Source organism: Kineococcus sp. G2 (assembly GCF_037154035.1).
Taxonomy (GTDB): Bacteria; Actinomycetota; Actinomycetes; order Actinomycetales; family Kineococcaceae; genus Kineococcus.
Genome location: NZ_JBBBEM010000008.1, coordinates 1 through 57,671, shown reverse-complemented (window position 1 = coordinate 57,671; position 57,671 = coordinate 1). Strand labels below are relative to the sequence as shown.

51 protein-coding genes, 1 pseudogene and 1 riboswitch (1 of these 53 running past the window's edge) are annotated in these 57,671 nt (G+C 75.9%); of the genes and pseudogenes, 16 read left to right on the top strand and 36 right to left on the bottom strand.

The annotated features are described in order from the left end of the window. Positions 1-501: the start of a DNA primase gene (gene dnaG / locus V9U69_RS01515; protein WP_337059518.1), read on the bottom strand. It extends 1,410 nt beyond the left edge of the window; 501 of the gene's 1,911 nt are visible here — the first part of the coding sequence; its start codon is at positions 499-501; its stop codon lies off the left edge, out of view. 167 nt (positions 502-668) lie between these two features. On the opposite strand from dnaG, the gene V9U69_RS01510 reads away from it, so the two are divergent. The 3 genes from V9U69_RS01510 (at position 669) to V9U69_RS01500 (ending at position 3,262) form a co-directional block, all read left to right on the top strand. Then, entirely contained in the window at positions 669-1,928 is a 1,260-nt protein-coding gene (locus V9U69_RS01510; protein ID WP_442907538.1) for an O-acetylhomoserine aminocarboxypropyltransferase/cysteine synthase family protein, read from the top strand. After that, positions 1,925-2,524, top strand: coding sequence for a CoA-binding protein (locus V9U69_RS01505; protein ID WP_337059516.1), 600 nt, complete (start codon positions 1,925-1,927; stop codon positions 2,522-2,524). The genes V9U69_RS01510 and V9U69_RS01505 overlap by 4 nt, the downstream gene beginning before the upstream one ends. A 204-nt stretch (positions 2,525-2,728) precedes the next feature. After that, a complete protein-coding gene (locus V9U69_RS01500) occupies positions 2,729-3,262 on the top strand; it encodes a septum formation family protein (RefSeq protein ID WP_337059515.1) in 534 nt (177 codons plus the stop codon). A gap of 67 nt (positions 3,263-3,329) precedes the next feature. Here the strand turns inward: V9U69_RS01500 and V9U69_RS01495 are convergent, their stop codons facing one another. The 5 genes from V9U69_RS01495 to V9U69_RS01475 all read right to left on the bottom strand — a co-directional run bounded on the left by V9U69_RS01495 (position 3,330) and on the right by V9U69_RS01475 (position 9,499). Then, positions 3,330-4,595, bottom strand: coding sequence for a deoxyguanosinetriphosphate triphosphohydrolase (locus V9U69_RS01495; RefSeq protein ID WP_442907537.1), 1,266 nt, complete (start codon positions 4,593-4,595; stop codon positions 3,330-3,332). After that, entirely contained in the window at positions 4,592-5,791 is a 1,200-nt protein-coding gene (dusB, locus tag V9U69_RS01490; RefSeq protein ID WP_337059513.1) for a tRNA dihydrouridine synthase DusB, read from the bottom strand. Before dusB ends, V9U69_RS01495 begins: the two co-directional genes overlap by 4 nt. A gap of 88 nt (positions 5,792-5,879) precedes the next feature. Beyond that, the gene (locus V9U69_RS01485) at positions 5,880-7,202 is read right to left on the bottom strand and encodes an SGNH/GDSL hydrolase family protein (protein WP_337059512.1); all 1,323 of its coding nucleotides are present in this window, start codon (positions 7,200-7,202) and stop codon (positions 5,880-5,882) included. Further along, positions 7,199-7,963, bottom strand: a complete 765-nt coding sequence (locus V9U69_RS01480) for a polysaccharide deacetylase family protein (RefSeq protein ID WP_337059511.1) — start codon at positions 7,961-7,963, stop codon at positions 7,199-7,201. The genes V9U69_RS01485 and V9U69_RS01480 overlap by 4 nt, the downstream gene beginning before the upstream one ends. Positions 7,964-8,104: 141 nt before the next feature. Next, positions 8,105-9,499: a glycine--tRNA ligase gene (locus tag V9U69_RS01475; RefSeq protein ID WP_337059510.1), complete on the bottom strand. Its 1,395-nt coding sequence runs from the start codon at positions 9,497-9,499 to the stop codon at positions 8,105-8,107. Between the two features lie 239 nt (positions 9,500-9,738). On the opposite strand from V9U69_RS01475, the gene V9U69_RS01470 reads away from it, so the two are divergent. The 3 genes from V9U69_RS01470 to ppc all read left to right on the top strand — a co-directional run bounded on the left by V9U69_RS01470 (position 9,739) and on the right by ppc (position 13,583). Then, complete coding sequence (locus V9U69_RS01470; RefSeq protein WP_337059509.1) at positions 9,739-10,149, top strand: Fur family transcriptional regulator; 411 nt, start codon at positions 9,739-9,741, stop codon at positions 10,147-10,149. Positions 10,150-10,287: 138 nt separating this feature from the next. Continuing rightward, positions 10,288-10,566 (top strand): HU family DNA-binding protein, encoded by a 279-nt coding sequence (locus V9U69_RS01465; RefSeq protein ID WP_242129366.1) that lies wholly within the window; start codon positions 10,288-10,290, stop codon positions 10,564-10,566. 194 nt (positions 10,567-10,760) lie between these two features. Next, positions 10,761-13,583 carry a phosphoenolpyruvate carboxylase gene (gene ppc / locus V9U69_RS01460; protein WP_337059508.1) on the top strand — a complete coding sequence of 941 codons (2,823 nt, stop codon included), beginning with the start codon at positions 10,761-10,763 and terminating at the stop codon, positions 13,581-13,583. Positions 13,584-13,684: 101 nt separating this feature from the next. Here ppc and V9U69_RS01455 read toward each other — a convergent pair. The 6 genes and pseudogenes from V9U69_RS01455 to V9U69_RS01430 form a co-directional block, all read right to left on the bottom strand. Beyond that, a pseudogene (locus V9U69_RS01455) lies at positions 13,685-14,077 on the bottom strand (cytochrome P450); the annotation flags it as partial. A gap of 893 nt (positions 14,078-14,970) precedes the next feature. Next, complete coding sequence (locus tag V9U69_RS01450; RefSeq protein WP_337059507.1) at positions 14,971-15,831, bottom strand: isoprenyl transferase; 861 nt, start codon at positions 15,829-15,831, stop codon at positions 14,971-14,973. Positions 15,832-15,869: 38 nt separating this feature from the next. Next, entirely contained in the window at positions 15,870-16,619 is a 750-nt protein-coding gene (recO, locus tag V9U69_RS01445) for a DNA repair protein RecO (protein WP_242129358.1), read from the bottom strand. 62 nt (positions 16,620-16,681) lie between these two features. Further along, positions 16,682-18,289, bottom strand: coding sequence for a GGDEF domain-containing protein (locus tag V9U69_RS01440; RefSeq protein ID WP_337059506.1), 1,608 nt, complete (start codon positions 18,287-18,289; stop codon positions 16,682-16,684). Between the two features lie 156 nt (positions 18,290-18,445). Next, on the bottom strand, positions 18,446-20,182 hold the full coding sequence (gene leuA, locus V9U69_RS01435) for a 2-isopropylmalate synthase (protein WP_337059505.1): 1,737 nt from the start codon (positions 20,180-20,182) through the stop codon (positions 18,446-18,448). Positions 20,183-20,375: 193 nt separating this feature from the next. Next, the gene (locus V9U69_RS01430; RefSeq protein WP_337059504.1) at positions 20,376-20,543 is read right to left on the bottom strand and encodes a hypothetical protein; all 168 of its coding nucleotides are present in this window, start codon (positions 20,541-20,543) and stop codon (positions 20,376-20,378) included. 92 nt (positions 20,544-20,635) lie between these two features. Here V9U69_RS01430 and V9U69_RS01425 point away from each other — a divergent pair, with 92 nt between their 5' ends. Further along, a complete protein-coding gene (locus tag V9U69_RS01425) occupies positions 20,636-21,403 on the top strand; it encodes a trans-aconitate 2-methyltransferase (RefSeq protein ID WP_337059503.1) in 768 nt (255 codons plus the stop codon). 12 nt (positions 21,404-21,415) lie between these two features. On the opposite strand, the gene V9U69_RS01420 is transcribed toward V9U69_RS01425, so the two are convergent. The 10 genes from V9U69_RS01420 to V9U69_RS01375 form a co-directional block, all read right to left on the bottom strand. Then, a complete protein-coding gene (locus tag V9U69_RS01420) occupies positions 21,416-21,970 on the bottom strand; it encodes a GNAT family N-acetyltransferase (protein ID WP_337059502.1) in 555 nt (184 codons plus the stop codon). 80 nt (positions 21,971-22,050) lie between these two features. Beyond that, positions 22,051-22,857 carry an ABC transporter permease gene (locus V9U69_RS01415; protein ID WP_337059501.1) on the bottom strand — a complete coding sequence of 269 codons (807 nt, stop codon included), beginning with the start codon at positions 22,855-22,857 and terminating at the stop codon, positions 22,051-22,053. Next, a complete protein-coding gene (locus tag V9U69_RS01410) occupies positions 22,854-23,879 on the bottom strand; it encodes an aliphatic sulfonate ABC transporter substrate-binding protein (protein WP_337059500.1) in 1,026 nt (341 codons plus the stop codon). The genes V9U69_RS01415 and V9U69_RS01410 overlap by 4 nt, the downstream gene beginning before the upstream one ends. 128 nt (positions 23,880-24,007) lie before the next feature. After that, positions 24,008-24,811, bottom strand: a complete 804-nt coding sequence (locus V9U69_RS01405; RefSeq protein ID WP_442907536.1) for an ABC transporter ATP-binding protein — start codon at positions 24,809-24,811, stop codon at positions 24,008-24,010. A 58-nt stretch (positions 24,812-24,869) separates the two neighbouring features. Beyond that, a riboswitch (SAM riboswitch) is annotated at positions 24,870-24,977 on the bottom strand. Positions 24,978-25,036: 59 nt separating this feature from the next. Continuing rightward, on the bottom strand, positions 25,037-25,918 hold the full coding sequence (locus V9U69_RS01400; RefSeq protein WP_337059498.1) for an MBL fold metallo-hydrolase: 882 nt from the start codon (positions 25,916-25,918) through the stop codon (positions 25,037-25,039). Further along, positions 25,915-28,077, bottom strand: a complete 2,163-nt coding sequence (locus tag V9U69_RS01395) for an alkaline phosphatase family protein (RefSeq protein WP_337059497.1) — start codon at positions 28,075-28,077, stop codon at positions 25,915-25,917. Before V9U69_RS01395 ends, V9U69_RS01400 begins: the two co-directional genes overlap by 4 nt. 3 nt (positions 28,078-28,080) lie before the next feature. Then, the gene (era, locus tag V9U69_RS01390; protein WP_337059496.1) at positions 28,081-29,031 is read right to left on the bottom strand and encodes a GTPase Era; all 951 of its coding nucleotides are present in this window, start codon (positions 29,029-29,031) and stop codon (positions 28,081-28,083) included. Next, positions 29,024-30,370 carry a hemolysin family protein gene (locus V9U69_RS01385; protein ID WP_337059495.1) on the bottom strand — a complete coding sequence of 449 codons (1,347 nt, stop codon included), beginning with the start codon at positions 30,368-30,370 and terminating at the stop codon, positions 29,024-29,026. Before V9U69_RS01385 ends, era begins: the two co-directional genes overlap by 8 nt. 7 nt (positions 30,371-30,377) lie before the next feature. Continuing rightward, the gene (ybeY, locus tag V9U69_RS01380; protein ID WP_337059494.1) at positions 30,378-30,908 is read right to left on the bottom strand and encodes an rRNA maturation RNase YbeY; all 531 of its coding nucleotides are present in this window, start codon (positions 30,906-30,908) and stop codon (positions 30,378-30,380) included. 7 nt (positions 30,909-30,915) lie between these two features. Continuing rightward, entirely contained in the window at positions 30,916-31,977 is a 1,062-nt protein-coding gene (locus tag V9U69_RS01375) for a PhoH family protein (protein WP_337059493.1), read from the bottom strand. 104 nt (positions 31,978-32,081) lie between these two features. On the opposite strand from V9U69_RS01375, the gene V9U69_RS01370 reads away from it, so the two are divergent. Continuing rightward, a complete protein-coding gene (locus tag V9U69_RS01370; protein WP_337059492.1) occupies positions 32,082-32,957 on the top strand; it encodes an aminotransferase class IV in 876 nt (291 codons plus the stop codon). On the opposite strand, the gene pabB is transcribed toward V9U69_RS01370, so the two are convergent. Together pabB and V9U69_RS01360 are read right to left on the bottom strand one after the other, a co-directional pair. Then, positions 32,881-35,124, bottom strand: coding sequence for an aminodeoxychorismate synthase component I (gene pabB, locus V9U69_RS01365; RefSeq protein ID WP_337059491.1), 2,244 nt, complete (start codon positions 35,122-35,124; stop codon positions 32,881-32,883). The two genes, V9U69_RS01370 and pabB, sit on opposite strands and share 77 nt — an antisense overlap. Before the next feature lie 23 nt (positions 35,125-35,147). Then, positions 35,148-36,320: an osmoprotectant NAGGN system M42 family peptidase gene (locus tag V9U69_RS01360; RefSeq protein WP_442907535.1), complete on the bottom strand. Its 1,173-nt coding sequence runs from the start codon at positions 36,318-36,320 to the stop codon at positions 35,148-35,150. A gap of 196 nt (positions 36,321-36,516) precedes the next feature. Here V9U69_RS01360 and V9U69_RS01355 point away from each other — a divergent pair, with 196 nt between their 5' ends. Continuing rightward, positions 36,517-37,776, top strand: a complete 1,260-nt coding sequence (locus tag V9U69_RS01355) for a saccharopine dehydrogenase family protein (protein WP_337059489.1) — start codon at positions 36,517-36,519, stop codon at positions 37,774-37,776. 163 nt (positions 37,777-37,939) lie between these two features. Here the strand turns inward: V9U69_RS01355 and ngg are convergent, their stop codons facing one another. The 3 genes from ngg to V9U69_RS01340 form a co-directional block, all read right to left on the bottom strand. Further along, on the bottom strand, positions 37,940-39,736 hold the full coding sequence (gene ngg / locus V9U69_RS01350; protein WP_337059488.1) for an N-acetylglutaminylglutamine synthetase: 1,797 nt from the start codon (positions 39,734-39,736) through the stop codon (positions 37,940-37,942). A gap of 17 nt (positions 39,737-39,753) precedes the next feature. Beyond that, positions 39,754-41,538, bottom strand: a complete 1,785-nt coding sequence (locus V9U69_RS01345; protein ID WP_337059487.1) for an N-acetylglutaminylglutamine amidotransferase — start codon at positions 41,536-41,538, stop codon at positions 39,754-39,756. Positions 41,539-41,613: 75 nt separating this feature from the next. Then, complete coding sequence (locus tag V9U69_RS01340) at positions 41,614-41,976, bottom strand: HIT domain-containing protein (protein WP_337059486.1); 363 nt, start codon at positions 41,974-41,976, stop codon at positions 41,614-41,616. Positions 41,977-42,088: 112 nt separating this feature from the next. On the opposite strand from V9U69_RS01340, the gene V9U69_RS01335 reads away from it, so the two are divergent. Together V9U69_RS01335 and V9U69_RS01330 are read left to right on the top strand one after the other, a co-directional pair. Further along, complete coding sequence (locus V9U69_RS01335; RefSeq protein WP_337059485.1) at positions 42,089-42,706, top strand: RNA polymerase sigma factor; 618 nt, start codon at positions 42,089-42,091, stop codon at positions 42,704-42,706. Further along, entirely contained in the window at positions 42,703-43,854 is a 1,152-nt protein-coding gene (locus V9U69_RS01330; protein ID WP_337059484.1) for a Gmad2 immunoglobulin-like domain-containing protein, read from the top strand. Before V9U69_RS01335 ends, V9U69_RS01330 begins: the two co-directional genes overlap by 4 nt. 72 nt (positions 43,855-43,926) lie before the next feature. On the opposite strand, the gene V9U69_RS01325 is transcribed toward V9U69_RS01330, so the two are convergent. The 3 genes from V9U69_RS01325 to hrcA are packed head-to-tail and all read right to left on the bottom strand — an operon-like array spanning position 43,927 to position 46,689. Continuing rightward, positions 43,927-44,442, bottom strand: a complete 516-nt coding sequence (locus V9U69_RS01325; protein WP_337059483.1) for a DUF1648 domain-containing protein — start codon at positions 44,440-44,442, stop codon at positions 43,927-43,929. A gap of 44 nt (positions 44,443-44,486) precedes the next feature. Then, positions 44,487-45,608 (bottom strand): molecular chaperone DnaJ, encoded by a 1,122-nt coding sequence (gene dnaJ / locus V9U69_RS01320; RefSeq protein WP_337059482.1) that lies wholly within the window; start codon positions 45,606-45,608, stop codon positions 44,487-44,489. Positions 45,609-45,648: 40 nt separating this feature from the next. Continuing rightward, positions 45,649-46,689, bottom strand: a complete 1,041-nt coding sequence (hrcA, locus tag V9U69_RS01315) for a heat-inducible transcriptional repressor HrcA (protein WP_337059481.1) — start codon at positions 46,687-46,689, stop codon at positions 45,649-45,651. A gap of 119 nt (positions 46,690-46,808) precedes the next feature. Between hrcA and V9U69_RS01310 the strand changes: the two genes are divergently transcribed. Beyond that, positions 46,809-47,678 (top strand): DUF3097 domain-containing protein, encoded by an 870-nt coding sequence (locus V9U69_RS01310; RefSeq protein ID WP_337059480.1) that lies wholly within the window; start codon positions 46,809-46,811, stop codon positions 47,676-47,678. Positions 47,679-47,797: 119 nt separating this feature from the next. After that, positions 47,798-48,358, top strand: coding sequence for a DUF4870 domain-containing protein (locus tag V9U69_RS01305; protein ID WP_337059479.1), 561 nt, complete (start codon positions 47,798-47,800; stop codon positions 48,356-48,358). Between the two features lie 4 nt (positions 48,359-48,362). Here the strand turns inward: V9U69_RS01305 and V9U69_RS01300 are convergent, their stop codons facing one another. Further along, positions 48,363-49,412 carry an LLM class F420-dependent oxidoreductase gene (locus tag V9U69_RS01300; RefSeq protein WP_337059478.1) on the bottom strand — a complete coding sequence of 350 codons (1,050 nt, stop codon included), beginning with the start codon at positions 49,410-49,412 and terminating at the stop codon, positions 48,363-48,365. 28 nt (positions 49,413-49,440) lie between these two features. Then, a complete protein-coding gene (hemW, locus tag V9U69_RS01295) occupies positions 49,441-50,652 on the bottom strand; it encodes a radical SAM family heme chaperone HemW (RefSeq protein ID WP_337059477.1) in 1,212 nt (403 codons plus the stop codon). Positions 50,653-50,731: 79 nt separating this feature from the next. On the opposite strand from hemW, the gene V9U69_RS01290 reads away from it, so the two are divergent. From V9U69_RS01290 to V9U69_RS01280, 3 genes are all read left to right on the top strand, one after another. Further along, positions 50,732-51,529, top strand: a complete 798-nt coding sequence (locus V9U69_RS01290) for a DUF1206 domain-containing protein (protein WP_337059476.1) — start codon at positions 50,732-50,734, stop codon at positions 51,527-51,529. Positions 51,530-51,559: 30 nt separating this feature from the next. Then, positions 51,560-52,243 carry a hypothetical protein gene (locus tag V9U69_RS01285; RefSeq protein ID WP_337059475.1) on the top strand — a complete coding sequence of 228 codons (684 nt, stop codon included), beginning with the start codon at positions 51,560-51,562 and terminating at the stop codon, positions 52,241-52,243. Positions 52,244-52,323: 80 nt separating this feature from the next. Further along, a complete protein-coding gene (locus V9U69_RS01280) occupies positions 52,324-53,178 on the top strand; it encodes an alpha/beta fold hydrolase (RefSeq protein ID WP_337059474.1) in 855 nt (284 codons plus the stop codon). 60 nt (positions 53,179-53,238) lie between these two features. On the opposite strand, the gene lepA is transcribed toward V9U69_RS01280, so the two are convergent. The 4 genes from lepA to V9U69_RS01260 form a co-directional block, all read right to left on the bottom strand. Beyond that, on the bottom strand, positions 53,239-55,095 hold the full coding sequence (gene lepA, locus V9U69_RS01275) for a translation elongation factor 4 (RefSeq protein WP_337059645.1): 1,857 nt from the start codon (positions 55,093-55,095) through the stop codon (positions 53,239-53,241). A gap of 73 nt (positions 55,096-55,168) precedes the next feature. Further along, entirely contained in the window at positions 55,169-56,371 is a 1,203-nt protein-coding gene (locus V9U69_RS01270) for a cation:proton antiporter domain-containing protein (protein ID WP_337059473.1), read from the bottom strand. 109 nt (positions 56,372-56,480) lie between these two features. Further along, a complete protein-coding gene (locus tag V9U69_RS01265) occupies positions 56,481-57,098 on the bottom strand; it encodes a Clp protease N-terminal domain-containing protein (protein ID WP_337059472.1) in 618 nt (205 codons plus the stop codon). Positions 57,099-57,103: 5 nt separating this feature from the next. After that, positions 57,104-57,376, bottom strand: a complete 273-nt coding sequence (locus V9U69_RS01260; RefSeq protein ID WP_337059471.1) for a helix-turn-helix domain-containing protein — start codon at positions 57,374-57,376, stop codon at positions 57,104-57,106. Between the last annotated feature and the right edge of the window lie 295 nt (positions 57,377-57,671).

Below are 57,671 nucleotides of genomic sequence, written 5' to 3'. Positions count from 1 at the left end.
GCCCACCCCGAAGCGGGCGGCGGCCTCGCGGGTGAAGCCGCGCTCGGCGAGGAAGCGGCGGGCGGTCTCGGCGGGGCCGGGCTGCTCCAGCTGCCCGGCGTAGAAGGCCTCGGCCACCCGGTGCGCCTCCAGCAGCCGCTGGCGCTGCCCGGCCTGCTGCGCCCCGGCCGGGCGCCTGCCGGGGCGGCCGCCGTCGTCGACGTAGCGCAGCTGCACGCCGGCGCGCTCGGCGAGGCGCTCCACGGCCTCGGTGAAGGTCGTGCCGTCGATGCGGCGGACGAACTCGATGGCGTCGCCGCCCTCGCCGCAGCCGAAGCAGTGCCAGCGCCCCACGGCGGGGCGCACCGTGAAGCTGGGGGTGCGCTCGTCGTGGAACGGGCACAGGCCCTTGAAGGAGCCCACGCCGCCGGGGCGCAGCGTCACCTGCTCGGCGACCACCTCGTCGATGCGGACGCGCTCCTTGACCGCGCGCAGGTCGTCGGAGTGGATGAGCCCTGCCACGCGCCGGAGTCTAGGCGTGCCCGCCGACGCGACCGGCCCGCGGGCGCGGGTGGCAGGATCGCCCCGTGAGCGAGAAGCAGCAGCGGGACCGGCCCGCGGGCGCGGAACGGGACGGGCGCAGCCCCGGCGACGGCAGCGACCGCGCCTGGGGCTTCCGCACCCGCGCCGTGCACGCGGGTGCGGTGCCGGAGCCGACGACGGGTGCGCGGGCCGTGCCGATCTACCAGACCACGAGCTTCGTGTTCGAGGACGCCGCCGACGCGGCGAACCTCTTCGCGCTGCAGAAGTACGGCAACATCTACAGCCGCATCTCCAACCCCACCGTGGCGGCGCTGGAGGAGCGGATGGCGTCCCTGGAAGGCGGCCTGGGCGCGCTGGCGTGCAGCTCCGGGCAGTCCGCGGAGTTCCTGACCTTCGCGGCGCTGGCGGGTGCGGGTGACCACGTCGTCGCCTCGAACAACCTCTACGGCGGCACCGTCACCCAGCTGGACGTGACGCTGCGCCGCTTCGGCGTGGACACCGTGTTCGTGGAGCCGGAGGCCGCCGCGGTGCGGGCGGCGATCACCGAGAGGACGCGGTTCGTGTTCACCGAGCTGGTCGCGAACCCCTCCACGGTGGTCGCGGACATCGAGGCGCTGGCCGACGTGGCGCACGGGGCGGGGATCCCGCTGGTCGTCGACGCCACCACCGCCACCCCGTACCTGTGCCGGCCGATCGAGCACGGCGCGGACATCGTCATCCACTCCGCCACCAAGTTCCTCGGCGGGCACGGCACCACCCTCGGCGGTGTCGTCGTGGACGCCGGCACCTTCCCCTGGGACAACGGGAAGTTCCCCGCCATGACCGAGCCGGTCGCCAGCTACGGCGGCCTGAGCTGGTGGGGCAACTTCGCCGAGTACGGGTTCCTCACCAAGCTGCGCAGCGAGCAGCTGCGCGACATCGGCGCCACCCTGGCCCCGCACTCGGCGTTCCTGCTGCTGATGGGCGTGGAGACGCTGCCGCAGCGCATGCGCGAGCACGTCGCCAACGCGCGCCGGGTGGCGCAGTGGCTGGAGGCGGACGAGCGCGTCGGCTGGGTGCGCTACTCCGGCCTGCCCTCGCACCCGCACTTCGAGCGGGCCCAGCGCTACCTGCCCGAGGGGCCCGGCGCGGTGTTCTCCTTCGGCGTCGCCGGCGGTCGCGCGGCCGGGGAGCGGTTCATCGAGAACCTGCAGCTGTGCTCGCACCTGGCGAACATCGGCGACGCGCGCACCCTCGTGCTGCACCCGGCCTCCACGACCCACCAGCAGCTGTCGGCGGAGCAGCTCGAGGCGGCCGGTGTCCCGGAGGACCTCATCCGCATCAGCGTCGGCCTGGAGGACGTGGAGGACGTGCTGTGGGACCTGGACCAGGCGCTGACCGCGGCGACGGCGGAGGTGGCCCGGTGAGCGGGCACGAGAGCGCTCCCACCGGCGCGATCGGCGACACCGGCAGCGCGGCCGCCGGCCCGCTGGCACCGGCGGAACCGGCCACCGGCGCGAAGGACGCGGCCCCCGTGCGCGCCGCCGGCGGCTGGACGCCCCCCACACCCGGGCAGCGGCTGTCGATCCTGCGCCGCACCCGGACCGTCGCGGTCCTCGGCGCCTCGAACAAGCCCTCGCGCGCCTCGTACTTCGTCGGCACCTACCTGCTGGCCGACTCCGGCTACGAGGTGTGGTTCGTCAACCCGAACGAGCGCGAGGTGCTGGGCCGGCCCGCGTACCCGTCCCTGGCGGAGCTGCCCGGCGTGCCCGACGTCGTCGACGTGTTCCGCCGGCCCGCCGAACTGGGTGCCGTCCTGGACGAGACCCTCGCGGTGGGCGCACCGGTGCTGTGGTTGCAGCTGGGCCTGTCGGACGACGAGGTCGCCCGCCGCGGGCACGAGGCGGGGATCACGGTCGTCATGAACCGGTGCCTGAAGATCGAGCACGCCCGCTTCCACGGCGGGCTGCACCTGGCGGGTTTCGACACCGGGGTGATCTCCGCGCGCCGCCACGCGCGCTGAGGGATCCCCAGGTGCCGGTGCGGCGGCGGTGTCCACAGCGCACCGCCGCACCGGGCGGTGCAGGCGCCGCGCGCGCCTACGGTCGCGGGCGTGCCGATCCCCGCTCCCCCACCGCCTCCGCTCACGCCCGATCCGTTCCGGGCCCGCCCGCCGTCCGGGCCGTTCCCGTCGGGGCCGTTCCCGCCCGGTGGCGGGCGCGACGCGGTGCCCGCGCGGCGGTGGCGCCGGGACGTGCTGCTGCTGCTGGCCGGCGCGCTCGGCACCGGGGCCGTCCTGCTGCTGGGCGGCACCGCTGCCCTGGTGTGGGCGCTGGTGCGCGGCGGTGAGGGCCTCGCGCAGCCGCTGCGCTCCTCCGACTCCGTGGAGCTGACCCGGGCCGGCCAGTGGCCGGTCGGCACCTGCCTGCGCAGCGGGCCGGCCCTGTACGAGGAGACCGGCTGCGACGCCGCCCACGACGCCGAGGTGGTGCTCAGCAGCCCCGTCGTCGCCGGGCACCGCCGCACCGCGAGGCAGGAGGGGGCCAACGCGTTCTGCGCGACGGCCGTGGCGACGCTCGCCGAGCGCCGCGGCCTGCCCCCGGGTTCGGTGACGCACGCCTCGGCGTGGCCGGGGGACGACGCCCACGACGCCGGTGACCACGAGGTGCGCTGCCTGCTGGTGGGCGTGGGGCAACCGCTGGTGGGCTCCCTCACGGCGGGGGACCTGCGCGACCCGGTGGAGCCGGTGCCGCTGGAGTGAGAACCGCCGAGGCGAGCGTCACCGCGACGCCCCGGCCCCGCCCGGCTGACCGGTCGGGTCAGGTGGGTCAGGTCAGCCGGGCGTGCCAGGCCAGCGCGGAGACGTCGGTGAGCGAGGCCACCTGGTCGACGACCACGCGCAGCCGCGCCGCGTCGTCGCCCGCGGCGTCGTGGTCCTGCCGGAAGGGTGGTTCCAGGACCTCCGCGCCCCGCTCGACCAGGGCGGTCAGCAGCTCCAGCAGCAGCTCGCGCTGACGGGCGTAGAACGGCTGGCGCTCCTGCGCGCTCATGACGAACGTGGCGGCCACGCCCTTGAGAACGGCCACCTCCAGCGCCGTCCCCGCCGGCACCTCCACGTCGGCGGCGTAGCGGGTCAGCGGCCCGTCGCCGTGGCGGGCGCGGGTGGCGTCCTGAGCGGCGTTGGCGAAGCGGCCGATGAGCTGGCTGGTCATGTCCTTCAGCGCCGCCAGGTGGCGGCGGCCCCCGAAGAGCTCGCCGGGCTGCTCCTCGGCCCAGAACGGCAACCCGGACAACCGGTCCAGGGCCTCGTCCACCGCCTCGTCGCTCGCGTCGGGGACGTACCAGTCGCGCACCTGCGCGGCGACGCGCGCGCGGGTCTCAGCGGAGCGCAGCCAGTCCAGGCGCACGTGCCCGGCGACGACGGCGTCCTCGACGTCGTGGACGCTGTAGGCGACGTCGTCGGCGAAGTCCATGACCTGCGCCTCCACGCAGGGCCGGTTCTCCGGCGCGCCGTCGCGCAGCCACGCGAACACCTCGGCGTCGTCGGCGTAGGCGCCGAACTTCGAGGTGGCGCGCGGCGCCTTCCCGTGCAGCCACGGGTACTTCGTGGCGGCGTCCAGGCTGGCACGGGTGAGGTTCAGCCCGGCGGGCGAGCCGTCGGGGGCGCTGGTCTTCGGTTCCAGGCGCGTCAGCAGCCGCAGCGTCTGCGCGTTGCCCTCGAACCCGCCGATCCCGGCGGCGGCCTCCGCCAGGGCCCGCTCGCCGTTGTGCCCGAACGGCGGGTGGCCGAGGTCGTGCGCCAGGCAGGCGGTGTCGACCACGTCCGGGTCGCAGCCCAGCGCGGCGCCCAGCTCGCGTCCGACCTGGGCGACCTCCAGGGAGTGCGTCAGGCGGTTGCGCACGAAGTCGTCGGTGCCGGGCCCGACGACCTGCGTCTTGGCGGCCAGGCGGCGCAGCGCCGAGGAGTGCAGCAGCCGGGCGCGGTCGCGGGCGAACGCGCTGCGGCGGTGCGTCTTGGGCGGTTCGGGCACCCAGCGCACCAGGTCGGCGGCCGCGTAACCGGGGTGGGTGCCGTCGCGCTCGCTCACGCTCAGCCCCCGGAGACGGACAGCTCGGCCTGGCGCACGACCTCGGCGGCCGCCCCGGACAGGACGCGGTCGTCCAGCCAGCCCTCCGGCAGCGCCACCCGCTGCGGGGAACCGGCCCGCCCGCGCGCGCCCTCCGCGGGCGCTCCCGGGTAGGGCTGGTCGAGGTCGAGGGAGGCCAGCAGCTCGTCGAGGGCGGCCAGGGAGTCCACCAGCCCCAGCTTCGCGCGCAGGTCGCCGCCGACGACGTAGCCCTTGAAGTACCAGGCGACGTGCTTGCGCACGTCGCGGCAGGCGCGCAGCTCGTCGCCGTAGTGCTCCACGAGCAGCTCGGCGTGCCGGCGAAGCGTGGCCGCCACGGTGCGCAGGCCCGGGCGCACCCGGTCGGGGCGGCCGGCGAAACCTGCTTCCAGGTCGGCGAACAGCCACGGCCGGCCCAGGCAGCCGCGGCCGACGACGACGCCGTCGCAGCCGGTGCGGCGCACCATCTCCAGGGCGTCCTCGGCGCTCCACACGTCGCCGTTGCCGAGGACGGGGATCGTGGTGACGGCCTCCTTCAGGCGCGCGATCGCGTCCCAGTCGGCCTGGCCGGAGTAGTGCTGCGAGGCGGTGCGCCCGTGCAGGGCGACGGCGGCGGCGCCCTCGCGCTCGGCGGTGCGCCCGGCGTCCAGGTAGGTGAGGTGGTCGTCGTCGACGCCCTTGCGCATCTTCACCGTCAGGGGGATCCCGCCCTTCGACGCCTCGCGCACGGCGCCGGCGACGATGTCGCGGAACAGGTCCGCCTTCCAGGGCAGCGCCGCTCCCCCGCCCTTGCGGGTGACCTTGGGCACGGGGCAGCCGAAGTTGAGGTCGACGTGGTCGGCGAGGTCCTCCTGAACGACCATGCGCACGGCGGCGGCGACGGTGGCGGGGTCCACGCCGTACAGCTGCAGGCTGCGGGGGCGCTCGGCCGCGGTGAACGTCACCAGGCGCATCGACTCCGGGGTGCGCTCGACGAGGGCGCGGGAGGTGACCATCTCGGAGACGTAGAAGCCCTCGCCGTGCTCGCGGCACAGCTGCCGGTAGGCGGAGTTGGTGATGCCGGCCATGGGGGCGAGCACCACGGGCGTGGCGGACACGTGCGGGCCGATGCGCAGGGGCGCGACGACCGGGCCGGTCGCAGCGGTGCCCGTCGGGGTCTCGATCGGGGCGTCCAGGAGGCTCACCCCCCCATGATGACCGTTGCCCGGGGGTCCCCGCGCCGGGTGCGGCGCGCGGACCCCCGGGCACGGGGCCGGCGGGGTCGGCGGGGAGTCAGCGGAAGACGTGCAGCGGCACCGCCTCGGCCATGGCCCGCATCCCGGCGTCGTTGGGGTGCAGGCCGTCGCCGGAGTCGTAGCGCGGGTTCAGCCGCCGGTGGTCGCGCGGGTCGCGCAGGGCCGCGTCGAAGTCGACGACGGCGTCGTACTCGCCGCTGGTGCGGATCCAGTGGTTGACCTGCTGGCGAGCCGCCTCGTTCTCCTCGCTGAAGAAGCCGAGGGTGTCGCCCTCGAACGGCAGGATCGTGCCGCCGATCGCCTTGATGCCGAGCTGGTGGGCGCGGGCGATGAGCTGGCGGTGCGCGTCGACGATCTGCTGCGCGGTGACGGTCTCGGACTCCGGCGCCGAGGTGCCCGGGTGGCCGAGGTCGTTGACGCCCAGCAGGACCACCAGGTACTCCGCGCCCGGCTGGGCGGCCACGTCGCGGTCGAAGCGGCGCAGCGCGCTCTCGCCGAAGAAGGCCGCGTAGCCCTCGGCGGGCGAGCCGGCCGGCGGGTTGGGGTCGTGCAGCAGGCGGTTGCCGCTGATGCCCTCGTTGAGCACGCCGCGCTCGGGCAGGCCCCGCGCGTGGCGCAGCCGTTCGGCCAGCAGGTCCGGCCAGCGCCGGTTGGCGCTGCGGGTGGTCTCGGCGCCGTCGGTGATGGAGTCGCCGAGGGCGACGATCGCGGCCGCGCGGTCGCGCTCGGGCGCCAGCACGCTGACCCCGGAGAGGAACACCCACTGCCCCACCGTGGCGGTCGGGGTGACGCTGCGGGCGCCGGTGACGTCGCCGGCGGCCACGACGTTGTCCTGGTAGGGGAAGGCGTGCACGGTGGTGACCGGGGTGGCCTCGGGCAGGTGGATGCTGACGACGAGGTCGCCGCCGTCGGGCAGGTCCAGCTGCACGGGGTCGCTGAGCAGCGGCGCGCCGGCGGGGACGGTCGTGGACGTGCTGCCGCCGAAGGTGAGCGTGCGGTCGGTGCCGGGCAGCACGTCGGTGCCGGTGGAGCCGTCGCGCAGCCCGACGTGCGCCTCGCCGACGACGAGCGGGCTGTCGCCGAACTCGTTGGTGAAGCGCACCTGCAGGCTGCCGCCGCCGATGCTGGCGTGCACGACCTGCCGGACGGTCTGGTCCTGCAGGACGGTGACGCCGGAGGCGGGCACGGCGGTGGGCGCGGTCGCCCAGGTGCCGATCCACTCCCCGCCGGTCCCGCGGCCGTGCGCGGAGCGCGCGTCGACCGCGCCGGGAGCGGCGGAGGTGGCGGTGCCGGCGCCGAGCACGAGGGCGCCGGTGAGCAGGGCGACGGCGCGCAGGCGCCGGGTGCGCCGGGCGCTCACCGGTGCGCTCCGCGCGTCGCGTGCTTCGCGGGCAGGGTGAAGCGCCAGCCGGCGGCCTTCAGTTCGGGGATCAGCGCTTCGACGGCGTCGACGGTGCCGGTGCGGTCGCCGCCGCCGTCGTGCATGAGGATCACCGAGCGCGGCACGAGGCGCTCGCGCACGCGCTGGACGATGAGCTCCTCGCCGGGCTCCTCCCAGTCGGCGACGTCGAAGGTCCAGCCCAGCGGGGCCATGCCGAGGCGCTCGGCCACCTGGGCGCTGACGCCCCAGGAGCCGTAGGGGGCGCGGAAGTAGGGGATCTCCGCTCCCGGCACGGCCCAGCGGATGAGGGCGTTGGTGGCCTCGATGTCGGCGCGCACCTGGGCGCGGGTGAAGTCGCCCATGTCGTCGTGCTGGACCGAGTGGTTGCACAGGGTGTGCCCCTCGGCGGCGATGCGGCGCACGAGGTCGGGGTAGCGCACGACCTGGTCGGCCTGCAGGCAGAAGACGGCCTCGACCCGGTTCGCCGCGAGCACGTCGAGCAGGCGGGCCGTCTCGTCCGCGTCGGTCTGGTCGTACGGGTCGTCACCGTTGGGGCCGTCGTCGAAGGTCAGGGCGACGGACTGCCCGCCGGCGCGCGCGGTGGTGATCGGCTCGGGCGCCTTCCTGCCCGCCTGCGCGGGTGCGGCGACCACCGTGGTGATCGCGGCGCAGGCGAGCGCTCCCGCGGCGATGCGGCGGGCGGCGCTCGAACGGGTGAGCCGGAGAACGGAGAGCTCCACTGAGCTACCTCCTCGTAGCTGGGATGAGGCTGTGAAGGTAGAGCCCACCACCCGGCTACCGCAAGGTTTCCGGAAGGGTCGGGGACGAGGACGGCGCCGCCCCGCCACTGCGGGACGGCGCCGTCGGCACCGCGCGGCTGGTCAGGCCCCCAGCAGCCTGCTGCCCAGCCAGCCGGCGACCTGGTCCAGCGCCACCCGCTCCTGCGCCATGGTGTCGCGCTCGCGGATGGTCACCGCCTGGTCCTCCAGGGTGTCGAAGTCGACGGTGATGCAGTACGGCGTGCCGACCTCGTCGTGGCGGCGGTACCGGCGGCCGATGGCGCCGGCGTCGTCGAACTCGATGTTCCAGTGCTTGCGCAGCTCCGCGGCCAGGTCGCGCGCCTTGGGCGAGAGCTGCTCGTTGCGCGAGAGCGGGAACACCGCTGCCTTCACCGGCGCCAGGCGGTGGTCCAGGCGCAGCACCGTGCGCTTGTCCACCCCGCCCTTGGTGTTCGGCGCCTCGTCCTCGCTGTACGCGTCGACGAGGAACGCCATGAGGGAACGGGTCAGGCCCGCCGCCGGCTCGATGACGTACGGCGTCCAGCGCTCGCCCTTGGCCTGGTCGAAGTAGGACAGGTCCACGCCCGACTCGCGCGAGTGCGTCGACAGGTCGTAGTCGGTGCGGTTGGCGATGCCCTCCAGCTCACCCCACTCCGAGCCGGTGAAGCCGAAGCGGTACTCGATGTCCACGGTGCGCTTGGAGTAGTGCGACAGCTTCTCCGCCGGGTGCTCGAAGAAGCGCAGGTTGGCCGGGTCGACGCCCAGGCCCACGTACCAGGACATGCGCTCGTCGAGCCAGTACTGGTGCCACTGCTCGTCCGTGCCGGGCTCGACGAAGAACTCCATCTCCATCTGCTCGAACTCGCGGGTCCGGAAGATGAAGTTGCCCGGCGTGATCTCGTTGCGGAAGCTCTTGCCGATCTGGCCGATGCCGAACGGCGGCTTCTTGCGCGCCGAGCCCATGACGTTGGCGAAGTTCACGAAGATGCCCTGCGCGGTCTCGGGCCGCAGGTAGTGCAGGCCCTCCTCGTCGTCCACGGCACCGAGGTAGGTCTTCATCAGGCCGGAGAAGTTGCGCGGCTCGGTCCACTGCCCGCGCACGCCGGTGTCGGGGTCCACCACGTCCGCCAGGCCGTTGGCCGGCGGGTGGCCGTGCTTGGCCTCGTACGCCTCCAGCAGGTGGTCGGCGCGGTAGCGCTTGTGGGTGACGAGCGACTCCACCAGCGGGTCGGTGAACACCTCGACGTGGCCGGAGGCCTCCCACACCTTGCGCGGCAGGATGACCGAGGAGTCCAGGCCGACGACGTCCTCGCGGGAGGAGACGACCGCGCGCCACCACTGGCGCTTGATGTTCTCCTTCAGCTCCACGCCCAGGGGGCCGTAGTCCCAGGCCGAGCGCGTGCCGCCGTAGATCTCACCCGCGGGGAAGACGAACCCGCGGCGCTTGGCGAGGTTGACGACGGCGTCGAGGCGGGAGGCGGAGCTGGACTGTGCCACGCGGGATCTCCATCCGGCTGGGTGTCGGCGGACCTGACCGCGCCGGTGGGGCGCGGCACCCCGCCACGGTGGCGGGGCGGTAGCGAGGCTACGCGCTGGGCGGGCGCGACCTCCCTCCGGGCGGGTGGTCCGGGCCGGTGGTCCGGGCGGGTGGTCCGGGTGCGTGGTGACGTAGAGTCCTCGGGTCGCAGTCCCACCCGGTCGCAGGTCGCGCCCGGCGCGCGGCGAGAGGAGCAGCCGTGGCCACGCCGGCCCGCCGGTCCACCCGGCAGCGTTCCGCCGTCTCCGCCCTCCTCGACGAGGCCGACGCCTTCCTGTCCGCCCAGGAGCTGCACGCCCGCCTGCGCGAGCGCGGCGAGAGCGTCGGCCTGGCCACCGTCTACCGGGCCCTGCAGGCCCTGGCGGAGGACGGCGACGTGGACGTGCTGCGCACCGACGACGGCGGCGAGGCCGTCTACCGCCGCTGCAGCACCGGCCACCACCACCACCTGGTGTGCCGCTCGTGCGGGCGCACCGTCGAGGTGGAGGGCCCCACGGTCGAGTCGTGGGCGCGGCGCGTGGGCGCAGCGCACGGCTTCACGCAGGTCGAGCACGTCGTGGAGGTGTTCGGCGTGTGCGCGGAGTGCGGCGTGCGCGCCGACCGCGGCTGAGGGGCACCCGCACCGCCGCGTCCACAGCTCCCCCCCGGCGCTCCGGCGCGCGCCACGCCCCGGGGCCTGAGCGCCGAGCGCGGTGACGGCAGGTAACGTCGCCTGCCGACCCTGACCCCCCACACCCGGGAGAACCACGTGAACCGCGCAGAACTGATCACCGCCGTCGCCGAGCGCAGCGGCGTCTCGCAGAGCGACGCCGACGCGGTGCTCGGCGCCTTCGGGGACGTGCTGCTGGAGGCCGTCGCCAAGGGCGACGCGGTCAAGCTGCCCGGCCTGATGACGGTCGAGCGCGTCGAGCGCGCCGCGCGCACGGGCCGCAACCCGCGCACCGGCGAGACCCTCGAGATCGCCGCCTCCTTCGGCGCCAAGCTGACCGCCGGCTCCAAGCTCAAGGCCGCCGCCGCCGGCTCCTGACACCCCCGCCGGGGCGGGGCCCGGCACCGTCGCGGCCCGTCCCGGCGAGGCCCCGGGTTCCCGCCGGCGGCGCGGACGCGCAAGACTGCCCGCGCCGCGCCCGTCCGGGCCGGTGCACGAGTCCGGCAGTGAAGGCACCACGTGACGGGGTCAGCGTCGACACCGCACCACCAGGGAGGCGAAGGCCAGCAGTCATGAGCACGCGCACCGACACCCCCACCCCCGCCCACGGCCCGCTGGCCGTCGACGGCGTCTCCTCCGACGAGGGTCACGCGGCCCTGCGCGCCTCCGTGCGCCGGCTCGGGGAGCTGCTCGGCGAGTCCCTGACCCGCCACGAGGGCGCCGACCTCCTCGAGCTCGTCGAGCAGGTGCGCGCCCTGGCCCGCGAGCCCGACGACGGCGCGAAGCTGGCGCAGCTGCTGTCCGGCGTGGACGACCGCACCGCGATCGTGCTGGCGCGGGCGTTCACCGCCTACTTCCAGCTCGCCAACGCCTCCGAGCAGCTGCACCGCGGCCTGGAGCTGTCCCGCCAGCCCACCGGTGGGCTGGAGACGGCGCTGGAGCGCCTGCGCGAGGCGATCGCCTCCGGCGAGGCGGACCCGGAGGCCGTGCGCGAGGTGCTCGGCCGCCTGCAGCTGCGCCCGGTCTTCACCGCCCACCCCACCGAGTCCAGCCGCCGCTCGGTGCTGGACCTGCTGCTGCGCATCACCGCCAACGTGGAGGCCTCGGAGGACCCGCAGCAGCGGCCCACCGACGCCGAGCGCGGCCGGCGCCGCCTGGCGGAGCTGGTGGACCTGCTGTGGCAGACCGACGAGCTGCGGGTGGAGCGCCCCCGCCCGGCCGACGAGGCCCGCTCGGCGCTGCACTACCTGCGCACGCTGTCCGCGGACGTGCTGCCGGACCTCCTGGAGGACCTCGAGGTCGGCCTGGCGGGCGCCGGCGCGGCCCTGCCGGCCGGTGCGCGCCCGCTGCGCTTCGGCAGCTGGGTCGGCGGCGACCGCGACGGCAACCCCAACGTCACCCCCGAGGTGACGCTGGAGGTGCTGGGCCTGATGCACGAGGCGGCCCTGGACGTGCTGTCCGCGGCCGTGCGCGACCTGCGCACCGAACTGGCCGCCTCCACGCAGATCGTCGGGGCCTCCCCGGAGCTGACGGCGAAGCTGGAGCGCGACGGGCGCCTGCTGCCGGAGGTGCGCGCGGACCGCGAGCGCCTCAACGGCGAGGAGCCGTACCGCTTCGAGCTGTCGTACGTGCTGGCCCGCCTGGAGGGCACCCGCGCCCGCCTGCGCAGCGGCGCGGAGCACGTGGACGGCCTGGACTACGCCGGGCCGGAGGAGTTCGTCGCCGACCTGCGCCTGCTGCAGGAGTCGCTGCGCGCCAACGACGGCGAGCTGGTCGCCGACGGGTCGGTGGCGCGGCTGCTGCGCACCGCGCAGGCGGTCGGCTTCGGCCTGGCCACGCTGGACGTGCGCGAGCACGCCGAGCGCCACCACGCGGCGCTGGCGGCGGCCTACGACCGCCTCGGCGAGCTGGTGCAGCCGTACGAGTCGCTGGACCGCGAGTCGCGGCGGCGCCTGCTGAGCCGGGAGCTGACGGGGCACCGTCCGCTGATCGGTGCCGCGGTGCGCTCGCTGACGGGCACGCCGGCGCAGGTGATGCAGCTGTTCGCGACGGTGCGCACCTGCCTGGACCGCTTCGGCGACGACGCGATCGAGAGCTACATCGTCTCGATGACGCAGGGCGTGGATGACCTGCTGGCCGTGGTGGTGCTGGCGCGCGAGGTGGGCCTGGTGGACCTCGCCGACGGCGGGGGCCGCGAGGGCGGGCCGGGGGACGTCGCTCGCATCGGCTTCGTGCCGCTGTTCGAGACGGTCACGGAGCTGGAGGCGGCCGAGGAGTTGCTGGAGGGGCTGCTGGCGGACCCCTCGTACCGCCGCGTCGTCGCCGCCCGCGGCGACGTGCAGGAGATCATGCTCGGCTACTCCGACTCCTCCAAGGACGGCGGCATCGCCGCGTCCCGCTGGCAGATCCACCGGGCGCAGCGCGCACTGCGCGACGTGGCCCGCCGGCACGGGGTGGTGCTGCGCTTCTTCCACGGTCGCGGCGGCTCGGTCGGCCGCGGCGGCGGCCCGACCGGCGAGGCGATCCTGGCGCAGCCGTACGGCACGCTCGACGGGCCGATCAAGGTCACCGAGCAGGGCGAGGTGATCTCCGACAAGTACCTGCAGCCGCGCCTGGCCCGGCACAACCTGGAGGTGGCGCTGTCCGCGGCGCTGGAGGCCTCCACCCTGCACCGCAGCGCCCGCGCGGGTCGCGGCGTCCTGGACGTGTGGGACGCCACGATGGACGTGGTGGCCGCGGAGGGCCAGCGCGCCTACCGGGCCCTGGTGCGCGACCCGGGGCTGGTGCGGTTCTTCCTGGCCGCCACGCCGGTGGAGGAGCTGGGCCACCTCAACATCGGCTCGCGGCCCTCGCGCCGCCCCGGCGGCACCGGTGGGCTGGAGGACCTGCGGGCGATCCCGTGGGTGTTCGGCTGGACGCAGAGCCGCATCAACGTGCCCGGCTGGTTCGGGGTGGGCTCGGGCCTGGCGGCGGCGCGCGCCGCGGGGCACGGGGAGGCGCTGCGGCGGATGTACGCCGAGTGGCACTTCTTCCGCAGCTTCGTCTCCAACGTGCAGATGACCCTGGCGAAGACGGACCTGGGCATCGCGGCGCACTACGTGGAGGAACTGGTGCCGGCCGGGCAGCGCGGCGCGTTCGACGTCATCCGCGCCGAGCACGCCCGCACCCTGGAGCAGGTGCTGTGGGTGACGCAGCAGGAGTCGCTGCTGGAGACCACCCCGGTGCTGCGCCGCACCCTGGAGCTGCGCGACGCCTACCTGGCGCCGCTGCACGCGCTGCAGGTGAGCCTGCTGGGCCGCGCCCGCGCCGCCGGTGACGGCGTGGACCCGGCGCTGCGCCGGGCGCTGCTGCTGACGATCAACGGCATCGCGGCGGGAATGCGCAACACGGGCTGACCCGCTGCCGAACGCACCGGCAGCCGTTCCCAGCCGCGCAGCACCCGCGTGGTGGTGCGCCGCGCACCGGGCGCGAGGTGCAGGTCCGGGAACCGCTCGAACAGGGCGCGCAGCCCCACCTCCCCCTCCAGCCGGGCCAGGGCCGCGCCGAGGCAGAAGTGCCGGCCGCCGGAGAAGGCGAGGTGCTCGCGGGCGTTGGCGCGGCGCACGTCGAAGCGGGCCGGGTCGTCGAAGACGTGCGGGTCGCGGCCGGCGGCGCCCAGCAGGAGCACCACCCGCCGGCCGGCGTCCACCGGCTGCCCGGCCACGACGGTCTCGCGCAGCGCGCGGCGGGAGGTCAGCTGCACCGGCGCCTCCAGGCGCAGGGACTCCTCCACCGCGCCCGGCCACAGCGAGGCGTCGGCGCGCGCGAGCGCCAGCTGGCCGGGGTGCTCCAGCAGCAGCGCCGTCGCCGAGCCGAGCAGGTTCACGGTCGTCTCGAAGCCGGCGGCCATCAGCAGCCCGGCGGTGGCGCGCAGCTCGCGGTCGCTCAGGCGCGCTCCCCCGCCGTCGGACCCACCGCCGGCCCCGCCGGCACCCGCGTCGCCGCCCTCGTCGTCGGTGACGGCGAGCAGACCGCTGAGCAGGTCGTCGCCGGGGTGGCGGCGCAGGTGCTCCAGGTGATCGCCGATCCAGGCGTCGAAGGCGCGCAGCGACCTCTCGACGGCGCGGTGCTGGCGCCACGGCGCGGCGACCTCCAGGCTGCCGGCCACCCCCGCGCCGAAGGCGCGCACCTCCTCGCGCCGGTGCGCGGGCACGCCGAGGACCTCCGCGATGACGGCGACGGGCAGCCGCAGGGCGTAGTCGTGCACGACGTCGACGACCGGGCCGCGCGCGGCCAGCTCGTCGAGCAGCTCGGCGGCCAGCTGCTCCACCCTCGGCCGCAGGCCCTCCACGGCGCGGGCGCTGAAGACCTTCGAGACCAGGCGCCGGTAGCGGGTGTGCTCGGGCGGGTCGACCGCGAGCATCGACGGCGGCTCCACGGGGTGCACGGGGCGGCCGCGGTCCGTCCACGCCGCCAGCGGCCGCAGCTGCGGCACCGGCACCTCGTGCACCGAGCCCACCCCGAAGTCGGCGCTGCCGAGCACCTCGCGCACGACCGCGTGGTGGGCGCTCATCGTCGTGAACCGGCCGGTGAGCAGCGGCCCGGCGGCCCGGACCCGCTCGTGGAAGGCGTACGGGTCGCGCCAGGTGGCGGGGTCGGCCAGCAGCAGGGACTGCAGGTCGCCGCCCCGGGCGCCGCGGCGCACCGCCAGGCGCGGCAGGCCGTGCTGCAGGCCCCAGCGCAGCGCCAGCCGCGCCTCGCGCACCACGGGGTCGGCCGCGGCACCCAGGGCGTGCACGGCGCTCACGCGGGCGAGGCCCCGGGCGCGGCGGGGGCGTCCGGGGTGTCGACGGCGCCGCCGTAGCGGCGGTCGCGCTGCGCGTACGTCTCGATCGCCGCCCACAGCGCGCGCCGGTCCACGTCCGGCCACAGCACGTCGGAGAAGACCATCTCGGCGTAGGCGGACTGCCACGGCAGGAACCCGGAGGTGCGCTGCTCGCCGGAGGAGCGCCAGAACAGGTCCACGTCCGGCATGTCGGGCTCGTCGAGGAAGCGGGCCACGGTGCGCTCGTCGACGCGCTCGGGGTCCAGCCGGCCGGCGGCGGCCTCCCGGGCGATGGCGCGGGCGGCGTCGGCGATCTCGGCGCGGCCGCCGTAGTTCACGCACATCGTCAGGGTGCAGACGGTGTTGTCCCTCGTCAGCTCCTCGGCGGCCTCCAGCTCGTTGATCACGCTGCGCCACAGGCGCGGCCGGCGGCCCGCCCAGCGCACCCGCACGCCCCAGGAGTGCATCTCGTCGCGGCGGCGGCGGATGACGTCGCGGTTGAAGCCCATGAGGAAGCGGACCTCGTCGGGGCTGCGCTTCCAGTTCTCCGTGGAGAACGCCCAGGCGGACACGTGGGTGACGCCGACCTCGATCGCACCGGCCACGACGTCCAGCAGGGACGCCTCACCGCGCTTGTGCCCCTCGTTGCGCGGCAGGCCGCGCTGGTTGGCCCAGCGGCCGTTGCCGTCCATGACGATCGCGACGTGCTTGGGCACCAGCTCCGGCGGCAGCTGCGGCGGGCGCGCCCCGGAGGGGTGCGGCGGGGGCGCCTGGACGGTGCGGGGCGCGGGCGCCGCGGCGGCGCGGCGCCCGAGGGTGCGTCGTGCGGGGGTGCTCACGAGGCCCGAGCTTGGCACGGGTGCCCGGGTGCGCCCGCTCAGACCCGCTCGACGTGCTTCAGGGAGCGGATGCCGCGCTCGAGGTGCCACTGCAGGAACGCGGCGACCAGGCCGCTGGCCTCGTTCCGGCAGCGGTCCTCGCTGGCGTCGGCGAGCGCCCAGTCGCCCGTCAGCAGCGCGCCCAGCAGCTCCAGGGTGCGCGGGTCGGGGGCGGCGGAGCCGGGCGGGCGGCAGGCCGGGCAGACGGCCCCGCCGGCCGGCACGGAGAACGCGCGGTGCGGGCCGGGTGCGCCGCAGCGGGCGCAGTCGGCGAAGCTGGCCGCGTACCCGGCCACGGCCAGCGAGCGCAGCAGGAAGGCGTCGAGGACCATCGGGGCGGCGTGCTCGCCGCGGGCCAGGGTGCGCAGCGCCCCCACGAGCAGCAGGTACTGCTGGGTGCTGGTCTCCCCCTCCACCTCGGTGAACCGCTCGGCGGTCTCCAGCAGGGCGTGCCCGGCGGTGTAGAGGCCGTAGTCGGCGGCGATGACCGCGCCGAGGGGGGCGAGGACGTCCACCTGGGTGACGACGTCGAGGGTGCGGCCGCGGTGCAGCTGCACGTCCACGCACGTGAACGGCTCCAGGCGGGCGCCGAAGCGGGAGGAGGTGCGCCGCACGCCCTTGGCCACGCCCCGCACCCGCCCGTGGTGGCGGGTCAGCAGGGTGATGACGCGGTCGGCCTCGCCGAGTTTGGTGGTGCGCAGCACGACGGCCTCGTCCCGGTAGCTGCGCGGTCCCCCGATCCCACTCACCCGGCGAGCCTAGACTGCGGCACCGACACGAACCCCCGGGCGCGGCGCGCCGCCCGCACCGCTCAGGCGCTCTCCACCCGGTCGCCGCCGGCGCGGCGGGCGCGGGTGCACGCCGCGTCGGCGGCCGCGAGCGCCTCGGCGGCGGCCGCGGGGCCCGCCACGCCCACCGAGGCGGTCGTGCGCAGCCCGGGCGCCAGGCGGGACCACGGCTCGGCGCGCACGGCCTCCAGCAGTCGCGCGGCGACCTCCGCCGGTGCGGGACCGGCGCCGTCGGCGGGCAGCAGCGCGACGAACTCGTCGCCGCCGTACCGCACGAGCACGTCGCCGTCGCGGCAGTTCTCCCGCAGCAGCTCCGCCACCCGGCGCAGCACCGCGTCGCCGGTCTCCGGGCCGTGCGCGTCGTTGGCGGCGCGCAACCCGTCGAGGTCGACCAGGACGGCGCTGTAGCGCTGGTCGGGGCGCTCGAGGACCTGCTGCAGGCGGCGGCGGTTGCCCAGCCCCGTCATCGGGTCGGTCAGCGCCGCGCGGCCGCGGCGCTCGTCCTGACCGGCCATCTCGTGCTGGCGGATGCGGTCCTGCAGCGCCTCGAACCGGCTCTCGCGGTCCTCCCAGAGCCGCGACAGCGAGATGCGCGCCAGCTCGGCGAGCGCGTCGGCGGCCTCGTGGCCGCCGTGGTGGCGCACGGCGTTGTCGGCGCGGACCTTCAGCGCGGTCAGGCCCCACACGTCCAGCTGGGTGCTGGAGGAGGTGCGCTGCACGGCGGCCAGCATCTCGCGCGCCCCGTCCTGGTCGCCCTCGGCGGACAGCGACATCGCCAGGCCGACGCGGGCGATCTGGGTCTCGACCAGCTCCTCGCGCTGCCGGAAGGCGGCGGCGGCCGCGCGCAGCCGCGCGGCGGCCAGGGCGGGTTCCCCGGCGCGGTGCAGGACGAAGCCCTCGATGGCGTCGGCGCGCGCCCGCATCTCCGGGTAGCCCACCTCCCCCGCCAGCCGGCGCATCCGCGCCGCGTGGGCGAGGGCGCGGGCGTAGTGCGGGCCGGTCTCGCCGGAGCGGCCCACGACGTCGAGCATGGCCCCCCAGGAGACCTCCAGGACGGCGGCCTCCTGCACGACGTTCAGGCGCACCCGCGCGGGCGGGAACGTCAGGGAGAGCATCAGCTCGGTGAGCTCGTCGGCCGGCTCGAACAGCGCCAGCGCGCGCAGCGCCAGGGCGACGGACATGGTCGCCGAGAGGTGGTCGTAGGTGCGCACCGGCTGGGCGGTGACGATGAGCTGCGCCTCGGCGAGGTGGTCCATCGCCAGGGCGGTCATGCCGAGGTCCACGCGGGCCTCGGCGAGCAGGGACAGGGCCTTGGCGCGCCAGACGGGGTCGGCGCGGGGCCCGAGGCGCTCCAGCAGGTGGCCGGCCTCCTCGGCGGCCTCGGCGGCGCGGCCGAGCTGCTGCAGGGCCACGCAGCAGATGAACTGCAGGTACCGGGCGGTGCGCTCGTCACCGCTGCGCTCGCACAGCACCAGGCCCTCCCGGGCGGCCTGCACGGCGCGCTCGCCGTAGCCGTCCAGGTAGAGGCGGTGCGCGCCCTCCGCCAGGGCGTCGAAGGGCCCGAAGGGCCCGAGCGGCTCCAGCTCGCGCCCGGCCGCTCCGGCTGCGGGTGCAGCGCTGACCACGTCCATCGCCCCCTGTCCCGCGCACGCTCGAGCACGGTTGGTGACTGATCTTAACGGTGAGCACGCCGGTCGCAGCCGGAACACCCGGCGTGTCCGCGTTCAAGCACCGGGTGCGGGCGCCTGCGGGCGGCCCGCCGCCGCACGGCGACGGACCGCCGTCCCTCAGCGCAGGGCGCGGTTGACCGCCGAGACGATCGCCTTCAGCGACGCGGTGGTGATGTTGGCGTCGATCCCGACCCCCCACAGCACGCGGTCACCCACGGCGCACTCCACGTACGCCGCGGCGCGGGCGTCGCCACCGGCGGACAGGGCGTGCTCGGCGTAGTCCAGGACGCGCACGTCCACGCCACCGGCGGGCAGCCCGGCCAGTGCGGCGCAGAAGGCGGCGATGGGCCCGTTGCCGGTGCCGGCCACCGTGGTGCTCACCCCCGCGTCCAGGAGGTCCACCTCCAGGGCGTCGGCGCCGTCGACCTCGGCGACCGAGCGGGTCGCGCGCAGCGCCAGGCGCCCCCAGTCGGGGGTGCCGGAGGGCGAGGGCAGGTACTCGTCGGAGAAGATGGAGAAGATCTCCGCGGCCGAGACCTCCCCGCCGGCGGCGTCGGTGCGCTCCTGCACCACGCGGCTGAACTCGATCTGCAGCCGGCGCGGCAGGTCCAGCTGGTGCTCGCTCTTGAGCAGGTACGCCACCCCGCCCTTGCCGGACTGGGAGTTGACCCGGATGACGGCCTCGTAGCTGCGCCCGACGTCCTTGGGGTCGATGGGCAGGTACGGCACCGCCCACTCGTGCTCGTCGACGCTCCTGCCGGCGGCGGCCGCGTCGTGCTCCATCGCCTCCAGGCCCTTCTTGATGGCGTCCTGGTGCGAGCCGGAGAACGCGGTGAAGACCAGGTCGCCGCCGTAGGGGACGCGCTCGCCCACGGGCAGCTGGTTGCAGTGCTCCACCGTGCGGCGGACCCGGTCGATGTCGGAGAAGTCGATCTCCGGGTCGATGCCCTGGCTGAACAGGTTCAGCCCCAGGGTGACCAGGTCGACGTTGCCGGTGCGCTCGCCGTTGCCGAACAGGCAGCCCTCGATGCGGTCCGCGCCGGCCAGGTAGCCCAGCTCGGCCGCGGCCACACCGGTGCCGCGGTCGTTGTGCGGGTGCAGGGACAGGATGACGTTCTCGCGCTGCGCCAGGTTCCGCGACATCCACTCGATGGAGTCGGCGTAGACGTTGGGGGTGGTCATCTCCACCGTCGCCGGCAGGTTCACGATCACCTTGCGCTCGGGCGTGGGCTCGAACACCTCGACCACCGCGTCGCAGATGCGCCGGGCGAACTCCAGCTCGGTGCCGGTGTAGGACTCCGGGGAGTACTCGTAGTAGACGGTCGTCCCGGGGATCGTCTCCTCGTACTTGCGGCACAACCGCGCGCCCTGCAGGGCCAGGTCCACGATGCCGTCCTCGTCCATGCCGAAGACGACGCGCCGCTGCAGCACCGAGGTGGAGTTGTACAGGTGCACGATCGCCTGCTTCGCCCCGCGCAGGGACTCGTAGGTGCGCTCGATGAGGTGCTCGCGCGCCTGGGTCAGGACCTGGATGCGCACGTCGTCGGGGATCAGGTCCTGCTCGATCAGGGTGCGCACGAAGTCGAAGTCGGTCTGGCTGGCCGAGGGGAAGCCCACCTCGACGTCCTTGTAGCCCATCTCGACGAGCAGCTGGAACATCCGCAGCTTGCGCTCGGAGTTCATCGGGTCGATCAGCGCCTGGTTGCCGTCGCGCAGGTCGACCGCGCACCAGCGGGGCGCCTTCGTGATCCGCTTGTCGGGCCAGGTGCGGTCGGGCAGGTCCACGGCGATCTGCTCGTGGAAGGGGCGGTACCGGTGGTACGGCATCGACGACGGCTTCTGGGGGTTCTCCACAGCTCAAGCTCCTCTACGCGGGACCGGGGTGTGCTCGGCCGGCGCGCACGACGAGGTCCCGCGACGGGGAGACCGGCCTAGCTGGCCCCGCCGCGGCGGCGAAGGAGGAGGATCTCCCAGCGAGCCACAGCAGCACCGTACGCCCACCCCGCGGGCAGCGTCCACGCGGGGCGGGCGTACGTCCGGTGCCCGCTCAGCTCTCGTCGCGGGGGTTCAGCTGCTCCGGGTCGCCGTCGGGGTCGTCCTGCGGGCCGGGGTCGGCGGCGGCACCGTCGCCGGTGCTCACGCCGCGCAGGTCGCGCGGGTTCAGCTGGCCGGGGTCGGCGTCGGGGTCGGTCTGCTCGGTGCTCGGTTCGCTCACGGCTCCACCTTGCACCGGCTCCCCGCTCCCGGCACCCCGGGCGGTGCGGAGTTCTCTTGACGTCGAGAGACCCGCCGCGGAGAGTGCTCCCCGTGACGGTGCAGTGGGACGCGCAGCAGTACGCCCGGTTCTCCGGCCCGCGCAGCCGGCCGTTCCACGAGCTCCTCGCCCGGGTGGCGGCCGAGGCGCCGGGCGAGGTGGTCGACGTGGGGTGCGGCAGCGGCGAGCTGACGGCCACCCTGGCGCGGCGCTGGCCGGGCGCACGGGTGCGGGGCCTGGACCCCTCGCCGCAGATGCTCGCGAAGGCCCCGCGCGACGCGGGCGTGACCTTCTCCCCCGGCACCGCCGAGGAGTTCGACGCCACCGGCGTGGACGTCGTGGTCGGCAACGCCGTCCTGCAGTGGGTTCCCGGGCACCGGGACCTGCTGCGGCGCTGGGCGCGGCAGCTGCCCGCCGGCGGCTGGCTGGCGTTCCAGGTGCCGAGCAACTTCGACGCCCCCTCGCACCGGCTGATGCGCGAGCTGGCCGGGGCCCCGCGGTGGCGCGGGCACCTGGAGGGAGTGCTGCGCGGGGCGGAGTCCGTCGACTCCCCCACCGGGTACCTGGAGGTGCTCGCCGGTGCCGGGCTGGAGGCGGACGTGTGGCGCACCGAGTACCTGCACGTGCTCACCGGGGAGGACCCCGTGCTGGAGTGGGTGCGCGGCACGGGTCTGCGCCCGGTGCTCGCGGCGCTGCCGCAGGACGCGGCGGAGGAGTTCACCGAGCAGTACGCTCGGCTGCTGCGGGAGGCGTACCCGCCGCGGCCCTGGGGCACCCCCTTCCCGTTCCTGCGCACCTTCGCGGTGGCGCGCAAGCCCTGAGGCGCCCGGGCGTCAGCCGCGCACCAGCTCCCCCGGCAGCAGCGAGCCGATCCAGCCGTCGAGGCGCTCGCCCCGGTGCACGAGCAGCCCGCGCACCTCCCCCTCGCGGCGGAAACCGCACTTCCGGGCGACCCGCCAGGAGGCGGTGTTGCCGACGACGGCCTGCCAGTGCACGCCCGCCAGGCCCAGCTCGTCGAAACCCCACGCCAGGGCCAGGCGGGCGGCCCGGGTCATCACCCCGCGCCCGCGCGCCCACGGGGCCAGACCGAAACCGATCTCGGCCCAGCCGCCCTCGCGGTGCCGCAGGTCGAGCGAGCCGGCGAAGCGCCCACCGGCCTCGATCGCCCACCCGGCGACCTCGCCGCGCTCCCAGGCGGCCGCGAGCCCGGCGACGAAACCCTCCGCGTCGGCGCGGCCGTACGGGGTGGGCACCGTCGTGAACCGCACGGAGTCCGCGTCGCGGCACTGCTCGACGATCGCGTCGAGGTCGCTCTCGGCGTGCCGGCGCAGCAGCACGTCGCCGTCGCGCAGTCGCGGCTGCTCGGGCAGGTCCCAGGTCTCGGCCACGTCCCGAGGCAACCGCAACGGCGCCGGGCCGTCCAGCGGGTTTCCCCGCGGACGGCCCGGTCGCCCCACCTGCGATCGCCTCAGCTGCGGTTGCTCGCCACCCGCCGCTCCACCAGACCCAGCACCACGTCGGAGAGCTTGCCCAGCAGCGCCAGCAGCAGGATCGCCAGCAGCACCTGGTCGGTGCGCCCCACGTTCTGCCCGTTCGTCATCTGGTACCCCAGCCCCATCGAGGCGGAGAGGATCTCGGCAGCCACCAGGAACAACCACGCCTGCGCCAGCGCCAGGCGCAGCCCCGACAGCAGCGACGGCGCCGTGGCCGGCAGCAGGATCTCGGTGAACAACCGCACCCCGCTGCGGCCGTAGGCCCGGCCCACCTCCACGAGCGCCGGGTCGAGGTGGCTGAGCGCGGAGTGCACGGTGGTGTAGACGGGGAAGAACGCCCCGATCGCGATCAGCACGATCTTCGGGGTCTCCCCGATGCCGATCCACAGGCCCAGCAGCGGCACCCACGCCAGCGACGGCACCGCCCGCAGCGCCCCGATCGTGGGAGCCAGCAGCGCGGAGACCGAGCGCAGCAGACCGGTCAGCCCGCCGAGCACGACCCCCAGCCCCGCACCCCACAGGAAACCCAGCAGGACCCGCTGCGTGCTGATGGCGATGTTCAGCTGCAGGTCCCCGGCGCGCCACATGTCGACCGCGGCGCGCAGCACGTCCGCCGGCGGGGGCAGCTGCACGCGCGAGAACACCCCCGCGGTCGAGAGGAGCTGCCAGGTCACCAGCAGCGCCAGCGGCACCAGCGCCCCCAGCAGCCACCGACCGGAACCCGTGCGGCGGGCGGCGGGCGCGTCCGCCGCCACCGGCCGCTCCGGCGCGCTCACGCTCACGCCGAGGCCGCCTTCTCGGCGAACTCGGGCGCGAACAGCCCGTCCAGGGCCGTCAGCGCCTCCTCCTCGGAGCGGACGTCGCCGTTGGCGGCCATGAGCGGGATGACGCCCTCCAGCACCGTGCGCTGCGCGTCGCCCGGCACCGGGTCGATGTCCAGGCCGGTGCGCTCGGTGAGGACCAGGGAGGCGACCTGCGGGTCCAGCTGCGCCTGCTCCGCGTACAGCGCCACGAGCTCGTCGGGGTTCGCCAGCGCCCACGCGCGCGCCTGCTCGTAGGCGTCGACGACCTGCTGCACGAGCTCCGGGGAGCTCTGGATGAACTCCTCACGGGCGTTGAGCACGCCGTAGGTGTTGAGGTCCACGTTCCGGTACAGCAGCCGGGAGCCGTTCTGCACCTCGGTGGCGGCCATGTTCGGGTCCAGCCCGGCCCAGGCGTCCACGTCACCGCGCTCCAGGGCCGCGCGGCCGTCCGGGTGCTGCAGGTTCACGATCTCCACGTCGGAGGCCGACAGGCCCGCCAGGTCCAGCGCCTGGCGCAGGAAGAAGTACGGGTCGGTGCCGGTGGTGGCGGCGATCCGCTTGCCGCGCAGACCCGCCACGTCGGTCACCGTCGAGTCGGGCCCGACGACCAGGGCGGTCCACTCCGGCTGCGAGTACACGTCGACGGTCTGCACGGCCTGGCCGTTGGAGCGCGCCTGCAGCACCGCGGCACCGGCGGTGGAGGCCAGGTCGAGGTTGTCGTTGCGCAGGAACTCGTTGGCCTTGTTGCTGCCCAGGGACTGCTCCCACTGCACGGTCAGCCCCGCGTCCTCCAGGATCCGCCGCTCGCGCACCACCAGGCTCAGCGGGTTGTAGTAGGCGTAGTCCAGGCGCACGGTGTCGCCGCCGGAGGCGGAGCCGGCCGCCGCGGTGGCGCTGGAGGAGGACTCCCCCTTCACGCAGCCGGCCGCGCCGAGGGCGACGCCGCCGAGCAGGGCACCCAGGGCGGTGCGGCGGGCGAAGGGACGCGGGGCGTGGGACACGGTTCTCTCCAGGGGGAAGCGGTGCCCGCGGGCACGGCGGGACACGGGGTTTCGGTGTGCGCGTTCGGGTGCGCGGGTCGCAGCCGCGCGGGTTCGCGCGGGGTTCCGGGAGCGGTGGTGGGGTGCGGTCAGGCGTGGGAGCGCGGTACGCCGAGGAGCTCCAGCAGCTCCACCCGCAGGTGGGCGAGGTCGGCGTCGCCGCGGTCGCGCGGCCGGGGCACGTCCACGCGCAGGTCGCGCACCACGTGCGCGCCGGCGCGATCCTCGGTGGTGCCGAGCACGAGGACCCGGTCGGCCAGGTGCAGCGCCTCGTCGACGTCGTGGGTCACCAGCAGGACGGTCGCGCCGGTGCTGCGCTGCACGTCGTCCAGCAGGTCCTGCATGCGCAGGCGGGTCAGGGCGTCCAGCGCGGCGAACGGCTCGTCCATCAGCAGCACGCCGGGCCGGCGCACGAGGGCGCGGGCCAGCGCGGCGCGCTGGGCCATGCCGCCGGAGACGCGGCGCGGGCGGTGACCGGCGAACCCGGCCAGGCCCACGGTCTCCAGCCGGTGCAGCACCTGCGCGCGGCCCTGCGCGCGGGGAGTGCCGCGGGGCAGGCCCAGGGCGACGTTGCCGGCGAGGTCCCGCCACGGCAGCAGCCGGGGCTCCTGGAACACCACGCCCGTGCGCGCGTTCACCCCGCGCACCACCTCCCCGCCGACCTCGACGGTGCCCGCGGTGGGCGCGTCCAGCCCGGCGACCAGCCGCAGCAGGGTGGACTTGCCGCTGCCGGAGGCGCCCAGGAGGGCCACGGTGCTGCCGGCGGCGATGTCCGCGTCGACGCCCGCCAGGACGTCGTGGGTGCCGGCGGGGGTGCGGAAGGCGCGCCCGACACCGCGCAGGGCGACACCGGCGGCCTCGACGCGCTCGGCGCCGGGCTCCTCACCGCGCACGGCGGCGGGCTCTCCCGCGGCACGGAAGGCTGACTGGGTGGGCACGGCCGACACTGCTCCTCCATCGCTCCTGGCGTGAGCACCGCACCCGTCGTTCCGGCCAGGGAACGTCAGGAGGTTGCTGCGGCGTCGTCGAGCCAGGTCTCTCGGCCGCTCTGGATGGGTGAGGACATCAAACGCGACACGAAGCGCACCTGTCAAAACAGGTGCCCCGGACGGCCGGCGTCACCCGGTGACGGGCCGGTCCGGCACCAGCTCCCCGGCGGCGTCGAGGTCGAGGGCGCCGCGCGGCCGCAGCAGCACCGCCCGGCCGCCCGCCGCCACCACCGCCCCCGCGAAGCGCCGGCCCGGCGCCGTCCAGCGGTCGCCCATCGTGCGGGCCAGGCCCACGGGGGCGAACGTGCCCCAGTGCACCGGCACCGCCAGGTGCGGGCGCACCCGCGCCACGACGGCGGCGGCCTGCTCGGGGTCCAGGTGGTGCTCACCGAGGGTGTGGCCCCAGCCGCCCACCGGCACCAGCGCCACGTCCGGCGGGCGGCCGGCCGCCTCCAGCACCGACTCGGCGAAGCCGGGGAACTCCCCGGTGTCGCCCACCGCCCACAGCAGCAGGTCGGGCCCGCCGTCGGCCTCGGCGCGCAGCGGGAACACCCCCGGCAGCCGGACGAGGTGACCCACCGGCTCCGCCGCGGCGGGGGCGCCCGTCAGCCGGCCCAGGGTGCGGCGGCCGTCGTGGTGGGCGGGCAGCGCCGTCACCGTCAGCGGGCCGGACGGCGCCCCGGGCAGCTGGACCGAACGCCCCACGGCGACCTCCCCCACGGCGCTGCCGGTACCGCGCAGCCGCTGCTGCACCCACGCGGCGGAGCCGGGCGGGGCCACCACCCAGCGCGGGCGGATCCGGCGCAGCGAGGGCAGGTCCAGGTGGTCGTGGTGCAGGTGGGACACGAGCACCAGGGCCGGGTCCGCGGAGTGCTCCGGGTCCGGCAGCGGGGGCCGGCGGCGCAGGTGCGCGAACGCGCCGCGCAGCACCGGGTCGGTGACGACCCGCACCCCGGCCGCGTCGAGCACGGCCGTGGAGTGCCCCAGCCAGCGCAACCGCGCCCCGCTCACCGCCCGGCCCCCTCGGCGCCGGCCCGCTCGGCCCCGGCCCGATCGATCCCGGGCCCCTCGGCGCGACCCTCGCGCCGGGACGGGGCGGGCGGCTCAGCCGCGGGCAGCACGCCCTCGGCGCGCATCCAGCGCACGAGCTGCCGGTGCACGGTGTCGGCCCCCACCAGCAGCCGCTCACCGGGCACGGAGGTGTCCAGCAGGTCCTCGTCGACGACCCAGTCGGCCGGGTGCACCAGCACGGCCTCGTTCTGCTCCCCGCCCAGGCCGCCGTGGTGGGCGACCTGCTCCTCGAAGGCGTGCACCTCGCCGGTGCGCTCGTCCACGGCGGAGTGCACCAGCAGGGCCGGGGCGGTGCTCATGCGCATCACCCGCAGCACCTCCCCCGCCGCCCGCGGCCCGAACGGCGCCAGCGGGTCGCCGCCGCGCACCCGCCCGGTGAGCAGGTCGTGCTCACCGGCCGGCCCCAGCACCACCGGCCCGGCCCGGCCGTGCCCGGCCACGAAGCCGACGCCGGGGGCGGCGAGCAGGCCGGGCACCAGCGCGGGCCAGCGCCCGGCCAGCTCGCCCAGCTCCAGCCGCCCGCCGGGGGCGTCCGGCACGCTCAGCAGCGCCGTGCAGCCGGCGGTGACGACGACCACGGCGTCCGGGCCGGCCGCCTCGTCCACGCGCGGCTCGCTGCGCCGGCTCGCGCGCGGGGCGTGCCCCGCCGGGGCCAGGTCGCGCACGAGGACGTCGACGCGGCCGCGGCCCTCCTCGCCCCTGGCGGAGGCCACCCGCGAGGGGACCCCGGGGTGCTCGCGCTGCACGAGGTCGGCGACGAGGTCCTGCACCGTGCGGCCGGCGACCTGCGCGAACGTCGGGCCCTGCGCCTGGCCGTGGTCGGAGACCACCACGACCCGGTAGTCGCGCGGGGAGGAGGCGGCCACGGCCGCAAGGGTGCCCAGCACCCGGTCCACGCCCGCCAGCGCGTCCAGCGACTCCGCGCGCGCCGCGCCGGCGTGGTGGGCGACCTCGTCGTAGTCGAGGAAGTCCACGAAGACCACCGGCCGGCCGGCGGCCAGCTGCTCGGCGACCAGGGCGACGTTCAGGTCGCGCAGCAGGGCGTTGGTCAGCGCCCGCAGCAGCACGTACCAGCCGCGGCGGCGGATGCGCGGCTCCACGCGGCGCACCCGCTGCTGCCAGCCCTGGTAGAGCTCCTTGACCACCTCGCCCGCGGTGAGCACCAGGCTGCGGGCCAGCCCGAAGGGGCGCAGCACGTAGCGCAGGTACGGGCGGCCGGAACCGCCGCCGCGGGAGGTGGAGACCACCAGGTGCGCGTGCGCGGCCTCGCCCGAGAAGACGTTGCCGATGCTGGCGCCGTCGTGGGCCAGCAGCCCCTCGCGGCCGGCGGCGCGGGCGGCGCGCACCAGCCGCTCCTCGATGACGGCGGCGTCGGCGGGCCGGTTGGCGACGAGCACCCGCTGCAGCTCCGGGTCCCACCAGCGGAAGGCCGGCACGTCGCCGGTCGTGCCGTGCAGCAGGCCCGCCTGGCTGGCGGGCGTGGTCGACGGCAGCGGGGCCCGCCAGCCGGTGGCGCGGTGGCTGCCGGTGCGCAGCCAGCGGGCGATCGTGGGCAGGGTCCCGGCGTGCACGCCGAACCGCAGCAGGGGCAGGGAGAGCCCGTCGACCTGCACGACGAGCAGCCCCGGTGCCGCGCCGGCCGCCGCGCGCGGGCGGCGGCGCAGCAGGTCGCGCACCACCCAGCTGCTGTCGTTGACGCCCACGAGCCAGCGGGCCACCACCGCCACCAGACCCGTGACCAGGTACACCTGCCCCAGCGCCCCCAGGGAGCGCAGCTCCAGACCGGGCAGCGCCGTCAGGGCGGTGTGCAGCACGAGCAGCTGCACCGCCACACCCAGCGCGACGGTCGCGGCGGGGCCGGCCACCTGCACCAGCGGGCCCAGGACGGGACGCACCAGGACGTCGCCGAGCAGCAGCAGCGCGGAGGCGGCCAGCAACCAGGCCGGCGAGGCGTACTCCACGCCCGCGACGACCTGCCCGCTGATCCACAGGGCCAGCGCGGTGGGCACCACGCTGAGCAGCGCGTCGTGCGCGTCGCGCGCGGTCAGCAGGGGCCGGCGCGGCCCGCGGGGACGGCGGGCCGGCCCGTCACCGGGCACCGCTCAGAAGCCCAGGCGCTGCAGCTGCTTGGGGTCGCGCTGCCAGTCCTTGGCGACCTTCACCCGCAGGTCCAGGTGGCAGCGCTCACCGAGCAGGGCCTCGATCGAGCGGCGCGCGCGGGTGCCGACGTCCTTCAGCCGCGACCCGCCGCGGCCGATGATGATGCCCTTCTGGCTCTCGCGCTCCACGTACAGCCACACGTGGACCTCGAGCAGCCCGTTCTCGCGGCGCGCCACCTCCTCGACGACCACGGCCAGGGAGTGCGGCATCTCCTCGCGCACGCCCTCCAGGGCCGCCTCGCGCACCAGCTCGGCGATCATGACCTGCTCGGGCTCGTCGGTCAGCTCCCCGTCGGGGTACAGCCGCGGCCCGGGCGGCAGGTGCGAGAGCAGCACGTCGGCGACGACGTCGACCTGCTCGCCGGTGGCGGCGGAGGCGGGCACGACGTCGGCGAACCCGCCGAGCAGCTCCTCGCCCAGCGCGCTGACCGCCAGCAGCTGCTCGGCCACCCGCTCGGGGCGCACCTTGTCGGTCTTGGTGACCAGGGCGACCTTCGTGGAGCGGGGGGCGGCGGCCAGGGCCTCGGCGATGAACCGGTCGCCGGGGCCGATGCGCTCGTCGGCGGGCACGCACAGCGCCACGACGTCGACCTCGGCGAGGGTCTCGTGCACGAGGTCGTTCAGCCGCTGCCCCAGCAGCGTGCGGGGGCGGTGCAGACCGGGGGTGTCCACCAGCACCAGCTGCGCGTCCGGGCGGTGCACGATGCCGCGCACGGTGTGCCGGGTGGTCTGCGGGCGGCTGGAGGTGATGGCGACCTTCTGCCCCACCAGCGCGTTCGTCAGGGTGGACTTGCCGGCGTTCGGCCGGCCCACCAGGCAGGCGAACCCCGAGCGGTGCTCCCCGCCGCCTCCGCTCGCGCGCTCCCCCGCGCGCTCCCCGCTGCCCTCACTCACGAGACCGACCTCCACCGCTCACCAGTTCCCCGTCCCGCGCGCGCTCGTCGGCGCCGGGCCCACCGCCGTCGTCCGGGCCGGCCCGGTGCACCAGCACGGTGCGCACCCGGTTGCGCCGCCCGCCGCGCGACTCCGCCTCCAGCCTGAGGCCGCGGACCTGCGCCGCGGAGCCGGGCACCACCACCTCGCCGAGGGTCTTGGCGAGCAGGCCGCCGACGGTGTCGACGTCCTCCTCCTCGATCTCCAGCCCGAACAGCTCGCCCAGCTCCTCCACGTGCAGCCGCGAGGAGACCCGGTAGCCGCCGTCGCCCAGCTCCTCCACGTCCGGGGCGCCGCGGTCGTACTCGTCGGAGATGTCGCCGACGATCTCCTCGATGGCGTCCTCGATGGTCACCAGGCCCGCGGTGCCGCCGTACTCGTCGACGACGATCGCCACGTGCGTGGTCTCGCGCTGCATCCGCTTGAGCAGGTCGTCCACGGGCAGGCTGTCGGGCACGAACGCGGCCGGGCGCGCGACCTCCTCCACTGCGACGTCCCGGGCGGCGTCGGGGTCCTCGTGGAACCGGCGGGCGACGTCCTTGAGGTACACCACGCCGAGCACGTCGTCGGCGTCCTCGCCCACCACGGGCGCGCGGGAGAAGCCCGAGCGCAGCAGCAGCGCCTCCGCCTCGTGCAGGCCGGTGCCGCGGCGCAGGGAGAGCACGTCGGTGCGCGGCACCATCACCTCGCGCACGCGGGTGTCGCCCAGCTCGAACACCGAGTGGATCATGCGGTGCTCACCGGCCTCGATGACGGACGTCTCCCCCGCCAGCTCCACGATCTCGCGCAGCTCCGCCTCGGAGGCGAACGGGCCGTGCGGGGTGCCGCGGCCGGGGGTGACGGCGTTGCCGACGAGCACCAGCGCGTGCGCCACCGGGCCCAGCAGCCGGCTCAGCGCCGCCAGCACCGGCGCCGACAGCAGCCCGACGCTCTCGGCGTGCAGCCGCCCCAGGGTGCGCGGGCCCACCCCGACGAGCACGAAGTCCAGCGCCGACATGCCTAGCCCGGCGATCAGCAGCACCAGCCACCAGGAGTCCGTCCAGCCGGCGACGACCACCGTGACGCACACCGCGGCCACGGTCTCGAGGACCACGCGCAGCAGCGTGCACACCGTCAGCACGGGCGCCGCGGACTCCAGCACCCCCAGCAGCGCGCCCGCACCGCGGCGCCCGTCCGCCTCCAGCTCGCGGGCGCGGCGCCGGGAGGTGCCGCCGATGGCGGCCTCCGCGGCGGCCACCAGGCCGGCGGCGACGACGAGGACGAGCGCCAGCAGCAGCAGCGGGGCGGCCGGGGACCCCACGACGCCCCTAGCCCTTCGGCCCGGAGCCCGGCAGCGCCCGGTGCCCCACCGTGGGCGTCGGGTCGCCGGGGCGGCCGATGCGGGCCAGGAAGCCGAGCACCAGGCGGCGCTGGAGCGTGAACATCTCCCGCTCCTCCTCCGGCTCGGCGTGGTCGTAGCCCAGCAGGTGCAGGATGCCGTGCGTCACCAGCAGCAGGACCTCGTCGGCGGTGGCGTGCCCGGAGGCGGCGGCCTGCGCCGCGGCCACCTCGGGGCACACCACGACGTCGCCGAGCAGGCCGGGCTCGGAGGTCTCCCCCTCCCGGCCGGGGCGCAGCTGGTCCATCGGGAAGGACATCACGTCGGTGGGACCGGGCTCGTCCATCCACTGCTCGTGCAGCCGGGACATGGCCTCGGCGTCCACCATGAGCACGGACAGGTCCGCCAGCGGGTGCACCCGCATCTCGTCCAGCACGTGGCGGGCCAGCGAGGCCACCTCCACGGTGTCCACGCCGCGCCCGGCGGCGAAGGTGCTCTCGTCGACGACGTCGATGCTCACGCGCGCCTCACCGCCGCCCGCGCTGCTGCGGCGCCCGGGTCGGCCGGGAGTCCTCCCAGCGGCCGTACGCGTCGACGATCTCCGAGACCAGCCGGTGGCGGACGACGTCGGTGCTGGTCAGCCGGGAGAAGTGCACGTCCTCGATGCCCTCGAGGATGTCCTGCACCACGCGCAGGCCGGACTCGGTGCCGCTGGGCAGGTCCACCTGCGTCACGTCGCCCGTGACGACGATCTTGGAGTTGAACCCCAGGCGGGTCAGGAACATCTTCATCTGCTCGGGAGAGGTGTTCTGCGCCTCGTCGAGGATGATGAACGCGTCGTTGAGGGTGCGGCCGCGCATGTACGCCAGCGGCGCCACCTCGATGGTGCCGGCCGCCATCAGCCGCGGGATCGAGTCCGGGTCGAGCATGTCGTGCAGCGCGTCGTACAGCGGCCGCAGGTACGGGTCGATCTTGTCCGTCAGCGTGCCCGGCAGGAAGCCCAGGCGCTCACCGGCCTCCACGGCCGGGCGGGTGAGCACGATGCGGTTGACCTGCTTGGCCTGCAGCGCCTGCACCGCCTTGGCCATCGCCAGGTAGGTCTTGCCGGTGCCGGCGGGACCGATGCCGAAGACGACGGTGTGGTCGTCGATGGCCTCGACGTAGTGCTTCTGGTTCACCGTCTTGGGGCGGATGGTGCGCCCGCGGCTGGACAGGATGTTCAGGGTCAGCACGTCCGCGGGGCGCTCGCTGCCGGTGCCGGCCGCCTGGGCGCGCAGCATCGCCACGGACCGCTCCACCGCGTCCGCCGACAGCGGCTGGCCGGCGGCGATCACGGCGAGCATCTGGTCGACCAGCCGCTCGACGAGGGCGACCTCGCCGGAGGTTCCGGTGACGGTGATCTCGTTGCCGCGCACGTGGACGTCGGTGCGGGTGAAGGCCCGCTCCAGCACGCGCAGCAGCTCGTCGCGCGGGCCCAGGAGGGAGACCATCGAGACCTCGGGCGGCACGACGACGACGTGGCGGGCGGTCGCCGCCGGCTCGACGCCGGGCCCGCCCTCGGCGGGGGTGGTGGGGTCGTTGCTGGCCATGGTCGGCCCGGTGGGCCGTTCGCCTCCGTGGTGAGGGGGTGCTCGTCGGGGCAATCGTAGCGAGCGGCCCCGACACCGCCCGTCGCGTCGGCCAGACTCCCCGGGTGAGCGGCGACGTGCGGCGGGCTGCGGCGGTGCGGGAGCGCACGGCGGTCCTCGGCCGCGGCGAGGTGGCGCCGGGCGCGCCCGTCGTCGCCGCCGACGACGCCGGCGCGGCCCGCGGCGACGGCGTCTTCGAGACGCTGCTGGTGCTCGGCGGCCCACCGGTGCGCGTGGTGCACCTGGACGCGCACCTGGAGCGCCTGGCGCGCTCCGCGCGGACCCTGGACCTGCCCGCCCCGGACCTCGCCGCCTGGCGGGAGCTGGCCGTGGGTCTCGGCGCGGACGTGCCCGCCGGGGCGGAGGCGGTGCTGCGCCTGAGCCTGACGCGCGGCGCGCCCGGGCAGGGGCCCAGCGGCCTGGCGACGCTGCGCGACGTGCCGGCGGCGCTGGTGCGCGCCCGCGAGCGCGGAGTGCGGGTGGTGGCCCTGACCCGCGGCACCCCGGCGCGCGTGCACGCGGGCGCGCCGTGGCTGCTGGGCGGGGCGAAGGTGCTCTCGTACGCGGTGCACACCGCGGCGCTGCGCGAGGCGGCCCGCCGCGGTGCGGACGACGCGCTGCTGACCTCCACGGAGGGCCTGGTGCTCGAGGGCGCCACGTCGAGCGCGGTGTGGGCGGCCGGCGGGCGCCTGCTGACCGCGCCGGTGGACGGCACGGGCGTGTTGCCCGGCACCGTGCAGCGGGCGGTGTTCGCGGGTGCGGCGGCCGCCGGCGTGCCCACCGGCACCGACCTGGTGCCGGTGGAGCGGCTGCGCTCGGCGGACGCGGTGTGGCTGACGTCCAGCGTGCGCGGCGTGGTGGAGGTCACCCACCTCGACGGCGAGCCGCTGGCGCGGCGCCCGGACCTGACGCGGCGGCTGCGGGAGTGGGCGCAGGGGTGAGCCCGGACCACCCCGCGCTGCGCTCCGGGGGCCGGGCGGGCGGGTCCTCCAGCAGCGCGCGCAGCGAGGCGCCGGCCTTCAGCAGCGTCTCGGCGAGCTCCTGCTCGGGGTCGGAGTCCAGCACGACCGCCCCGCCGGCGCCCGCCGTCCACCGCCCGCCGGCGCGCACCAGGGTGCGGATGACGACCGCCAGGTCGGCCGCGCCGGTCAGCGACAGGTAGCCCAGCGCCCCCGAGTACACGCCCCGCGCGCGCTCCTCCAGCGCGTCGACCACCTCGCAGGTGCGCAGCTTGGGCGCCCCGGTCATCGACCCCGGCGGGAAGCAGGAGCGCACCGCGTCCACCGCCCCGAGCGCGGGGCGCAACCGGCCGCGGACGGTGGAGACGAGCTGGTGGGCGGTGGCGTAGGTCTCCGTGGCCATCAGCTCCGGCACCGAGACGGACCCCACCTCGCACACCCGGCCCAGGTCGTTGCGCAGCAGGTCCACGATCATGAGGTTCTCGGCGCGGGTCTTGGGGTCGGCGGGCAGCGAGGCCCGCAGCCGCTCGTCCTCGAGCGGGTCGGCGCCGCGCCGCGCGGTGCCCTTGATCGGCTTCGCCTCCGCCCAGCCGTCGCGGTCCACGCGCAGGAACCGCTCCGGGGAGGCGCAGGCGACCTCCACCCCGGGCAGGCGCAGGAACGCCGCGTACGGGGCGGGGTTGACGCCGCGCAGGCGCCGGTGCGCGGTGAGCGCGTCCACGTCGGCGTCCGAGCGGGCCTGCGCGGTCAGGCACACCTCGTAGCTCTCACCGGCGCGCAGCACGTCGCGGCACGCCTGCACCGCGGCGAGGTACTGCTCCCGGTCGCGGTCCAGCAGCGGCAGCACCACCTCCTCCGGCAGCGGCGGCACCGGGGCGGGCTCGGGTCGCGGCCGGGCCGGCGGCAGCGTCGCCAGCTGCTCGGCGGTGAGCTCCAGCCACGTCCGCGCGTCCGCCTCCGCGGCGCCCACCGCCTCCCCGTCCCCTCCGCCCTCCCCGTCGCAGCGGACGAGCGCGACGAGGTGGGTGCGGTCCTGCTCGTGGTCCAGGACGGCGAAGCGGTCCGCGAACAGCCACGCGGCGTCCGGCGTGGTGGCGCGCCGGGTCGTCGGGGAAGCGCAGTCGGCACGCACCTCGTAGCCGAGGTACCCCACCCAGCCGCCGGCCAGGTCGAACGGCAGTTCCCGCGGGTCCTCACCGCCCACCAGGCGGCGCGCGGCCAGTTCCGCGGCCAGGTGGTCGAGCACCCGGCCCGTCAGGTGCCGCTCGCCGGTGCGGTCGCGCACGGTCAGCCGCGCGCCGTCGACGCGGTACGTCACCGTCTGCGCCTCCGGCCCCCCGGAACCGCCGAGGAAGGAGAACCGCCCGGTTCCGGGACCGGGGCAGGCGCTGTCCAGCCAGAACGCCGGTTCCGCCGGGCGGGCGAGCACCTCGAACGCCGCCGCGGCGTCGACGGCGCGCTCCAGGACGCGGGTGCGCAACCGGTACGAGCGGGCCGTCGGTTCCGCGGTCCCCACCGCGGCTCCCGGGGGTTCCGGAAGTCCCGGGGGTTCCGGGGTCCGCGCGCGCACGACCGGCCGCGCCTCGCGCAGGAAGTTCCCCACCAGGTCCCGGCCGCGCTCGCTGCCGACGGACTCGGGGTGGAACTGCACCCCGGTGAACGGCCGCCCGGTGTGCCGCAACCCCATCACGACGCCGTCCTCGGCCCACGCGGTGGCCACCAGCGGCGCCGGCAGCGGTTCCGCCACGCACAGGGAGTGGTAGCGGACCGCGGCGAAACCCTGCGGGAGCCCGGCGAACACCCCGCTGCCGTCGTGCCGCACCCGGGTGACGTGCCCGTGCCGGGGTTCCGGCGCGGGCACCACCGGGGCCCCGGCCGCCAGGGCGATGCCCTGGTGGCCCAGGCAGATCCCCAGCAGGGGCACCCGCGCACGTTCCAGCACCGCGGCGCTCAGGCCGAAGTCGCGCTCCACACCCGGGTGGCCGGGCCCGGGCGAGACGACCACCGCGTCGAACCCGGCGAGGTCCAGCGCGTCGGGGGCCACCGCGTCGTTGAGCACCACGACCGGTTCGGAACCGGTGACCTGCGCGATCAGCTGGAACACGTTGTACGTGTACGAGTCGTGGTTGTCGACGAGCAGGACGCGCACGGCGGGGTTTCTTCAGAGGTGGTTCAGCCGAGGACGCCGTCGGGGACGACGGTGCGGTCCACGGGCTCCAGCTGCACCGGCTGCACGCTGTCGGAGGGGAAGTCGGCGAGGTCGCCGTGCTCGGCACGGTCCCACTCGTCGAACGTCAGCCCGCTCTGCAGGTACACCACCAGGAGCCGCGCCAGGGCGACGAGGCCGTCCAGGTGGGTGCGCTCGTGGCCGTGGCTGGACTCCAGGCCGAAACCGAGCAGCGCGGCGCGCGCCTCGATGCCGGCCTCCAGGGCCGGGGCGGCGTCGGAGCGGTAGTGCCGGTACACGTCGCGCACGGCGGGCACGCCGTGGGCGCGTGCCAGCGCGTGCAGGCGGCGGGACAGGTGGTAGTCGAAGGGGCCGGTCATGTCGAGCATCCCGACGCTGACGAGCTCCTCGCGCGACGCTTGCCCCTCGGCGACGACGGCGTTGTCCACGGCCACCAGTTCCGCCAGGTCCGGGGACAGCCCGTGGGTGGCGCCGAAACCGACCTCCTCACCGATGGTGACGAGGAACTGGGCGGTGACCGCCAGCGGCAGCTCCGCGTCGTGCAGCGCCTTCAGGGCCGCCAGGCACGCCGCCAGGCCCGCCTTGTCGTCGAGGTGGCGGGACTTCACGTACCCGTGGCGGGTGATCTGCGGGGCGGCGTCCAGGGCCATGAAGTCCCCGACCTGCACGCCCAGGGCGTGCACGTCGGCGGCGCTGACGACCGGTTCGTCGATGCGCACCTCGACGACCTGCCAGCCCACGCCCTGGGTGTCGATCTCGTCGCCGAAGGTGTGCCCGGAGCTCTTCAGCGGCAGGACGGTGCCCGTGTACACCTCGTCGAAGTCGTCGGTGAAGATCGTCACGTGGGCGCCCTCGGAGAAGCGGGCGCTGTGGCTGCCGACGGGCACGACCTCCAGGCGGCCGTTGTCCTTCACCCGCTTGACCATCAGCCCGATCGTGTCGGCGTGCACCACGACGGCGCGGCGCGCCACGTCGGTGCGCCCGCGCAGGGTGGCGCGCAGCATGCCGCGGCGGGTGAGGTCGAACGGCAGCCCGAGCCGGTCGATGTGCTGGCCGACGAGCTGCATGACCGCGTCGGTGCGGCCGGACGGGCTGGGGGTGCGCAGCAGCTCCATCAGCGTGGAGGTCAGGTACTCCACGTCGATCGGCGCGTCCACGGTCCCGGCGGCCGCGGTGGTGCTCGGGGGGGCGGAGGCGTACTGGTGGGGGCGCTCGGGAGTGCTCACCGCGCCGATACTGCCTCCTCCCGGGGCGCAGCCGCCCACCGGGGCGTGTGGGGCCCGCCCCGGTCGCGGTGCGTCCGGGCAGCAGCGGCGGGTGGCGGGCTCGGGGGGCGCGGTTACGGTGGGGCGGGTGCAGCGCGACGACGCCCCGGGTCCCGACCTCGACGTCGTCGTCCTCGGCGCCACCGGCTTCGCCGGCCGGCTCGTCGCCGGGCACCTCGCCCGGCACGCCCCGCCGGGGGCGCGCATCGGCCTCGCCGGCCGCTCGGCGCAGCGCCTGGAACGGGTCCGCGCCGGCCTGGGAGCGGCTGCCGCCCACTGGCCCGTCCTGACGGCCGACGCCACCGACGACGCGTCGCTGCGCGAGCTCGCCCGCACCGCGCGCGTCGTCGTCAGCACCGTGGGGCCGTACCTGCGCCACGGGCTGCCGCTGGTCGCCGCGTGCGCCGCGGCGGGGACCCACTACGCCGACCTCACGGGCGAGACGCTGTTCGCGCACCGCAGCGCCGCCGGGTTCCACACCGCCGCCCGCGGCAGCGGCGCGCGGATCGTGCACTCCTGCGGCTTCGACTCCGTGCCCTCCGACCTGGCCGTGCTGCTGACGCACGAGCGTGCCCGGGCCGACGGCGCCGGCCCCCTCACCGACGCCGTGCTGGAGCTGCGCTCGGCGCGCGGCGGGGTCAGCGGCGGCACCGTCGACTCCCTGCGCCTGCAGCTGGACACGGCCCGCGCCGACCCGGCGGCGCGGCGGCTGCTCGCCGACCCGTACGCGCTCAGCCCCGACCGCGCCGCCGAACCCGACCTGGGCGGGCAGCCCGACGTCTTCCGCCCCCACCGCAGGTCCGAGGACGGGCGGTGGGTGGCGCCGTTCGTCATGGCGCCCTTCAACACGCGCGTGGTGCGGCGCAGCAACGCGCTGCTGGGGCACGCGTACGGCCCGCGGCTGCGCTACCGGGAGGTCGTGGCGTTCAGCGGCCCAGCGGCTCCCGTGGGCGCGTTCGCGCTGACCGGGGCCCTGGCCGCGCTCGCCGGGGCGCTGGCCCTGCGCCCGGCCCGCCCGCTCGTGGACCGCCTGCTGCCGGCCCCCGGCAGCGGCCCGGGCGAGCGCACGCGCCGGACCGGCCGCTTCCACCTCGAGCTGGACGCCCGCACCGCCGGTGGCCACCGCTACCGCACGGTCGTGGCCGCGCAGGGCGACCCCGGCTACGCCGCCACCGCCGTCATGCTCGGCGAGAGCGCGCTGGCCCTGGCGTTCGACGGCGAGCGCCTGCCGGACGCCGCCGGGGTGCTCACCCCGGCCACCGGCATCGGGACGGTCCTCGCGGACCGGTTGCGGGGGCGCGGTCTCACCCTCCGGGTCGAGCCGCACCCTGACGACCGCACCCACTGACCCCCTCCCCTCCGTGATCGTGCGAGGTAGACACCCCAACCGCGCAAGATCAAGGTGATCAAGGAAGTGGCAACTTCCTTGATCACGGTGGGGGGTGTGAGGTGCCTGAGGTGCTCGGGAGGACGCAGGGGGAGGTGCGGGAGGCGACCGCGCGGGCGGCGGGTCACCCCTGCGCGCGGCGCGTCTCCGGGAAGAGCAGGTCCAGGAACCGCTGCGCGGTCGGCTGGGGCTGGTGGTTCGCCAGGCCGGGCCGCTCGTTCGCCTCGATGACGACGTGCTCGGGCCCGGTCACGTCCGGCACCAGCAGGTCCAGGCCGGTGACGGGGATGCCGATGGCGCGGCTGGCGGCCACGGCGGCGTCCACGAGGTCCGGGTGCAGGTCGTCGGTGACGTCGTCGAGGGTCCCGCCGGTGTGCAGGTTCGCGGTGCGGCGCACCTCCAGGCGCTGCCCGCGCGGCAGCACGTCGTCCATCGCGAGACCCGCGTCGCGCACGACGGCCTCCGTGGTGGCGTCCAGCGGGATGCTGGACTCGCCGCCGGTGGCGGCCTCGCGGCGCCGGCTCTGCTTGCGCACGAGCTCGCGCACGCTGTCGCCGCCGGTGCCGATGACGGTCGCGGGGCGGCGCACGGCGGCGGCGACGACCTGGTGGTCGATGACGACGATCCGCAGGTCGTGCCCGGTGACGAACTCCTCCACGAGGACGTCGGGGCAGTTCGCCGACGCCTCGGCGACGGCGCGCCGCAGCGCCTCGCCGTCGCGCACCCCGACGGTGATGCCCTTGCCCTGCTCGCCCCGGGCGGGCTTGACCACCACGGGGCCGGTCTCGTCGATGAGCCGTTCGGCGGCGGCCAGGCCGTCCGCGTCGTCCAGCGCCGGGGAGGCGAGCTCCACCCCGCGCGGCACCCGCACGCCGGTGGCGGCGAGCAGCCGCCGCGTGACGCGCTTGTCGTCGCAGCGGCTCATCGCCACCGCGCTGGTCAGCTCCGACAGCGACTCGCGCGTGAGCAGCGAGCGCCCCCCGTACGTCAGGCGCATCTCCCCGCTGGGCGCGTCGGTGACCTCGACCCGGACGCCCCGGCGCAGCGCCTCGTCGGCGACGATGCGGGCGTACGGGTTCAGCTCCCCCAGGTGCTCCGGCTGCGGGGAGAACAGCGGCCGGTTGATGGGGTTCTTGCGCTTGACGACGACGGGGGCGGCGGGCCGGAAACCCAGCCGCCGGTACAGCGCGATGGCGCCCTCGTTGTCGTGCAGGACGGACAGGTCGAGGATGGCGCGCCCGCGGGCGGCGTACCGCTCGGCGAGCACCCGCACCAGCGCCTCCCCGGTGCCGCGCGGGGCGCTCTGCGGGTCCGCCGCCAGGCACCACAGGCTGGCGCCCTCGTCGGGGTCGCCGAACGCCAGGACGTGGTCGACGCCGGTGACGGTGCCGACGATCGCGCGGGTGCGGGTGTCCTCGGCGACGAGGTACGTGAACGTGCGGGTGCGGTGGTTGGCCCACATGACGTCCGGGTCGGAGGTGACCATCCCGTTGGCCGCGTAGAGGCGGTTGACGTCGTCCAGCTCGGAGCGCTCGCGCACCATGCGCACGAACACGTCCGGGTTGCGGTCGCGCGGGGGGCGGTAGCGCGACAGCGACAGGCGGAACGTGATGGAGGGGTCCATGAACAGCTCGTGCGGCGCCAGGCCGACGAGGACCTGCGGCTCGGGCACGTACATGGCGATGTCGCGCTCACCGGTCTCCTCGGCGCGCAGGGCGTCGACGACGTCGCGCTGGTCGGCGAACGTGTGCCCGAACACGAGCCGCCCCCAGCCCATGTCGAGCACGACGTCGGCGGCCATGTCCCGGGTGAGGTGGCTCGGCGGGCGCTGCCAGTTCCGGCTGGAGATGGTGGGCGTCTCGGGGCCGCGGTGCCGCAGGCCCGCGACCTTCGCGCGGCGGCGGGTTCCGACGGTGCTCATCGTCCTGTCCTCGCGGTTCAGTCGATCCCGTGCTGCTGCAGCCACAGCTCCAGCAGCCCCAGCTGCCACAGCTTGTTGCCGCGCAGCGGGGTGAGCTCGGCGTTGGGGTCGCGCACGAGCTCCGAGACGTGCTCGGGGCGGAACAGCCCGCGCCGGCGGGCGGCCTCGCTGGTGAGGGCGTCCTTGACGAGGCCGAGCACCTTGCCCTCCAGGTGCGTGATGGCCGGGACGGGGAAGTAGCCCTTGGGCCGGTCGATGACCTCGCGGGGGATGACGCGGTAGCCGACGCGCTTGAGCACCCCCTTGCCGCCCTCGTTCAGGTGCAGGTGCGGCGGGATGGCGGCGGCCAGCTCGACGAGCTCGTGGTCGAGGAACGGCACGCGGGCCTCCAGGCCCCACGCCATCGTGGTGTTGTCCACGCGCTTGACGGGGTCGTCGACGAGCATGACCTCGGTGTCCAGGCGCAGCGCGGCGTCCAGGGCGGTCTCGGCGCCGGGGCGGGTGAAGTGCTCGCGCACGAACTCCAGCGACGGGTCGCGCTCGAGCATCCACTGCGGCTGCAGGACCCGCGCCATCTGCGCGTGGTCGCGGTCGAAGAAGGCCCGCGCGTAGGCGGCGACGCCCTGCTCGGGGCTGAGCCCGGCCAGCGGCGGGTACCAGTGGTAGCCGCCGAACACCTCGTCGGCGCCCTGCCCGGACTGCACGACCTTGATGGACTGCGAGACCTGCTGGGAGAGCAGGTCGAAGGCGACGACGTCGTGGCTGACCATCGGCTCGTGCATGGCGCCCACGGCGTGCCCGAGGGCGCCGACGAGCTCGTCGCCGGTGACGCGGATGCGGTGGTGGTTCGTCCCGTACCGCTCGGCGATGACGTCGGAGTAGGCGAACTCGTCGCCCTCGTGCCCACCGGCGGCCTCGAAGCCGATGGAGTAGGTGGCCAGGTCGCTCTGCCCGGCCTCGGCGAGCAGGCCGGTGATGAGGCTGGAGTCCAGCCCGCCGGACAGCAGCACGCCCACGGGCACGTCGGCGACGGTGCGCCGGCGCACGGCGGCGCGCAACGACTCCAGGACCGCGTCCTCCCAGTCGCGCTCGGAGTAGCCGGCGAACTCCTCGCGGCGCACGTGCTGCGGCGACCAGTACCGCTCCTCGCGGCTGCGCCCGTCGGCCTCGACCACGCGGACCGTGGCGGGGGGCAGCTTGCGCACGCCCTTGAGGATCGTCAGCGGCGGCGGCACGACGGCGTGCCAGGTGAGGTAGTGGTGCAGGGCGACGGGGTCGATGGTGGTGTCCACGTCCCCCGCGGCCAGCAGCGCGGGCAGCGAGGAGGCGAAGCGCAGCCGCCCGGGGGTCTCGGCCAGGTACAGCGGCTTGATGCCGAGGCGGTCGCGCATGAGCACGACCCGGCCGGAGTCGCGCTCGTGGAGGACGACGGCGAACATGCCCTTGAGGCGGTGCACGACGTCGGTGCCCCAGCGGTGGTACCCCTTGACGATCACCTCCGTGTCGGAGGTGGAGCTGAACCGGTAGCCGTGCCCGGTGAGCTCCTCGCGCAGCTCCCTGTAGTTGTAGATGCAGCCGTTGAAGACGGCGTGCAGGCCCAGCTCGGGGTCGACCATCGGCTGCGAGCCGCACACCGACAGGTCGATGACGGACAGCCGCCGGTGCCCGAAGGCGACCCGGCCCTGCGCCCAGTACCCCTCGCCGTCCGGCCCGCGAGCCGCGAGCGGCTGCGACATCCGTTGCACCGCGGAGACGTCCGCAGGACGCCCGTCGAAGGTGATCTCACCGCACAAGCCGCACATGGCGCTCCATCCAACCCGTTGACCGTCCCCGGGGCCAGGCGGGGTCCCCGCCCGCCCCGCTGCCGGGCCCCGCGATCACCCCGGCGGCCAGGTGAAGCCCCGGCCGCCGAGGACGTGGCCGTGGACGTGGAAGACCGACTGGCCCACGTCCTCACCGGTGTTGAACACCAGCCGGAAGTGCCCGCCGCAGCGCTCGTCGGCGATGCGCTGGGCCACCTCGACGAGCCGCGCCAGCGTGGCCGGTGCGGCGGCGGCGAGCGCGGCGACGGTCTCGTGGCGCTCCCGCGGCACCACGAGCACGTGCACGGGGGCCTGCGGGTCGACGTCCTCGAAGGCGACCACGAGGTCGTCGGCGTGCACGATCGTCGCGGGCACCTCGCCGGCGATGATCTTCAGGAAGAGGTCGTCGGGAGCGCGTCCCGTGCCGCTGCCGCTCATGCTCCGCACCGTACCCGCGCGCCGCACCGCCCGCCCCTCTCCGCCGTCCGGGTGATCTCCTCCGGTTGGATGTCAACCGTGACCGTGCGTTGCTCGTCGTACCCGTGTGGAGATGCTCACGACCCGGCGCGCCGTGGCTGACCGGCAGGTCGGCCGCGGCGCCGGTCCCGCGCGCCCGGCGCGCGGCGCGGGCGGCGGCGGGGCCGTGGACCCCGACGACCCCCGCGGCTGGGACGCCGACACGGCCGTCACCGTGCTGTACGGCACGCACTGGCGCCGGCTGGTCGCCCTGGCCGCGCAGTTCACCGGCGAGACGTCGACCGCCGAGGAGGTGGTGCAGGAGGCGTTCGTGGCGCTGCACCGCCGGTGGCGGCGGCTCGACGACCGCGCCTCGGCGCCCGCGTACCTGCGGCAGGCCGTGGTCAACGGCGCCCGCGACGTGCTGCGCCACCGCGCCGTCGCCGACCGCGGGCGCCCGCTGCCGGACCCGGCCCCGGAGGGGCCGGAGGAGCGGGCGGTGCGCTCCGCGGAGCACCGCTCGGTGCTGGCCGCGCTGGACGGGCTGCCCGCCCGGCAGCGGGAGGTGCTGGTCCTGCGCTACTCCGCCGACCTGTCCGAGCAGGACATCGCCGAGACCCTGGGCATCAGCCGCGGGGCCGTCAAGACGCACGCGCACCGCGGGCTGGCGGCGCTGCGCGCCGGCCTGAGCCGCCAGGAGGGAACCCCGTGAGCGACCGATCCGAACCCGACCCCGACGGGCCCGTGCCCACCGGGCCGCTTCCCGACCCCGACACCGACCCCACCGCCCGCGCGCTGCGCGACGCCCTCGCCGCCCGCGCCGCCGCGGTACGGCCCACCGACCGCCTCCAGGAGATCCGCATGAGCACCGACGCCGGCCGCCGTTCCACCCGCGCCTGGGCCGCCGTGGCGACCGCCGCCGCGGTCGTCGTCGTGGGTGGCAGCGCCTTCGCGCTGACCCGCGGCGACGGTGCGGTGCGCACCGTCGCCTCCGCCTCCACCGGGACGACGCAGGAGGGCACCGCCCCGCCCTCCCCGGAGCGGGCCGCCACGACCTCGGCACCGGCCGAGGGCACCGCCGCGGCGACGACCCCGCCGGAGGCGGTGAGCAGCAGCGCGGCCGGCACGCCCGCCGCGGGCACCGGGCAGGCGCTGCCGGCCGGCTCGGCCACCGTGCCGGTGTACTGGCTGGGCGGTCAGCAGCAGCTGCTCTTCCGCGAGTACGTGCCCGCCGGGGACGCGGCGGACGACGCGACGAACGCGCTGCGCGCCGTGCTGGGCGGGCAGCCCTCCGACCCCGACTACGCCAGCCCGTGGGGCCCGGACGCCTCCGCGACGGTCACCGCCGCGGAGGACCGGCTCGTCGTGGACATCGCCGCCTCGGCCGCCTCCGGGGACCTCGAGACCGGCGACGTGACGGCCGCCGTGCAGCAGCTCGTCTACACCGTCACCGCGGCGGCCGGCGAGGACCTGCCCGTGGAGATCCGCGTGGACGGGCGGGCCGAGCCGCTCGTGTTCGGCTACGCGGTGCCGGAGACGGTCTCGCGGGCGCCGCAGTCGCAGGTGCAGGCCCCGGCGTGGATCACGGCCGTGGACACCGGCACCCCCGGCCAGGTGGTCGTCGAGGGCGTCGGCAGCGCCTTCGAGGGCACCCTGCTGTACACGGTCACCGACGCCTCGGGCGCCGAGGTGACCCGCGGGCCGGCGCAGGCCGGCGCCAACGGGGAGTTCGCGGAGTTCTCCGTGACGATCCCGCTGCCGGCGGGCGAGTACACCGTGCTGGTGGAGCGCCCCGACGAGTCCGGCGGCGAGGCCGGTGCGCAGCCGGCGGGCGACACCAAGAGCTTCACCGTGCGCTGAGGCTCTCCCCCGACCGGTGCGGTGAGGGCCCTCGGGGGGTCCTCACCGCACCGCCGCGCCCACCCGGTGCGCTCACCCGGAGCTCGTCGGGCGCCCGGCGCCCCCGGGCACCCGGTAGCGGGTCAGGCCGAGCGTCAGCGCCCACACCAGGACGCCGACGAGCCAGGCTGCGAGGACGGCGGCGAACCACCACGGCAGCCGGCCCGTGCCCGTCAGCGCCACCTGCACGATCGCGCCCTCGGCGGCGGTCAGCAGCAGTATCGTCGCCGCCCCGACGGTCCACAGGTCGTCCAGGGCGCGCCGGCGCAGCTCGGCCTCGTGCTCCGGCGCTCTCCAGCACCGGGTGTTCGGCACGTTGACCATGTCCACCGGCAGGCGGCGCACCCCGGCGGCCAGAGCCGTGAAGAGCGCCGCGAGGGCGCCGCCGACCAGCGCGGAGACCGCGACCGCCCCGGCGCGGCTGCTCCAGTCGTCGGCCTCGCCGCCGCCGCCGAAGTGGGTGGGCACCCGCTGGGGCAGCACCAGCGCCGCCACGACGACGGCCGCGGCGTGGAGCACCACCGACCCGGTGAACAGCTTCGCGCGCACGCCCCCACCCTGCCGCAGGGGCGTGCGCGCCGGGCCGCGCGGGGTCAGCGGCCGCCGAAGCGCTCGCGCAGCTTGGAGAACACGCCGTGGTGGGCCGGGGACAGCTTGCCCGCCGGGCGCACCTCGCCGCGGATCTCCGCCAGGCGGCGCAGCAGCTCCTCCTGCTCGTCGTCGAGGTCGCGCGGGGTGATGACCTCCAGGGTGACCAGCAGGTCGCCGCGGCCGGTCGAGCGCAGGTGCTCGACGCCCTTCTGCTTCAGGGTGACGACCTCGCCGCCCTGCGCGCCGGGGCGCACCTCGACCTCCTCCTCGCCGTCGAGGGTCTCCAGCGGGATCGACGCCCCCAGCGCGGCGGCCGTCATGGGCACCTCCAGGGTGCACAGCAGGTCGTCGCCGCGGCGGGTGAAGACCGGGTGGGGACGTTCGTGGATCTCCACGTAGAGGTCGCCGGGCGGGCCGCCGGCGGTGCCGACCTCGCCCTGGGCGGCGAGCTGGATGCGGGTGCCGGTGTCCACGCCGGCGGGGATGCGGATGGTCAGCGGCCGGCGCGCGCGCACCCGCCCCTCGCCGGAGCACTCCAGGCACGGGCTGGGCAGCACGGTGCCGAAGCCGTGGCACGTCGGGCACGGCTGGCTGGTCATGACCTGCCCCAGCAGCGAGCGCACCACGCGCTGCACCGAGCCCTGACCCCCGCAGATGTCGCAGGTGGCCGGCTGGGTGCCCGGCTGGCAGCAGGTGCCCTTGCACGTGGGGCACAGCACGGCCGTGTCGACCTGGATCTGCCGCTCGCCGCCGAAGGCGGCCTCGGCGAGGTCCACGTCGACGCGGATGAGGGCGTCCTGGCCGCGCTGGGTGCGGCTGACCGGCCCGCGGCCGCCGCCGGCACCGCTCTGGCCGAAGAAGGCGTCCATGATGTCGGAGAAGCCGAAGCCCTGGCCGAAGCCGCCCCCGGGCCCGCCGGGCGCACCGCCGCGGTCGTACTGCGCGCGCTTGTCCGGGTTGGACAGCGTCTCGTAGGCCTGGGAGACCTCCTTGAACCTGTCCCCCGCGTCCGGGTCGGAGGTGACGTCGGGGTGGAGCTTGCGCGCCAGCTTGCGGTAGGCGCGCTTGATCTCCTCCGCCGAGGCGTCCCTGCTGACGCCCAGGACGTCGTAGTAGTCGCTCACGAGGTGCTCAGGTCTCCCGTTCGGTGGTTCGTCCGGTCGGTCACTGGGACAGGATGCGCGACACGTAGCGGGAGACCGCCCGCACCGCCGCCATCGTGGTCGGGTAGTCCATGCGGGTCGGGCCGAGCACGCCCAGGCGCGCCAGCACCTCCCCCTCGCCGTAGCCGCTGGTCACCACGGACGTCTCGGGCAGGCCCAGGTGCAGGTTCTCCGCGCCGATGCGCACGCTGAGGGCACCGCGGTCGGCGCCGCCCTCCTCGGCCATCTCCTGCACCAGCCGCAGCAGCACGACGTGCTCCTCGAGGGCCTCCAGCACGCTGCCCAGGCTCGCGGAGAGGTCGGCGCCGGAGCGCACGAGGTTGGCGGTGCCGGCGATCACCACGCGCTCCTCCAGCCCGGCGGTCAGGCACTCGCCGAGCGCGGCGACGACCTCCGCGGCCACCGCCTCCTGCCCCGGCGCGGTGGCCCGCACCACGCCCGCCAGCTCCTCGCGGGCCTGCTTCAGCCGCTTGCCGGCCACGGCGGCGTTGACGCGGTCGCGCAGCGCGGCCAGCTGCTCGGGAAGCGCGTCGAGGTCGTCGGCGGAGCGCACCTGCACGACGCGCTGCTCCACGCGGCCGGTGTCGGTGATGAGCACCAGCAGCGCGCTGCGCCCGCCGACGGGGACGAGCTCCACGTGCCGCACCGCGGCGCGCGAGAGGGAGGGGTACTGCACGACGGCGGCCTGGCGGGTGATCTGCGCCAGCAGCCGCACCGTGCGGTCCACGACGTCGTCGAGGTCGACGGCGCCGTCGAGGAAGGCCTGGATGGCGCGCCGCTCGGCGGGCGACATGGGCTTGAGGTTGGCCAGGCGGTCCACGAACAGGCGGTAGCCCTTGTCGGTGGGGATGCGCCCGGCGCTGGTGTGCGGCTGGGCGATGTAGCCCTCCTCCTCCAGCACCGCCATGTCGTTGCGGATCGTGGCCGGCGACACGCCGAGGCGGTGGCGCTCCACCAGCGCCTTGGAGCCCACCGGCTCGTGGGTGGAGACGTAGTCCTCCACGATGGCGCGCAGCACCGCGAGCCTGCGGTCGTCGCTCACACCCACCTCCGTCCCCGCCGTCCCCGGCACTCGCCCTGGCACTCGCCGAACCCGAGTGCCAAGTCTACGCCGAGCGCGCCTCCACCGCGCCGCGCGCACCGGTCGTTAGCGTGCCGCGGGTGAGCCCCAGGCACCCGTCCAGCGACCGCTACGGCACCGACGTGCTGTCCGCGAACCCGCACCCGCAGCGGCCGGCGCACCGCGAGGAGCCCGCCGCGCGCGGCCTCGTCGTGGAGGACGTGGAGACCGGCTGGGTGGGTGCGGTGGTGCGCGTGGAGAAGAGCGGCGGCGTGCACGTGGTCGTCCTGGAGGACGCCAGGGGCCGCACCCGCACCTTCCCGCTGGGCCCCGGCTTCTGGGTGGACGGGCAGCCGGTGCGGCTCGTGCCCCCGCGCGCCGCGCCCGCGCCCACCGGGCCCGCGCGCACCGCCAGCGGCTCGATCGCGGTGACCGGGGCGGCCGCCCGCACCGCGCGCGCCTCCCGCATCCTCGTCGAGGGCCGCCACGACGCGGAGCTGGTGGAGAAGGTGTGGGGCGACGACCTGCGCGTCGAGGGCGTCGTCGTGGAGATGCTCGACGGCGTCGACGACCTCGACGCCGCGGTGCGCTCCTTCTCCCCCGGCCCCGGCCGCCGCATCGGCGTGCTCGTGGACCACCTCGTGGCCGGCTCGAAGGAGTCGCGCATCGTCGCCGCGGTCTCGAGGAGCCCGCACGTGCTGGTCGTGGGCCACCCGTTCATCGACGTGTGGCAGGCCGTGCGCCCCGAGCGCCTGGGGTGGCGGGAGTGGCCGAGCGTCCCGCGCGGCACCTCCTGGAAGCACGGGATCCTCGCCGAGCTGGGCTGGCCGCACGCCACGCAGGCCGACGTCGCGCACGGCTGGAAGCGGATCCTGGGCACCGTGCGCAGCTACGCCGACCTGGAGCCGGCGCTGCTGGGCCGGGTGGAGGAGCTGGTGGACTTCGTCACCGCGGACGCGGCGGACCACTGAGGCGCGCGCCTCCTCCCCTCGTCGCACCCGGGACCACCCCGCGGGAGGACGACACCCGGCCCGCCCGCGCAGGAGGATCGACGCGAACCCGAACCCCCGCGAGGCACCAGGAGACCACCGTGAGCGACCCGCACCAGCCGTCCCGCCCGGACTTCACGAAGGACCCGCACGCCCCCGGCGCCGGCGAGCAGCAGCAGGCGTGGCAGCCCGGCTGGCGCCCGGACTGGCAGCCGGAGCAGGAGGCGGCGCAGCAGCACGGTCAGCAGTGGCCGCACCCGCAGGGTCCCGGCCAGCCGCCGCAGTGGCAGAAGCCGCCGCTGTCCGTGCAGGACGAGCGCACCTGGAGCGTGCTCGCCCACGTGGGCACCCTGCTCGTCTGGATCAGCCTGCCGGTGATCGCGCCCCTGGTGCTGTTCCTCGTCTTCAAGGACCGCAGCCGCTTCGTGCGCGAGCACGCCGCCGAGGCGCTCAACGCGAGCATCTCGCTGTTCATCTACGAAGCGGTGCTCGGGCTGGTGATCGGCGTCCTGGTGACCGTGACCTTCGGGCTGGCCTTCCCGCTGCTGATCGTCCCGGTCGCGGTGCTCGTCGCGGCCACGGTCTTCGGGATCCTGGCGGCCGTCGCGGCGAACTCCGGCCGCGCCTACCGCTACCCGCTGATCCTGCGCCTGGTGCGCTGACCCGTCAGGCCGCCAGGGCCCGCACCGCCGCCACCCGGTCGGCGAGCGCGGGCGCCTGCGGCACCAGGGCCACGGTGGTGACGCCGGCGCGCGCGTAGTCGTCCAGGCGCGCGCGCAGGCTCGCCGCGGGCCCCACGAGGCAGGTGGCCTCCAGGAAACCGGCCGGCACCGCGGCGGCGGCCGCGCGGTGGTCGCCGGCGAGGAACCGCTCCTGCACCTCGTCCACGGCGTCGGAGAACCCCAGCCGCCGGGCGAGGGAGGCGTAGAAGTTCTGCGAGCGCGAGCCCATCCCGCCCAGGTACAGGGCGACGTGCCGGCGCACGGGCGCCTCGGCCGCCAGCCGCTCATCGCCGGTGGCGTCGGTGACGAGCACCGGCACCGAGGCGCACACGTCGAACTCCCGCACCGGCGGCTCGGTGCGCCGCGCCCGGCCGGCGGCCAGTTGCGCGAACTGCTCCGCGGACGCCTCCGGCGCCAGGAACACCGGCAGCCACCCGTCGGCGATCTCCCCGGCGAGCTCGACGTTGCGGGGCCCGACGGCGGCCAGGTACACGGGCAGGTCCGGCCGGGGCTCGGGCAGCATCAGCCGCAGCGGCACCCCCGGACCGTCCGGCAGCGGCAGCCGCACGTGCTCGCCCTCGTGGCGCACCGGCCGGCGCGCGAGCACCTGGCGGACGACCGCGACGTGCTCGCGGGTGCGCGCCAGCGGGGCGGTGAACCGCTGCCCGTACCAGCCCTCGGAGACCTGCGGGCCGGACACGCCCAGCCCGAGGCGGAAGCGCCCGCCGGTCAGCACGTCGAGGGTGGCGGCGGCCATCGCGGTCGCGGCCGGTGCGCGCGCCGGCACCTGCAGCACCGCCGAGCCCAGGCCGATGCGCGTCGTCTGCGCGGCCAGCCAGCCCAGGACGCTGACGGCGTCGGAGCCGTACGCCTCGGCGACCCAGGCGCTCTCGCAGCCGGCGTCCTCCGCGGCGCGCACCAGCGCCAGGGCGTCCGCGGCCGCCGCGGCCGCGTCGCCGCCCGTCAGGTAGCCGAGGTTCACTCCCAGGCGCACACCGCGAACCTAGCCGAGCACGGGCGGCTCAGCCCAGCAGGGCGCGCACCACCGCGTCGGCCAGCAACCGCCCCCGCCGGGTGAGCGCGAACCGCCCGCCGCCGAGGGCCTCGAGCAGCCCGTCGGCCACCAGTCCCGGCACCGCCGCCACCGCGCCCGCCCCCCACCACGCCGGGTCGAAGCCCTCCGCCAGCCGCGAGCGCAGCAGCACGTCCTCGGTGCGCCGGTCGTCGCCGGAGAGCACCTCTCGGGCGTGGGCGGGGCTCTCACCGCGCCCCAGGCGGCCGGCGTAGGCGGTGGGGTGCTTGACGTTCCACCAGCGCACCCCACCGACGTGGCTGTGCGCTCCGGGCCCGATCCCCCACCAGTCGCCGCCGCGCCAGTACGCCAGGTTGTGCCGGCACGCGAACTCCGGCTTCCTGGCCCAGTTGCTCACCTCGTACCAGGAGAACCCCGCCGCGGTCAGGGCGTCGTCGACGAGCTCGTACTTCTCGGCCTCGTCGTCGTCCTCAGGCGCGGGCACCTCGCCGCGGCGGATGCGGGCGGCCAGCCGGGTGCCCTCCTCGACGATGAGCGCGTACGCCGAGACGTGGTCCGGCTCGCACGCCAGCGCCTCGTCCAGGCTGCGGCGCAGGTCGTCCGCGGACTCCCCCGGCGTGCCGTAGATGAGGTCCAGGCTGACGTCGAGACCGGCCTCGCGCGCCCAGCGCACCGCCTCGGGCACCCGGCGCGGGTCGTGGGTGCGGTCCAGCACCGCCAGCACGTGCGGCACCGCGGACTGCACGCCGAAGGAGACGCGGGTGAACCCGGCCGCCGCCAGGGTCGCCAGCGCCTGCGGGGTCACGGAGTCCGGGTTGGCCTCGGTGGTGACCTCCGCGCCCGCCTCCAGCCCGAAGCGCTCGCGCACCGCGCCGAGCATCGCGGCCAGGTCCGCGGCGGGCAGCAGCGTGGGCGTGCCGCCGCCGAAGAACACCGTGGACGCCGGGCGCGCGGCCGGGCCCAGGACGCGGGCGGCGAGGGCCACCTCGGCGGCGGCGGTGCCGGCGTAGGCGGCCTGCGAGCCGCCGCCGCCCAGCTCGGTGGCGGTGTAGGTGTTGAAGTCGCAGTAGCCGCAGCGCACGGCGCAGAACGGCACGTGCAGGTACACCCCGAAGGTGCGCTCCGCCGCACCCGCGAGGGCGGCGGGCGGCAGGGAACCGTCGGTGGGGACGGCCTCGCCGTCGGGCAGGGAGCTGGGCACCCCTCCAGTGTCACCCCGACGGAGCACCGCCCCGCCCCGCCGGGGTGCGGGGCGGGGCGCGCGGTCCCACGATGTGCCCATGTCCGGCAACGACGTCGAGGAGACCGCCCGCCAGGGGGAGCGCTTCGCCGAGCGCCACGAGACCACCGTGAAGCGGGTCGGCCGCGCGGGCGTCGTCGCCGAGGGGGTCGTGTACCTGCTGGTGGCGTGGCTGGCGCTGCAGGTCGCGTTCGGCACCTCACCGGCCCAGGCCGACACCTCCGGCGCGATGTCCCGCATCGCCGCCCAGCCGTTCGGTCAGGTGCTGCTGGCGCTGCTGACGCTGGGCTTCGCGGCGATGGTCGTCTGGCAGGTCTTCGCCGCGGTGGCCGCCGACGGGATCGGCAAGCGCCTCAAGGCCGTCGTCAAGGGCCTGGTCGCCGCGGCGCTGGGCATGTCCAGCGCACGGTTCCTGTTCGGCGGCGGCTCCTCGTCCGGGCAGCAGCAGCAGACGCTCACCCAGCGGGTGCTGGAGGCCCCGGGCGGTGCCGTGCTCGTCGTGCTGGTCGGCCTGGTCATCGCCGGCGTCGGCGTCGGCCTGGCGGTGCGCGGGCTGATGAAGAAGTTCGAGGACAAGGTGGAGGGCCCCCTGTCGCCGGCCCTGACGGCGCTGGGCGTGGCGGGCTGGGTGGCGCGCGGCATCGCGTTCGGCGTCCTCGGCGTGCTGGTGGTGCTCTCCGCGCGGGGTGACACGGCGAAGTCGCGGGGTCTGGACGCGGCGTTCCACGAGATCGCCTCCCAGCCGTACGGCACGGTGATGCTGGCGGTCGTGGCCCTGGGCCTGGCCGCCTACGCCGTGTTCGAGCTGGTCACCGCGCGGCGCCGGCGTCGCGCCTGACCTCGGTGCCGCGCGGGTAGCGTGCCCGCCGTGACGCAGCCGACGAGCACCCCGTGGGTCCTGCCCGGCGAGGACGAGCCGTGGTCGCTCTCGCTGGTCGCGCGCGTGGAGCGCGAGCCGGCACCGGCGCACACCGACGTGCTCGTCGCCGCCGCCCGGGCCGTGGTGCTGCTGCTGACGGACGAGCGCACCACCGCCCCCGGCGGGGCGTTCCACGACGCCGTGGCCGCCTGGCGCGGGCAGCGCATCCGCAAGATCACCCGCCGGGCGCGCGGGGTGCGGTGGGAGCGCACCGCCGAGCTGGCGCACGTGGAGGCGCGCAGCGGCGACGCCGCGGTGCGCGCCTTCGCCCCGCACCCGCGCGACGACGTCCCGCCGCTGCTGCGGCCCCTGCAGGTCGGTGGGCTGGACCTGACCGATCCCGACGACCGCGCCGCGGCGCCCAGCGCCCCCGGCCTGCTGACGATCCGGCTGCACCCCGGGGTGCGGATGAGCACCGGCAAGGCGGCCGCGCAGGTCGGGCACGCGGCGCAGCTGGCGTGGGAGCTGCTGCCCGCCGCGCTGACCGCGCCGTGGGCGGCGGGAGGCTTCGGCGTCCGGGTGCTGACGGGGGCGCCGGTGCTGGGTGCCGGTGAGCGCGTCGACGTGCGCGACGGCGGCTTCACCGAGGTGCCGCCGGGCACCGTCACGGCCAGCGCCGGCTTCGAGGGCTGACGTCCCGCACCGGCGCGCCGCCCACGCCCCCGCGCCCACCTCGAGGTGCCCCGGCGCGCCGACCCCGGCACCCTGGGGGCGTGGACCACCCCGTCGGACGAGAAGAGACCATCGACGTCGCCGGCCGGCAGCGCACCCTGTGGCGCGCCGGGGACTCCGGCCCCCTCGTGCTGCTCGTGCACGGCATCCCCACCAACCACACCCTGTGGTGGGACGTGGTGCCCCGCCTGCACGAGCACGTGCGCGTGGTGGCCGTGGACATGCTCGGCTACGGCGACTCCACCGCCCCCGCGGGCACGGGGGTGGACATCGCCTCGCAGGCCTCCGCGCTCGTCGACCTGCTCGACGCCCTCGGCGAGGAGCGCGCCGTCGTGGCCGGCCACGACCTCGGCGGCGGCGTCACGCAGATCCTGGCGACGACGAACCCGCAGCGCGTCGCGGGCGCCGTCATCGCCGACGGCGTCTGCTACGACGGCTGGCCGGTGCCCGGTGTCAAGGCCCTGAAGCTGGCGTGGCCGGTCCTGGAGCGCCTGCCGGCGTCCGCGCTGGAGAAGGTGCTGCGCACGGCGCTGCGGCCGCTGTTCGCCCACCAGGACCGCGCCGGCGACGCGGTGGACCGCTTCGTGGCGCCGTGGCTGGAGCCGGGCGGTGGGCAGCGGCTGGCCCGGCACCTGCGCGCGGCGGACTCCGTCTACACGCAGACCGTCGCGCCGTTCCTGCCGCGCCTGTCGATGCCCGTGGAGGTCGTCTGGGGGATGCTCGACAAGCAGATGAAGCCCCGCTACGGCGAGCGCCTGGCGCGCGAGATCCCCGGCGCGCGGTTCACCCCGGTGCCGGACGCGAACCACTTCGTGCCCGTCGACCGCCCCGACGTCCTCGCCGACGCGGTGCTGCGGGTGGTGGAGCGGGCCGGGGTCGCGAGCGGCGAGGCCTGAGCGGGCCGGCGACCCGGCGCGGGGCCCGCCGGCCCCGCGCCGGCCCGACTGCGGGCGGAACTACTTCTTCGCCTTCTCCTTGGCCTTGTCGCCGGCGGCGTCGGAGGACAGCGCGGCGATGAACGCCTCCTGGGGGACCTCGACGCGCCCCACCATCTTCATGCGCTTCTTGCCCTCCTTCTGCTTCTCCAGCAGCTTGCGCTTGCGGGTGATGTCACCGCCGTAGCACTTGGCCAGGACGTCCTTGCGGATGGCGCGGACGTTCTCGCGGGCGATGATGCGCGCACCCACCGCCGCCTGGATGGGGACCTCGAACTGCTGGCGCGGGATGAGCTCCTTGAGCTTGCCCGCCATCATCACGCCGTACGCGTACGCCTTGTCCTTGTGCACGATCGCGCTGAAGGCGTCGACCTGCTCGCCCTGCAGCAGCACGTCCACCTTCACCAGGTCCGCGACCTGGTCGCCGTCGACGTCGTAGTCCAGGGAGGCGTACCCGCGGGTGCGCGACTTCAGCTGGTCGAAGAAGTCGAAGACGATCTCCGCCAGCGGGAGGCGGTAGCGCATCTCCACGCGGTCCTCGGACAGGTAGTCCATGCCCTGCAGCTCACCGCGGCGCTGCTGGCACAGCTCCATGATGGCGCCGATGTACTCCGCGGGCGCCAGCACCGTGGCGCGCACGACGGGCTCGCGGATCTCGGAGACCTTGCCCTCGGGGAACTCCGAGGGGTTCGTGACGGTGATGACCTTGCGGTCCTCCATCGTCACCTCGTACACCACGCTGGGCGCGGTGGAGATGAGGTCGAGGTTGAACTCCCGCTCCAGCCGCTCGCGCACGATTTCCAGGTGCAGCAGGCCGAGGAACCCGATGCGGAAACCGAACCCCAGCGCCGCGGACGTCTCCGGCTCGTACACCAGGGCGGCGTCGTTGAGCTTGAGCTTGTCCAGCGCCTCGCGCAGCAGCGGGTAGTCCGAGCCGTCGATCGGGTACAGGCCGGAGAACACCATCGGCTTGGGGTCGCGGTAACCGCCGAGCGCCTCGGCGGACGGCTTGGCGGCGTTGGTGACGGTGTCGCCGACCTTGGACTGGCGCACGTCCTTCACACCGGTGATGAGGTAGCCCACCTCGCCGACGCCGAGGCCCTGCGAGGGCGTCGGCTCCGGGGAGGAGACGCCGATCTCCAGCAGCTCGTGGGTGGCCTTCGTCGACATCATGGCGATGCGCTCGCGCGGGGAGAGGTGACCGTCGATCACCCGCACGTAGGTCACGACGCCGCGGTAGGTGTCGTACACCGAGTCGAAGATCATCGCCCGGGCGGGGGCGTCGGGGTCGCCGACCGGTGCGGGGATCTGCTTGACGATCTCGTCGAGCAGCGGCTCGACACCCACGCCCGTCTTGCCGGACACGCGCAGGCAGTCCTCCGGCTGGCAGCCGATCAGGCCCGCCAGCTCCTCGGCGAACTTCTCCGGCTGCGCCGCCGGCAGGTCGATCTTGTTCAGCACCGGGATGATCGTGAGGTCGTTCTCCATGGCGAGGTAGAGGTTCGCCAGGGTCTGCGCCTCGATGCCCTGCGCGGCGTCCACCAGGAGCACCGCCCCCTCGCACGCCGCCAGCGAGCGGGACACCTCGTAGGTGAAGTCCACGTGCCCGGGGGTGTCGATCATGTTCAGCGCGTAGTCGGTGCCGTCGACGCCCCACGGCATGCGCACGGCCTGCGACTTGATGGTGATGCCGCGCTCGCGCTCGATGTCCATGCGGTCCAGGTACTGCGCGCGCATGGCGCGCTCGTCCACGACCCCGGTCAGCTGCAGCATCCGGTCCGCCAGCGTCGACTTGCCGTGGTCGATGTGGGCGATGATGCAGAAGTTGCGCAGCAGCTCCGGCGGCGTGGAGGCGGGAGCCGGGGCGTTCGCGGCCATCGGGGACACGGGCGGGGTGCACCTCTCGTCGGCACGGTCGTGGGCCCCCATCGTCGCACGCGGGGCGTGGGGCTCAGCGCGGTTCGCGCGCGTACAGCCGGGTCAGCGGGGACGCGCTGACGCCGAACGCCACGACGCTGACGGTGATGGCCAGCGTGGCCGCCGCGAAGACCCGCGGGTCGTCGACGCCCCGGTGCAGGCTGTGCGCGAGGTAGAACACGGCGCTGACCCCCATCGGGCCGAACCACCCGGCGAAGGCCGCGTCGCGCCCGCGCAGCCGGAGCGGCTTCGCCAGCGCCAGCACCACCGGAGGCCGGCGCACCAGCAGCACGAGCGCGGCGAACGCGATCGCGCCCGGCCCCAGGTCCACCCACCCCGCCCACGGCAGCACCGCGCCCAGCAGCAGGAACAGCGGCAGCACCGCGTAGCGGTTGACGGCCTCGTCGACGGCGTCCTGCGGGCTGCGGTCGCTGTCCGGCACCAGGCGGTTGTACGCCAGACCCGCCACGAACGCGGCCAGCACCCCGTCGCCGCCCAGCACGCGCGCGACGCCGAGGACCGCCACCGCCAGCAGCAGCGTGAAGACCAGCCGCGGCCCGTTCCCGAGGGCGTCCCGGCCCGAGGCCAGGCGGATCCCCTTCCCGGCCAGCCAGCCGAGCACCAGCCCCACGGCCACCCCGACCAGGACCTCCTGCAGCAGGCTCGCCACCGCCCCGCCGAGCGTCTCCTGCGGCAGCACCGCCGCCAGCGCGAGCGCCACCAGCGGCAGCGCGAGACCGTCGTTGGCGCCGCTCTCCAGCGTCAGCAGCTGCCGCAGCCGGGCGGGCAGGGCCTTCTCCGCCAGGTCCCCGGAGACCACGGAGGCCGCCAGCACCGGGTCGGTCGGGCACAGCACCGCTCCCACCAGGAACGCCGCCGCCACCGGCAGACCCACCAGCAGCGCCGACGCACCGGCCAGCACGGCCATCAGGGGCATCACCACGACGAGCAGCAGCAGCACCGGGCGCACCAGCGGGCGCAGCTCGCCGGCGGGGAAGCGCAGCGCCGCCGCCGTCACCGACCACGCCAGCAGCAGGCGCGAGCCCTCCAGCAGCAGCAGGTCGCGGTGGTGGTCGGACACCTCCACCACGCCGAGCAGGTGGGGGCCGAGCGCGATCCCGATCAGCAGGGCCACCAGCGGCTCGCTGAGCGGCCAGCGGCGCACGCGACGGCTGGCCAGGGCGAGCACGACGCCGGCCACGCCGAGGACGGCGTAGGTGTCGTGGAGGTGGTGCACGGGGTCTCCCGGTCGGTGCGTCGGTGGTCCGTCTCGACGGCGTCGGACGATGCCGCACGGGCGGGCGGCCCGCGAGTCCAGCCGGGTCCCGGGCTGTGCCCCGGCACGCTCAGCCGGCGGTGCTCACGCGGGCGAGGGCGCGCTGCGCCAGCCGGGTCAGCAGCCCCGCCCGCGCCTGCTCGGGCCAGGCCGGTGCCACCGCCCCGGCGCCGGCGAGGGCGCTCAGCACCGCGGTGCGCACCCGCTCCGCGTCCACGTCCACCGCCGCGAGCAGCCGGTGCGCCCGGGTGCCCGGTTCCAGCACCGCCAGCCACAGCACCGCCGAGGTGACCTTGCGCTCACGGGGCAGCGCGCCGGACTTGCGCAGCTGGCTCAGCTTCACCGACGCCGAGTTCAGCGCCTGCTGCCACTCGGGGGTGTGCCGGTTGCGCGGCGTCGGGCGGGGACGGGAGGACTCCTCCCCGGGTGCCGGCGCGAGCAGCTGCTCCGCGTCGACGCCGAGCCGCCGCAGGTGCACGGCGTCGTCGGCGCCGCGCTCGACCGCGGAGCGCACCACCCGCGCGTCCAGCTCGGGCTCGGTGCGCTGCACCTGCTCGGTCAGCGGCCCGGCCGCGGCCAGCAGGCCCAGCAGCACGTGCTCGGAGCCGTACGCGTCGGCGCCCAGCCGCGTGGCCTGCTCCTGGCTGGCGGCCATGACCGCCCCGAAGGAGTCGTCGTACACCAGCACCCGCGTCACCTCTCGTCGTCCCGTCCCGCACCCGAGCCGGCGTCCCGACCGGTGTCCCAGCGCCCCGGCCCGCGCGTGCGGCCGTGCTTCTTGTGGACCGTCTGGCGCGTCACCTGCAGCTCGACGGCGATCTCCGCCCACGACATCCCCTCCTCGCGCGCCCGGGCCACGTGCAGCGCCTCCATGCGCTCGGCCAGCCGGCGCAGCGCCAGCGCGGTGCGCAGCCCCTCGCGGGCATCGGCGGCACCGGCTGCGGTCTCCACCCGCTCCAGGTCCACGGTGTCAGCTTGGGCTGACGAGAGGGCTGCTGTCAACCACGTCTGACAGCACGCGCGCACCGCCCCCGTCGATCACCCGGCGCGGCGATCGACGGGCCGGGGAGGAACGGCGACCGGACCACCGCACCGGGGCGGCCCGGACGCACCCCCGGGCCGCCCCGCCCGCGGGCCCGGACTCCAGCGGCGCGACGCGCCGTCCGGGCGCGCGCCCCTCCCCTGCTACCCTGGATGACGCCTTCGCCTCCTCGTGCGGAGGTCACGGTCGATCACCCTCACCCCCGGTCCCCCACGCCGG

Bases quoted from the DNA above. Each gene is read 5' to 3' on its own strand.
- V9U69_RS01440 (WP_337059506.1), bottom strand. From the start codon at position 18,289: ATGGACGTGGTCAGCGCTGCACCCGCAGCCGGAGCGGCCGGGCGCGAG.
- ngg (WP_337059488.1), bottom strand. From the start codon at position 39,736: ATGAGCACCGTCGGAACCCGCCGCCGCGCGAAGGTCGCGGGCCTGCGG.
- ppc (WP_337059508.1), top strand. From the start codon at position 10,761: ATGAGCACGCGCACCGACACCCCCACCCCCGCCCACGGCCCGCTGGCC.
- V9U69_RS01335 (WP_337059485.1), top strand. From the start codon at position 42,089: ATGCTCACGACCCGGCGCGCCGTGGCTGACCGGCAGGTCGGCCGCGGC.
- lepA (WP_337059645.1), bottom strand. From the start codon at position 55,095: ATGGCCGCGAACGCCCCGGCTCCCGCCTCCACGCCGCCGGAGCTGCTG.
- V9U69_RS01340 (WP_337059486.1), bottom strand. From the start codon at position 41,976: ATGAGCGGCAGCGGCACGGGACGCGCTCCCGACGACCTCTTCCTGAAG.
- V9U69_RS01290 (WP_337059476.1), top strand. From the start codon at position 50,732: ATGTCCGGCAACGACGTCGAGGAGACCGCCCGCCAGGGGGAGCGCTTC.
- V9U69_RS01345 (WP_337059487.1), bottom strand. From the start codon at position 41,538: ATGTGCGGCTTGTGCGGTGAGATCACCTTCGACGGGCGTCCTGCGGAC.
- V9U69_RS01375 (WP_337059493.1), bottom strand. From the start codon at position 31,977: ATGGCCAGCAACGACCCCACCACCCCCGCCGAGGGCGGGCCCGGCGTC.